Genomic DNA, 51,329 nt, shown 5'->3' with positions numbered 1-51,329 from the left:
GGTCACACAACCTCCACAAGCAACGAACAAGCGGCCGGATCAACTCCACCTGTAGGGCCGCTTTGTGATGGATAGTCCGATTAGGTCAAACCGGCCGAACGGACGTCGTATGTCGGCCGACCAATCTCACCTGGGCATATGTCGGCCGAGATGTCTCACTGTTCAACTTCTTAGCGTGATCAAGTCGTTATCTTCACAACTTCGCCACGCCGACCCGTGAGTCTCGGTAGGTCGCCTTGCGTGACCGCCCGATCGTGGGCCGTCAGGCTCTCACCTGTGCTTTTGTGCCAGCCAAGACATGACATCCGTGTCGCCTTTCGCGCGGTTGCAGGGACCGCACGATGGGGCCAAGTTGAACGGATGGTGAACCCCGCCCTTCGCAAGCGGACGAACATGGTCCACCTCTGCTACAACCATTTGTGTAAATGCGGCGTCACAGTAGGCACAGGACCACTCATCCGACTCCTCCCACCGTCGCAGAGTGTCACGGCGGGAGGGGCCGGACGGAGGCTCAGGCGGCCGAAGAAGGGGCGTGATGCGCATGGGGCGCGGCACGGACCGCACAGCAGAGGGACGAGATCCCGCCACCATGCGGTCAACTGCGGTTACGCGCCCCGTGGTCGGGGGTGCGAGGCGGGCGGGGGTCACGCTGCGAGCCCCATACGCGCGTACCACTCGTCTTCCCGGGCGCGGAGGGCCTCGTCGTACTTGCCGTTCGGCAACTTCATGTAGAGGCTCCCCCAGCTCCGGCCACCGACCTCCGGGTCCGTGTCGAGCGGGACTCCGAAGAAGTCCATCGCCATGGCGTCGCCGATCTCCTTCGCCACGTCCTCCGCGATGTCAGCCGGCGCCGATCCGAGGCACTCGTCATGGATAGGGAGATAGAGGAAGTCCGTCAGCCCCCTGTCATGCATGTTCAGGAGCGCTTGGCACAGGACGTCACGAGCGGTGCTCTGCACGGCGTAGTTCGTCGCGGCGTAAACCCGGTCCCGGTCCAGCGGCACCCGCCGACCCGTGGGCGTGACGACGACGTAGCCGTTGGCGCGTGCCTGACGCTGGACCGTGCGGCTGTACCGCTTGATGCCGGGATAGACCCGGTCATACGCGGCGACGGCCGCCTTCACCTCGTCGAGCGGGGCGCCTGTCTGCCGGGACAGGGTGGTCGCGCCGCCTCCGTAGACCTTGCCGAAGCCGACCCCCTTACCGATCTTTCGGTGCGCCGTCGTGAAGCTGGGGCCCCAGATGAGTTCGGCGGTGAAGTCGTGGAGGTCGCGCCCCTCCGCGATGGCGCTCTTCATCGTCTTCTCGTCCGCCAGGGCCGCCAGGACGCGCATCTCCACGGCGGAGTAGTCCACGCTGATGATGCGGTGCCCCTCGTCGGCCAGGAGCGCGCGACGGATCGTCCAGTCACCCGACGGGAGTTGCTGGAGCGGGGGCGACGAGATCGACATGCGGGCCGTCCGTGCGGCAAGGCTGGAGATCTTCGGATGCAGTCGCCCGGCGCCGTCGAGGCCGTCACGCATGGCGACGCCGTAGCTCTTCGCCCACTTCCCCGCACGCTTGCTGCGGAGAACAGCGTCCGCCAGGGGGTTGGGCGTGCGAGCCCCGATGCGCTCCCAGTTGCGGTCGACGTCGGCAAGCGACTGGAGGATCTCCTTATCCACCTTCAGATTGCCGGAGTCCGTCCGCTCCGTGAGCGTCTCCCCCATGCCGACGAGCGCCGTGGCAACCTGCTTCGGGGCGTTGACCGACGTGACGCCGTACTTCGACGCCTTGCCGGCGTGGAGTGCCGCCTCCTCCTCCAGGCGGTCGACGAGGTTGCGCACGTAGTCCTGGTCGACGAGCATCCCGCGGCGCTCCATCTCCGCGCACACGACCATGACACGGTGCTCGAAGTCCACGAGTGCCTGACGGACTCCGACCTTTCGAAGCCGCTCGACGCCGACAGGGAGCCATCGGGAAACGAGGATGGCGTCCAAACCGGCGTACTGAAGGTAAGTCGGGTGGTTGATGTCGATCTTCCGCCACCCCGTCGCCTTCGTCTCCCCGATGCTGCGGAAGACGGCGGTGAGGTCTTCCTGCGTATCGGGGGCGTTCGGGTCGACGTCCCGCGCGCACAGTTCCTTCAGCTTCAGACCGTATCCGCCCTCGTGCCGGGGCCGCGAGTCGAAGAGGTGGGCGATGATCTTCGAGTCGGTCACCTTCGGTGCCATCGACGCCAGGGGGACGCCCAGGTGCCGGTCAAGGACGAGCATGTCGAAGGTGGCGTTGTGGAAGACGAGGCGGGGCAGGACGTCGAACGCCCAGCGAGCCGCCTCCGCCGTGCGGTCACTGACTTCGGTCTGGAGGACCCATGCGTCTCGGGCGTCTCCGAACTGGGCGGTTCGGAGGCGGTACGTCGGGGAGAACGTGTCGAGCCCCGTCGTCTCCGTGTCCGCCCCGATCATCTCGCCGGCCGACGCCTTGCGCTCCGTCCACCGCCGGAACTCATCGAGGTCCGCGGCCGTCTCCGGGACGCGGGTCGTCGTCTCTTCGCCCGCGATGGTGTAGGGGAAGTACTTCAAAGCCCCATCACCTCCGCGCGCTTCTTCGCGACGTGCTCCGCGTGGGACTTGCGGGCTCGCTCCTCCTGCGTCACGTCGGCGATGGTGCTGACGGTGTACTCCAGTACCTGACCTATGGTCATGCTCGACGAGTAGACGCGTGTCGAGCACTGCCCATCGTGGTCCCCCGCATCGCGGACAGAGACCGACGACCACTCACGCATGACGTCCCCGGTCCTCGCGTCGACCCGTGTCCAGATGAAGATGTCGCGTCCAGCCACAAACTCCGGGCCGCGAGCCGGGTACTCCTCCACCTCCACATCGCTGTCGCTGAGACCGTCGGCGTAGCGACGCGCGGAAGCCTCGTCGAAGAAGACGCCCCTGATCCTGTAGTCGCTGTACTCGCCTGTCGTCACGACGTAGGCGGCTAGTTCCTCGCTCACGCTGCCTCCTTCTGTTGCCCGAAGATGTCCGTGTCAGTGGTCGTGTCGTCGTCCGCCCCCGTGGCGGAATCCATCTGGAGTTCCGTATCCGTCTTCAGCCGCAGCCCTTCGAAGCCCCAGCGCCCGCCCCGCTTGACCTTCGCGAAGTTGCGGGACTCCAGTTCCACGCCCAGCGCCCAGCCGGAGAGCACTTCCTTCCGGCTCAGGCCGGCGTCCTCTGCCCACTCCGCGTAGGCACGGCGGATGGCCATGGGGGCAACACGGGCGTCCGCCTCTTCGACGCACCGGGCCGCGAGGAACTCCGCAAGGCGGTCTTCGCTCTCCCGATAGTCCTGCGTGGCTGTGGCGATGGAGTCGGGCTCCTGGAGGCCGTGGGCGTACCACTCCGCGGCGCCGCCAACGGCCCAGGCGAGGATGCCCTCCGCCTCTCCCCGCAGGGTCGCGGGAAGGGACGTGTCCGCCTTCGAGCCGCGGAACGTGGCTTCGAATGGGACCAACTTGACGCGCCTCCACACACCCAAGTCCTGTGACAGGATGGCCGGCTTGTAGTTGCCAGCGACCATGAGGAGGAAGCTGGGCACGTAGGTGAACGGGTTGCCGTACAGCGCACGGCACGTCACCGGGTCGCCACCCGTCAACTGCTTCACGAGGGCCTCCGCAAGACGGGAGTACTTCTCCGTTTCGCTCGCCGTCACGAGCCGCGCCCCGCGGAGAGCGGCCAATTCTGGCGACGCCTGGCCCACGGCCGTGCGTTGCTCGAAGGTGCTGAACTCCGTCGACTTCACGACACCGCGGAAGACGTAGATCAGGGCGTCAAGGAAGGCTGACTTCCCGTTCGCCCCCTGACCGTGCATGAACACGAAGCACTGCTCTGCGGTGCTGCCTGTGACCCCGTACCCGACGAGCCGTCGCATGAAGGCGGGAAGCTCCGGATGCGCGGGGAAGATCTCCGTCAGGAAGGTCTCCCACCTCTCCGCCTTCGCACCCGGACGGTACGCGACGTCGAGGCGACGGGTGATCATGTCTGAGGGATCGTGCGGGCGCAGCTCCTTCGTACGGAGGTTGACGGTCCCGTTCGCGACGGACAGGAGTTCCGGGTCCGCGTCGAAGTCGCCCGCCGACGCTGGGACGCCGGGCACCGACGGCAGAACCTTGATGATGTCTTCGATGGCCCGGTTGGTCAGCGCCCGCAGCGCAATCTTTCGCGCCCCGTCGTCGCCCGACGCGATCAGCTCCGCACCCATCTGAAGCAGCGCCGTCCTAACCTCGTCGTTCCCCGGCGCCCACACCTTCCCGTCCCAGACGAGGAAGCCGAGTCCAGATGCGTAGCGCACCCCCCCACCGGAGCGAGCCATGTAGTCGCGGAGGCGGACGGCAACGCCAACGTCGGTGAGGTCGAAGGCTTCCCGGGCCGACTGCGACATGGTCTGAAGGGCGGCGTCAGTGGCGTTGACGTCGTCCTCGTCCTTCGCCGTCACCGGCTCCGGTTTCGGTGCCTCCAATTCGACGACCGACGCCGCTCGCACGGCTGCGTGGAGCTGCCCGGGGAAGGCTTCGGTGTCGCGCTCGCGCCAGTCGGTGAGGTCATCGCCGTCGTGCGGGATCTCCAGACGACGCACCATGACGCCCGCGCGGACGAGGGCGACGGCCAGTGAGTCGGTGAACCCCGCTCCTGCCCGGTCCCGGTCGCCGGCAATGACGACGTCCAGGTCCCGCAGGCCGTCGGCCAGTTCGGCGACGAGAGCCGCGTTACGAGCGAGCCCAGCGCCGCGGATGGCTACGGAGTCGTAGCCCGCGCCGACGGCCGTCAGAGCGTCGCCCGGCCCCTCGCAGATGAGGACCGTGTCGTACCCGGCGCCGGAGCGGAACACGCCGTACTTCGCCCACTGCTTGCCGTCGACGTTCGTCAGGGAGACCCAGCGGGCGGGGCACTTCGTCGACAGGTCGCGCCCCTGAAGGCCACGGATCACGCCGTCGAAGCCGGTCAGAGGGACCGTCAGCCGCGGGTACCGCGTGAAGCCACGGGAGAGCCAGGGGAACGGCCGCGAGTACGCAGGGTCGTAGAAGCCGACGTCGAGGTCTGCGCACTGTTCGACGCTCAGACCGAAGCGTCGGGCCGCGTAGCCTCGCGTGTCCTCCGCCCACGGATGCGGAGACGTGTCCTGGAGCGCGTGCGTGCAGTCGTCGACGAGGGTCCGCAGGCCGGCTATCTCCCCGGGGCCGATGCTCTCCGGCGCCCGTGCGGAAATGGTGCTCGCGCCCAGGTCGTTCACGACGTCGTAGAGGTCGGACTCCCGCAGCCGCATCTTCTCCAGGATCTTCGGCTTCGGGCACCCGGTCCGGCAGACCATGAGGAGCATGCCGTCAGTCTTGAGCGTGAGCTTCAGTGACGGATGCGCACGGTCGTTGTGCTGGGGGCACAGCGCAAGGTGGCCGTCGTGATCTTCTTCGACCCCCTCCAGCCGCCCCAGGATGTCGGACAGTCGCAAGGTCTCTCCCCTCTCGTGCATACCAAAGGGGCGCCCCGGAGGGCGCCCCTGTGTCAGTGCTTGGCGGCGCTGCCGCGTGAGTCGTTTTACGCGGCTACTCGCCCGGGTTACTGTTGTGGTCGTCGACGACCCGCACCTCTCCCGTGTGAAAGAGGAAGTAGTCGGCGTGCTTGTCGCCGTGCGTCAGCGCGAAGTCGACACGCTCCTCCGGGTCCGTGCTGTAGTCCGCAGGGTCGTACTCCAGAATTCCCGTGAAGGTGACGGTGCGCTTCACGCTGCCTCCCTTAGCTCCTCGTCTATGTCGCACCAGCGGTCGTAGTCGGCATCCTGGAGCGCCTCCTCCATGATCTTCAGCCGAGTCACGAGCCTGACGTCCGTCCGCACGTCCCTCACGACGTAGCCGTCGGCCGTCCCCTTCATGCGCCGCTTCACCACCGCGCACCCGAAGGGCTGGCCGGCGTGGATGGCTTCGCGGTTGGCCTGCGCGATGTAGTCGGCGAGGGTGATGGACTTCTCTGCCTTCAGCTCTGCCGCGTGGAGGAAGTACCCATCCACGTCACCGATGTCCTTCGCGCCCATCTGCACATTGCGACGTGCGTCGGGGTTGTGGTGCTCGCGAAGGTATGCGACGAACGCCGACTCCCAGGCGGTTCCCTTGGCCTTACTGGGGTTGGTCATTCAGCCTCCAGGGAAGTTCGTCGGCGGGGGTGCCGGACTCGACGCGGAACAGGAGCGACCACCCGTCGGCCGTGCGCTCATAGATCTCCCCGCCTCGAACCGTCCGACCCCAGCCCAGGTAGCCAACCGCGAGCTTCGCCAGTCCTAGACCCGCGTGGTATTTCACCTCCGGACGTCGATCCGGGACGATCGACGCGAACGGCTCAGCCCGCAGCCGACTCCGGTACGGCGCGCACTGCGCCTCCATGGAGTTGTCGGCGTCCATGATCCTCACCCTTCCTCCGTCTCCCTCATCAGTTCCTCCGTGATCCACGAGGCGTACACGCTTCGCGGCTTGTCGAACTCGACGGGCTCCATGTCGGGGAGGGCGTGGACGATGCGCATGTTGGGCTCACGGACGTTCACTCGACTTCCTCCCACACAGCCGGAGCACGGTCGATGGTGAACACCGAACTGTCGGCCATCGGCGACCGTCGTTCACGGCTGCGCGTCCCACGGGCCGCCGAAAGCGCGGTGTACGGGCCGTAGACGATCACGCCCGTTGAACCGTCAGACCGTGTCCAGCGCTCGACGACACGGAACACCTCGTTGTCTTCGATGCCGATAGACCGGCTCACTGGACGTCCTCCCACGTCGTGTGAGCCCGCTGGATACAGCCGCTCACCACGTCCTTCATCGGCTCGCCGTAGGCGTCTACCGTGTGGAACGTGAGCTGCCCGCGGGCGGTGCCTACGGCGTTGTACGGACCGTAGGCCGTGGTGTACTCCGGGCCGTCCCAGAAGAACCGCGGGGAGTCGATGTTGCCCCGCTCCCAGTCGGGGTTGTCCCTGCGCTGCCGTCGGACGACGAGGACGCGGAACACCTGCTGGTCGTCGCTGACGAGGCGGCGTGCCATCAGACCTCCTCCCAACCCATCGGCCGGACCTCCGTAAGCGGGCCGTCCTGACGCTCGACGGTCTCCGCCGGGAGGATGTCGAACGGGATGACGTCCGGACCACGGTCCCTGTTCGCCGCGAACATCAGCGCGTTCGGGGATACGGCCTGCCAGACGTCACCGTCGCGGTCCCTGTAGAAGTGCCCCGGCTTGATGTCCATCAGTTCTCCTCCGTCGTGGTCAGGAAGGTGGTCAGCATGCAGCGGAAGGACAGCATGAAGTCCTCCACGTCCTCCGTCTCCACGCAGGTGATCACCTCTGCCTCGACGTTGGCTTCGAACTTCTCACGCTCGGTCATCCGGTCTCCCCTCGTCGTACAACAACCACTTGCGCACCCCGACTCAACGCAACGCCCGCCGCCTCCCAGTACTTCGGGAAGTCCTTCCTCGTCGTCGCGTCGGGGAGGATGTAGACCAGGTCACCCGGGCCGGCGCTGCGGACGTCGCCGAGTGCGGGGGACATCGCGGCGTCGATGGTGTGGAAGGCGCCGGTCACTTCAGAACCTTCGGGCCGAAGCCGTAGCCCTGGACGCGACCGTCGGCGAAGTGGACGTAAGCCTCCGGTCTGTCCGCGCCCATCCACCGGTACCGGAAGTCGTAGTCCTGAACGGCCTCGCCGTAGATGCTTGGGACCTCGTCGCCCTTGTCGGCGGCCCACTGTTCGGACCACCGGTAGCCGCAGCACGCGCAGTCGCCGTCACCGTCGAAGTAGAGGCCGATCCGCTCCGCGCGGTAGTTCGCGTGCGCGGCGTCGTCGGCCTCCACGATGACGTGGTGCGTGATGCCGCGCTCTGCGTCGAAGTCGAAGCCGCCCCCGCTGTTGTTCTGATTGAACTCGAAGAACATCGCTACCCCCTCCGTCGGATCTTCCTACGCCGAAAGCCCCCGGGACCGAAGTCACCGGGGGCTGAGGGTCAGACGCGGACGAGGGGGCCGTAGGACGCGATGGCGTCCGACAGGGTGTCGCTGTAGGCGCCGATGTACGCAGATGTGTCGCGGTTGCTACCCGCACAGTGCCCGCGGACAATGCCGGCGACGTCCTTGAAGGTCCAGTAGTCGCCGTCCTGGTCGCGGTACCTGGCCGACAGGTCGTACACCTTGCCGTCGACGACGGCGACCTTGTCGGCCGCCACCTTCTCGAAGTCCTGCGGGCGGAAGGCCCACTGAGTCATGCGGGCGCCGGCTTCGGCGTCGACCTTGACACGGATCTCAGTCCCGTAGAAGTCGGTGGTGAGCGCCTTCACGACGAAGAGGTCACCCGCCTTGACGTCGGCGTTGAATGCCTCATCCTCCAGGATGCGGACGACGTCGCCGACCTTGACGTCCTTGTCCTGCGCCGGCTCCGGGTCCACGGCCACAAGCACGCCCGCACCGTTGGAGGTGACGTCCCCACTCGCCGTCCGGGTGGCGTACCACTCATTCCCGCCATTGCGGAAGGGGCCGCCTGCGATGGTGAAGACGGTGCCGGAGAACGCGCCCTTCACCTTGTCACCGACCGTGAACTTCGCGGCCGGCGTCATGGCTTCACCGACGGCCAAGGTGAAGGGCGCGCCGTTGTAGTCCTGCTTCATCAGGTAATGATCCGGACCCGCGCTGTGCTCGAACGGGCCGAAGACGATCTCACCCTTGCCGAAAGTCCGGTGCTCCACCTTGTCGCCAACCTTGAACGCCATGGTCTCTCCTCCGTGAGTGTCTTGCGAAGGCCTCCGGATCGTCGGTGTCCGGGGGCCGTGGGGTGTGGGTTGGTCAGTCCGTGACGCGGGTGAAGGGGCCGTACTGTGCCAGGGCCTTCATCAGGGTGTCGTCGTACTCGCCGGGGGTATTGCCGAACCAGGCCACGCGCGGGACGTCGTTCACGAGCTTGATGCGGAGGGAGTCACCCTCCCGGTCTCGGTACTTCGCCGTCAGGTCGTAGACCACGCCGTCGTGCTCGTAGGTGTCTTCGCCAGTGACGGGCTCGACTTCGGCGCAGAACCAGTAGCCGTTAACCGGGTCGCCGTGGCGACCACCGTCCGCGCCGAAGGACACCTTGTAGGGCGTGGGGCCACCAGCGGTGCCGTACCCGACCAGAGTCCCCACGAGCCCGACGAACTTGCCCGGGTCGAACGATTCATCGTCCTTCACCACCCGCACCCGGTCACCAACCTTGACGGCCGGCGCCTCCACCTTCGTTAGGCTGTTCTGCGTCGGCGTCATGTGCGTGCCGTTCGGCTTCTCCACGACCCAGACGGGGTCATCGTGGTGCTCCGACTTGAACGGGCCGGCGACGAGCTTGCCGCCCTCGCCGTAGTCGTAGGTGACCACGTCGCCCACGGCGAAGGCGGGCGGCGTGGGGATGGCGGAGAGGTCGCGCTCCCTCTGAAGCCGCTCCTTCTCACCGATGCGGACCACGTAGCCGGTGTAGGTGCCGAAGGTACTCGGGAACGGCCCGTACGTGATCTCACCGTCCACCGCGCCGTTGACGCGTACCTTCTGCCCCACCTCGAAGACGTCGCTCACTTGCCCTCCCCCTTCGTGTCACCGATGACGACAACGTGTTCCGCACCGATGGTCTGTGTGGTCAGCGTCTTTCGTGCCGACACCCCCGACTCCCGGCCCGTGGGGGCGACCTTCAGCTTGGGGACGACTCGCCCGGAGGACTTGTCGCTCATCGTCTCGACGACCACGGCCTCCGTGTTGCGGACTCGGTTCCCGCGGCGGGTTGGGTAGGCCACCAGCTTGCCCGGGGCGATGACGGCCCCCGTGAAGTCCGTCAACTCAACCTTGCCCATGCTCTCTCTCCTCAGATGTGTGCCCATGATTTGCGTTGCCGGATGTAGCTGATGGTCGTCGGGGTCACCCCGTACCGCTCAGCTAGCGACTTGCCGGTCTCCCCTGCGCCGAGGGCCGCGCGGATCTCCAGGACTTGCGCGGCGGTGAGCTTGGCTGCCGCGTTGGACTCCCCGGCCCTCGATCGGTTCTCCCTGGCCCCCAGCCATCGGAGGTTGGACACGTCGTTGTTCGTGGCGTCCTCGTCGACGTGATCGCAGTCGTACCCAGGACCGGGAGGCGGGCCTTCGAACGCCCAGAGGACGAGTCGGTGAAGCGATACCTGGCGGCCGGTGCCATGCGCCCGGCTCCCCAGGGACACAGTGGCGTACCCAGAAGACCCAATCTTTGGATTCAACTCACCGCGCGGTCCGTAGACCTTGCCGTTACTGCCTACGATGTAGTTCGGGTACCCAGGTGCCGGCGCAAAGCTGACGCCACCCACTCGCCCTCCTTCTGTGCGTAGAATCGTGAGAGGCGCCGCTCCCAGTGCCGGAATCATTGGGAGCGGCGCCTTGCGTTGTGCGTGCTACATGAGCCGCTTACGCTGCCTTCGCCAGGCCCTCGTCACCCGCCGACTCAGCGGCACCGAAGACCTTGATGACGGGCTTGTTGTACGAGACGGTCTGGCCGGCGCGCGGGCCCTTCTTCGGGACGTAGGACACGTTCTCGATGGTCAGCGACGCCCGCACGGGCACGCCGTCGACGCCGCTCTCCTCGTCGCCCGCGTTGCCGTGCTTGTCGAGGTCGGCGAACAGCGGACCGAGGGCCTCCACGAGCTTCCACGAGCCGGAGTTGAAGCGGAACTTGCCCAGGTCCGGAGCGTCCGCCATGCGGAAGGTGATGTCGACGGACGGCTTCGGGCCGCGCATCTGCTGCGCCTTCAGCTTCCGCTCCGCGATCAGCGACGGGCAGCCGCAGGACTGGCCCTTGTCCTCGTCCGGGGAGAGGTAGTTGAAGCCGTCGCAGTGGTGCGTCATGCCGGCGCCCGGAACGAACTGCTTGAAGGAGGCGTCGACGCCGTCCGGCTCGATGACGATCTGAACCGTCTTGGCGTCGGTGAGGATCTCGATGTTGTCCTCACGGTCGGTCTCCCAGGACTCCGGCTCCCCGCCCAGGATCTCCGCGACCTTCTTCGCGACGGACGGGTCGCCGGTGGTGACCCGCCACTCGTTGAGTGACTCCGGCGTCTCCGTCCGCCCCGTCTTCACGAGGCGACCGGACCGGAAGCGGCCGGCGATGTCGTCGGAGAAGGAAGGCGCCTCCTTCGGAGCGGCGTCGGGGTCGGCGTCCCAGATGTTCGCGAGGTTGTTCGCCATGTGTGAGTGCCTTTCGTCGGTGACGGTGTGCGTGGTGTGTGCGGCCGTTCGGCCTTACACATGGGTTATGGGGCGCTGGCCCCCGGATGTGACACGGGACTTTCGGCGAGCTTGTAGACGGGGCCGTCCTCGTCCTCGCCGGCGTACTCCAGACGAGGCGCGTGAGTCGTTTTACGCGACGCCTCCAGCTCTGCCGCCAGGCGCTCGTACCTCTGCCGCCACCGGTCCCGGTCAGCGGTGAGATGCTCGACGGCCTCCGTCGCCATGACGGACTCGTGGGCGGCACGTCGCCGGGCGGAGAGCCAGGCGAGGCGGTAGCGGTCGCGCCGGTAGTGCGCGACCCTACGAAGGTTCTCCGTGCGAACCAGACGGGTACGCACCCGCTCCACCTCCGCCCGCGCCTCCGCCACGTCCGCGTGCATGCCGGTGCAGATGCCGTCGACGTCCGCGCCTAGCTCGTCCTCCAGCTCGACGATGCGCTCCGCCATCTCACGGGCGCCCCAACCCTGGTAGTACGTCTCGATGCGGTCGTCCCGGCTGTACTCGTCAGAGCTGTCGTAGACCTCCGGTGCTCCGTACTGCTCACCCACGAGCCAGCCTCCTCAGATCGCGATCCGTTGATGCCACGCGCTTCGGACGCAGCGCCTTATACAGGTCCCCCGGCGTGACGTCGCCCGCGAGCCGGCCGTCGTCGAAGAGATGCACGCCCGCACGGAGGTACACCTCGTCGACCAACTGACTGCAAATCATGTGCCCCGTGTCCGCCACAAACTCCCGCACCCACCGGGGTCTGATGCGGTAGTGGGCGAGCGCTATGGACGCGTAGTCGAGGAAGCTGTACGGCGTCCCGACAAGGCTCCGCGCCTCGTAGCAGATCCGCATGCGCTGCGCGGCCGTCAGGTCGAAGGCGCCCGTCGACCAGAGGACCGGCTCCGACGCCTCGTCGAGACGGATCTTCTCCGCCCCGCCCGGCATGGCTTGCACTATGTAGCCGTTGCCGACGTAGACGAAGGCGTGCTGGACGGGTGCCGCGTCGCCCACGAGGGCCTGGCCGGCAGCCACGAAGGCACCAGCCAGGCCCTTGATGCGGGTCAGAGCGAAGTCTCCACACTGCGGCACGCTCATGCTCGCCTCCCCCTTCTCTCACGAAATCGGCGGGTGTACGACGCTTCGCAGCGTCGGCACGCGCGGTAAGTAGTACCGTCGGTTCGCGTTCTGACGGCGTCGTAGGGATGGCCCTCTGGGCACGCCGCCTTCGCCCGGTTGTGCCGACCGACCCGCCCACGCCGAACGTTCTCTGCGTGGGTTACCGGATCCAAGTGCGCAGGGTTGACGCACGCTCTGTTGCCGCACGTATGGTCTAGCTCCAGGCCCGCAGGTATTTCCCCGACTTCGAGCGTGTAGGCCATGCGGTGCGCGCCCACCATGCTTCCGCAGAGGTAGAACGACCCGTATCCGTCACGGCACTTGGTGGCTGTCCACGACCAGCACCGCTCTTCGTCGTGAGCGTCGAAGTCGACCTTCGACCAGAACCGTTCCTCTACCTCCATCGAGTCCCCCACTTCGGGCCGCGGAACGTCTCCGGGACCTGCGGCGGGTAGAGGTGGGGGCGCATGATGCTCAGCACGCCGTGCTGCTGACGGACGAAGTCGGCATCCGCCTCCGGGTCGTACTGCGCAGCCCACGTCTCGAAGAGCATGCGGGCAAGGGTGTCGGTCATCGGTTCTCCTTCGTGAGTCGTGCGCGCTTTCGGTGCCGTGCGGTCCCCGGGATCGGCTCCGTCAGAAGCGGGCGGGCCGACGAGGGCCAGCCCATGACGTAGCGCGGGCGGTAGTGGGCAAACCGGAGCCTCTGAACGTGCCGACGCAGCATGCGCGTCTTCTCCCGCTCCTGCGCCAGGGCCCAACGCTGCTGCTCGTACTGGAGGATGAGCCACGTCACGCCCTCGCAGCGCTTGCACGCTGCCGCACGTCCATGCCATGGCGTCTCGCGGAACTCCTCCCGGTCCTTGCGCCGGTAGCACGACGTGCACTTGAGGACGCCCCGGTTGCCAGGGTGAGTGCGACGGAACTCGTCGCGGATGGCGTCGGCGAGGGTGTACATCATGCACCCGCCTCCCTTCTCCAGAGCCGCGCCTCTCGACGCCGGACGATGCGTCGGAACCACGGACCTTTGTCGCCCTCGTCGCCGTACCGGTGCGGCACGATTCGGCTTGCAGCTAGCAGCCCATTCGGCCGCCCAGCCCGGTCCTTACGGGTGTGCCATCGTCGGCGCCCCGTGCCGGGAACGGGTGCGCTCATTCGTCACCCTCCAGCCACTTCGCGACGCTCAGGACGTCGTACACGGACGGCTTCTCCTCGTCGCCCCACGGGAGGCCCGTGACGAGGGCGTGAGCAGACTGGAAGACGCTTGCGCGGCTCATGACGCCTTCGACCGTCGGAAGGGCGGGAGCAGGGGCGTCCTGCTGCTCTTGAGCACCCTCCGGATTGAGTGGCCCGTAGTGCTCCTCCACGAACTCCCGTGTGAACGACGACCCTTCGAAGCCGCTCACTGACGACGCGACGCACAGAAGGTGCCGCCCCTCATTGACGGCCTCCCATGTGTCGCCGTCGTGGTCGGTGTACTTCACGGCCTCGCCTCCAGTTCCTTGACTCGCGCGTCCAGGCGCGCAACCTCCTCCGTCAGGGCGACGAGGAGCGCCGCCAACTCCCGCGGGATGGGGAGGTGGCCGTTACGGTCGGATGCCATGTGGCACGACGTCTCCTGTACAACCGCCAGGGCTTGAACCGTCTCCACGCTGAGCGCCATCAGCGCACCACCTCCGGGAGGTCGTAGGGGTAGCGGCCAGCGGCACGCTTCTCCTCCGCTCGCTGCGTCGACGTGCGGAAGAGGTCGTCGAACTCCTCGCCGGCACGGCTGGCGTCGGTGCGGGGGTCCTTGGCGTGGCGGCTCATGAGGCTGTCTCCGGGTCGATCTCGTTGACGATGGCGTCGGGAATCGTCGCGGCGTCCCACCAGTCCGCGGCGTGTCCTGCTGGGGTTTCGGGGAACATGCGAATCCGCTCCGCCGCCTCGTGCTCCACGGCCGCGCGGTAGTCGTCGAGCGCGTCGAGGAGGAACAAGTTCACGTATCCCGCCTCCTCCATCGAGGCGGCGTCGATGACGGTCGACCGCGCGGTCTCCGTCCTGCCGATGGCCACCACGACGTCCCGACCAACGCCGGGGCAGTCCTCCGGACGATGCCCCGTGCGCATCGTCTTGCACGCCATGGGCGAGTGCTGGTCGCACTCGTCGACCACCTTGTCTCGGTCGACGAGGCCGCAGGGTTCGAGCGGGCAGGGGCAGGCGGCTTCGAGGTGGCCTCCGCCGCCCCAGGATCGTCCGATGTGCATCAGGGGACCTCCGGGTCGATGCGATTAGCGACGCACGCAATGGCCACACGCTGAGTCGCCTGCGGCCATGAGTCCTTCTCCGCCCGGGTGCACGCCGCCAACTCGTGCGCTACGGCGTCGTACAGCTCCTGCGCCTCCGCTTCGAGCTGCGGACGGATGCGTGCCACGTAGGCGGGGTCATCGTCGGCGTAGTGCGCCAGGATGTACGCCGTGATGGTGTAGAGGGCGCTCATGCCGCCTCGTATCCGTCGCTGTAGCCCTCGATGTAGCGCTCCTCCGCCTCGTCCGGCGTGCACCCTTCGAGCTGTCGGATCAGGTGATTCGCGTCGTCGACGGACATCTCCACCGTGGCGACGGTCCGCCCGTTCGGGGCGCGGAGGTGGATGTCCACCCAGTTGCCGATGTAGTCGACGTCGATGGTTCCGCCGTCGAATGTGGTGAACTGCACGGGCGTCGTCATGCTGCGGTCTCCTCTTCCGTCAGCTCCACGGGGATCAGGTAGCGGTCCGCTCCGCCACCTCCGGGGCGGTACATCTCGCCCAGGTTGAAGCGGGAGAGTGTGGCGTACACGCGCCGTGCGGTGTCGTCGTCGCGACCGCTGGCGAACTTCTGAAGCGTCCGCAGGATGGCTCGGCAGGCGTAGACCTCTCCGCGGTACTCGTCGACGAGGGCCGCGTTCGTCGCCTCCGCACGCTGCTTCAGGTGCTCGACGTCGACGGCTTCGTTGCCGATGCACTCGTAAAGCCTTTCTGCGTAGCCGTCGACCTTGTCGGGGTCTGCGGTCTTCTCCATCCAGTGCCGCAGCTCGCGCATTCCCGGGGTGTCCATGTGTTCTCCTCTCCTACGCACTCAGCCCCCGGCGCCGAAGCAACCGGGGGCGGTGTGGTGCGTGTGTGACTTGCGCTAGATGAGCGGGGACTCCGGGAGGCGTATCTCCTCCCATGACGTGATTCGATCGGCGTCGTCGACGTCGTTCAGCTCAAGGCCCGTCACGGCCAGGCCCTCGCCGTCGTCCAGGTAGTAACCATCCCTCGCAGCCGACTGGATAGCGGCTTCGATGGCTCGTGCGTGCTCTTCGAGGGTCACGCCTCGTCCTCCTTCAGGCGGTTCAGGAACGCAGCCGCCAGGGCGGCCGTCTCGGGGTTGGTGTAGCGAGCCACGCCCCACGCCTGGCCGGAGCCGTTGCGGCGCATCAGGTGGTGCGCGTCGTACTCCTCCCGGACGATGTAGCGTGCTCGCTCGTTGCGTGCGCGGCGCTCGTCCTCCAGCGCTGCGGCGTACTCTTCGGGGGTCACTGCTTGCCTCCCGAATCCTTGCCCGACGCCCCCAGAAGCAAGAAGGCGATGATGATGATCAGGATGATTCCTCCGCCGGCTTCCATGTCATCTCCTCTTCTTCGTCGGGGTTCGCAGTGCCGGCGCCGTCACCTTCGGGCCGGTCGGCTTCTTCACCGTCGGACGCTTCGGGGCGTCGACGTCGATCTCGTAGCACGACGGCTGCGCCGTGGAGTCCTTGAAGTCGCAGGCTGCGAGGAGCATCAGGGCTGCGACAAGGGCCAGGACGACTGCGACGCACCGTCGACAGGAGACCGTGAGTCGTTTCACGCTGCCTCCCACTTGCCGGCGTCGCGGCGGACGTCGTTCAGCGGTCCCGACGCCAGGCGTTGCGGGTTCCCGTCACGGTGGTCACTGGTCACCTTGAACACACGCCCTGACGCCGTGTGAAAGATGCAAACGCCTTCGGCGTTCTCGAAGCCAGGCGCCGCCACGGAACCGTAAGTGCGCAGGTCGTCAACGATCTGCCAGACGACGGACTCACTGAACGGGCCGACGTACAGCGTGGGGACGACGTCGATCTGGTCGATGATGTCCGACTGCTCGGCACGGGACTTCATCGACGTCCCGCTGTCCTCGTCAACGGCGTCCCAACGCGTCGTGTTGAAGAGGCTGAACCGCTTACCCTCCAGGCCGTAGCCCCGCTGGATTCCGCGGCCCCACCACTCGCCGAAGTGCAGGCCCTCCCCCAGGATGCGGACGAGGTCCGCGGCGTTGTCGTGGACCCAGCCGGCGAAGCCGTAGTTGTCGGTTGTCTTGCCCGGGGTGATGATGCGCTTCCGGGACTGGGCGGTGATGAACCAGATGTAGCCGTCGACGAAAACCTCCCCCAGCTTCAGGGGGTACGCCTCGAATACGCTGCTGGGACACAGCACGGCCGCGCCCTTCGTGATGTGGATGGCGCTGTTCGTCCCGTCCAGCTTCTCCGTCACGACGATGTCCCGGAAGAGGCGGGCAGTCTTGGGCCACGGTGTGAACTCGTGCATCTCTCTCCTCCTGTGTGCATGCGAAGCGGGGCGCCCGATGTGGACGCCCCGCGTATGTGACTGGCGCTACTTGCGGCGGAAGAGCCGTCGGGCCATGCCGGCGCCCAGGTTCCACCCGATGACGAACAGGACGGCCGTCCCGTAGCCGATCGCCGGCACGGCCAGGAAGACGCTGTGAACGGCGCCCAGGACGAGCATCAGGAGCCACGCCTCGAAGGGGATGACGGCCAGGATGCCGAGACAGGCGCCGACTACGGCGGCTCCGCTCACTGCGGTTTCCGCCTTGCGACGAGTCGTGTAGTTCACTCACTCTCCCCCTTCAGTCGGGCAATCTCCCGCGCCTGGCTGACGATGACGGCCTTCAGCTCGTCGTCGACGGGCTTCGTGAACAGTTCCGCCGGGACCTCCATGCGGATAGGTCGAAGCCCGTCGACCACCGCCGCCCGCCTGACAGCCTCGTCGCACTGAGCGGTCATGCGGTCGCGCTCTTCGGTGAGCTGCTCGATCCGGCGCAGGGCCTCGTCGAGGTCGCGCCTCAGCTCCGCACGGACGGGGTCGGCTTCTAGTATTTGGTCCCGCAGCTCGTTGAACTCCGCCTCTGAGACGACCACCCGGACAGCCTTCGGAAGCCGTCCCGCCCCAGGGCGCGGGTGGATAACCTCCATCTCGTATCCGTCGGACGGGAGGTCGATCCGCACACGTCCGCTGAGGCGGTGCCAGGCCCTCACGCTGCCCGCCTCTGCGTACCGGTGACCAGCTCTCCCCCGCTCGCGATGGGCTTGCCGATGACCTTCTTCTTCCCAGCCGTCTCCCAGTCGAAGACCTTCCGCAGAGCCAGGAAGGTCTCGAACACCTCCCGGTCGCACTTGACCGGAACGAAGGACCACCCCTCTGGCCTGACGTGGAGCACGGCTCCACCAGCAAGTTCCGGCATCGGAACCGAATCCCCCGTCTCGGCGAGGATGATCCGGTCGGCGTAGCGGTACGCGCTGAGCTGGAGGGCTACGGAGTCGTAGACCGCCTTACTCGTCTTCCAGTCCACTACCACAAGGTCACCGTCCACCTTCGCGATGGCGTCGAACGAACCGGCCACCCGGTGCGTGTCGTGCCAGATGGTTTCCTCCAGGTAGAGGAACTCCGGCTGAACCTCCTGGAGGAACTCGCGGAAGTGCCTCACGTGAGGCTTCACATCGACGTGAACGTGCCTGTCGTTCACGACCTCACCGCGGGCCAGACGCTCGAAGTAGTCGTGGGCAGTGCTGCCCAGGTCGCTCGCTGCCTGCGACTTGCGTCGGTGTGCGTTCTTCAGGTAGTCGACGGCACCCTTCGGGTCGCGCTGCACGAGCTGGGAGACGATGTCCCAGTTCTCAACGGCCGCCTCCGCGGCCTCCTTCGCTGCCCAGAAGGTCAGGAAGTCTTTGGGCAGTTGGCCCACGACGCTCGTCACGCCCGGGACCTTGATGTCCCCGTCGTCGGGGTCGATGTAGAAGCGGTTCCCGCTCCTCTTGATGGTGCTCACTCCGGCCATGTGGCTCCCTGTGTAGCTGTCCGCTGCTTACACATGGGTTATGGGGCGCCAGGCGGCGGATGTGACATGAGCCGTCGAAGATCTTTCGGCCTCCTCCCCCCTGGACAGACCAAAGGCCAAAGTGTCGAACTAACCCCTATTTTCAATTTCTCTCTACACGCGTTAGAGAAAAATGAAAGTAGGGGGTTAGTTCGACACTTTGGCATGGAGTTTGGCGCGCGGAGGAAGAGGCGGCCGTCTGACGGAAGAGGCGATCAGCCCTCCGACCTGCGCTTCTTCAAGTGCCGGCGGAGGCTGCGGACCTTGCGCTCCATCTCCGCCAGCTCCTCGTCGAGCTTGGCACGCTGGCCGTCTGTCATGTGGTCGTCGATGACGTCCGCGTTGAACTGAGCGACCAGAGCCTTCGCCGCCTGCGCTAGACGTAGGTGGTCGGCCGTCGCCTTGACGGCCAGACCCGCCACGCTCCCCTGCCGGGGAACCGCCTCCGGCTGCGCACCCTTCTTCGTCACCTGGGACGTCCGCGGGGTGGAGGACGTGACCTCAGCTGAGACCTTCGTCGCGCGAAGGATCGCGGTGTCAGTGGCGCGTCGGTCCTGCTGACGCTCCAGCGGTGACGCGTCGTGCAGTTCGAGCGCTCTGAGTTCCCGGGGCGTCAGGTGGCGCCTGAGCATGTTGCCGACGTGGTATCGAACGTTGGCCTGGAGCCTCGTCAACTGCTCCTTGTCGTCGATACTTGCTGCGCGGTACACCTCCGCCGCGTCCTGCCGGTAGACGTGGGTCCGCCCCAGCCAATCGTCATGCTGCTTCCGCAGGGCCAAGAGGACGACCGCGATGTTCTGCGCCAGTAGTGCCGGCTTGTGCTCGATAGCGGCGTACTCACGGGCGTAGGCAGCTCCACGAGCGATAAGCGCCGTCGTCGGCTCGTGCTCGATGGCTTCGAGGTCGAGAGCCTGGACGCTCGCAGCGTCGACGTGTGTCACCGTGCGCTGTCCCAGCCGGGCGACATCATCCTTCGGGCTCATTGTGACCTCTCTCAGAGACAGACCTCCGCCGTAGGCAGAGTACCGTGAAGCACTGACTTTTGGCAGACCTTACCCCACGGTAGCTCTAGATGATCACCCCTCTGTGAAATCGTTACCGCACACGCCGCACGTAATGGGGCCCTGAGCTGCGACGGTGCGGGAGACGCGGAGCTTCCGTGGCGGGTCGCACTTGCAGACCAGTGTCAGCCGGTCGACGCGACCCCTATTCGGCGTCTGCGGTAGCTCCAGGTGCGGGAGGACGAGCGGGATTGCCTCCTTCAGCGCCCGCAGGTCCTCGGCGTACCTGGCCCGGGTGTCGGCGGTCAGCACAGGCGCGTGGAACCCCTTACCACGCAGCCGCTTCGCCCCGGCCGGCCACGTCAGGCCCACCTCCTCCGCTGCGGCTAGGAACTGTTGGTTGTGGTACACGCCGTGCATGGTCGTGTCGTCGACCCCACGACACCAGCACAGGAGGTGCGCAGCGTCGTGGAGGACCGTCTCCAGGACGGCATCAGGGCCCGCCTGGAGGACATCGACGGTGATGACGAGACCGGAGACTCTCCCGTCCTTATCCCGCGTCCATCGAGTAGGGCCATGATCAAGTAGCCGGTTGGTCGGTGAGATGACTGGATTGATAGGTGGTAGCTCCTCTATGCGGGTCCTCAGGCGCTCCCATAGAGCGTCGAGGGCGGACAGTAGAGGGCCGGGTGAGGTCGGCATGCCGCGGAGTATAGGAGGTATGTCGGCCACCCCACCTCCCATGAATCGGTCAAAGCGTAAGTCGTTTTACGCGTGCATAGTGCAAGGTTCTGACCTGTTCCGCATGGTGGGCGGGTGGAGAGCAGTGCGCAATTCGAACGCGGGTTCGCTTAGCGTCTTTCGCCACAAACGCATAAAGCCCCCGCCCGTCCCATGACGTGGGACAGACGGGGGCTGAGGTGGTGCAAGTACTACTCGACGGGCGTCACCTTCCGACGCGCGCTCTCGCCGACCAGGATGGGCAGGGCGACGACGCCCACGGCGCCGATCGTCTCCGCCGTGCCGGCGTCGATGGCGGGGAAAACGACGGCCAGGGCCAGGACGAGCGACGTCAGGGCCGCACGGAGACGGACCGGTTCCTGCGCGGCGAAGATCTGGAGGGAGACCAGGGCTCGGAGGTACAGGCGGTTGAGGTGGGACCAGATACGCTTGAGCATGAGTGCCTTTCGTTAGTGGACGTGGACGGAGCGGGCGGACTCGACGGCGTAGACGTGCTCCCACAGGTCGTCAGCGGACCGAAGGAGGTCGCCAAGGTCGCCGTTGTTCCAGATGTGGAAGTCCGCGTCGTCGGCCGTCAGGGAGTTCTCCGACGCGTGGTCCATCTGCGGGACCCCGGGCCGCTCGATGTAGACGAGGTGGAAGCCGGCTCGTCGCAGGGAGGCCGCCTCGTTGGGGTACCTGACGTCGGTGATCACGCACGGGACGCCATCGTCGTTGGCGCCCATGACCTTCTTCATCGCGGCACGGAGCCAGAAGTCCTCGTCGATGTCGCGGACGGCTGCGCCGAGTTCCTGGAGGAAGCAGCGGACGATTCCGAACTCCTTCGCCCCCTCCCATCCGTGGTCGCGAACCACGGTGGACAGGTGCCGCGTTGTCACCTCGTGGTCGTACTCGTCGCAGAACCCCACGTAGGCGTTGACAATCGGGTCCACCTTCAGCGCCGCTTCCTTCAGCGCGTCGGCGAAGGCGACCCGCCGGTACCCACGGTTGTCGACGAGCCACTTGCCGGCTGTGTCTTTGCCAACTCGGGCACGCCCGATGATGCCGATGTTCATGCGTCCCTCTCCCCTCTGCGTCCTGACACGGGGGTAATGGGGCGCAGAGGGGAGGATGTGACGCGGAGGGGCAGACTTTCTTAGGACGTGAGGAGCGGGAGGATGGCGTCCGCCATGAACTGGAAGCCCGCGTCGCTCATGTGGACCGAGTCGGTGCCAGCGGCGCCGGTCCCGGCGTTCGTCCCCCAGTACCCCAGGCCGCTCCAGTACTCCCAGGAGTTCCGGCCGAGTAGCCACCAGTTGACCACCGCGCAGCCGTAGACGTCGGCCAGCGCCCGTGCCCTCAGGGCGTAGTCCTGGTACTTGAAGTTCGTCACGTCGTGCTTGCCCAGGTGCGGGACCGCGATGATGATGTCCGTGTTACCGGTGGCCGTCCCTGTGTCCTTGACGGCCTTCGTCCACTTGGCCACGTTCGCCGCCCAGACGTCCGGGTCGACGTTGGCCGCCGCGTCGTTCGGCCCTGCCGTGTAGATGCACAGGTCTGCGGGGTAGTCGACGCCACCGTTCCACGTCGAGTTGAGAGCCGTCGTGGCGTTGAGAGCGTAGGTCTCGCTCTTGGCGCCGGCTAGGGCCAGGTTGTGCACGACGACACCCGTGGTGTTCTCGCCGCTGACACCGCACACGCTGAGGTACTGTCCGCTGCTTGCGGTGCCGACCTTGATGACGACGGTGTGCGTCGTGTTGGACAGGCCCGTGATCGTGGTCACTTGGATGGCCGCCGCCCCCGACGGCTGCGCCACGGACACGTCCGCCCCGCCGTCGATGCTGTACAGCATGTTCGGGCGGGTGCCGGAGCCGACCACCGTGAAGATCTTTACGACGGTGCCGCGGGCCTTGAAACTCAAGGTGTTGCCCGTAGTGTCCGAATAGATGTAGTTCGCGCCGGGCCCGTACTTCGAGCCGCCCTGCGACCACGTGCCCGTCTGCGTGACCACTGCGCCGGCCGTCGTCCATGCGGCCAGTGCAGCAGCGTCCCCAGACGCGAGGACCGCCGACGACAGCGAGGTTTGCTGGAAGCCTGATCCGCCGTCGCCGTAGGCGCTCTGGAGGCTCGACGCCACGACACCAGGCCAGGACTTGGTGCGGGGGTTCGAGGCGTACATGCCTTGCGATGCGGAGCCACCGACGACGGCTATCGTCGCCTTCCCCGTCCCCGCTGCATCGCGCTTGGCACGCCAGAACTGGCCCCATCCAGGCGGTGCATAAATGCCTGGCGTACCTGCCGCTGGCGAGGAGGACGCGCCGATCGTGACAGTGCTGCCGTTCGCCTGGCGGACTTTCAGCACGTCGCCCTGCGCGAACAAAACGACGCCCTGAGATGGACTGGACGGCGGAGGGGTGCCGACATTCTGAATCGCCATGGCGCCGTCTGCACCACCCCCGAAGTTAGCGCTCGCGCCTAGTCGGATATTGGCGAAGGTGCTAGTTCCGCTTGTGGTCACAGCCGGCGCGTTGAGGTCGCCCGTCATCGTGCCGCCGGACGACGGAACGGCCCCGACGCTGACGGCCGTCAGGTTGACGGCTCCGGTCTGCCCGTTAACGGACGAGACGGCGCCGCTTCCTCCCCCGCCCAGGGCGACACCTGTCGGCCAGGCTCCCGCAGCCTTCGGACCATGGAGCTGCACGGCGCCGGTCGTGGTGTCGATGTAGTAGTCACCGTCGGCGCCAATGGACGCCGGGGGCGCCCCGGTCCCGCTGAGGATCTGTGAGCCGTCCTTGCCCGCAGGGCCAGTGACAATGACGTACTCACCGTCCGCCGGGTTCGCGGGGGCGACGTCGGCCAGGTCGACGGCCGTCGTCGAGGAGGGGAGGGCGATGGCGTAGCTCCGCTCAGGTGCTCGCGCCATCCGCTCCGTTACGGTGTACGTCCACTCTTCCGGCTGCATGCCGGGGACGTCGGTGGCGATCAGCGTCACCACGAAGGCGCCCTCAGCGTCCAGCGCCACCGTCGCAGCGCCCGCGCTGATGGTGTCGGCGTTGGGGAAGGTCAGGCGCGCAGGCGGCTCGAAGACCACCGTCCCCGTCAGCGGGGAGCCGTCGGGGCGGATGTAGCGGCCCGTGACGACTACCGTCGCGATGCCGGCGGGGATTGCCATCTATTCTCCTCCAGGGTTCTGCGGTCGGCCGATGAGTAGGTGCTCTGCGTCGTGGCCGGCCTGCCATTCGCGGATGCGAGAGACGCTCTCGCGGACCTCGTCCATGTCGTCGCGGACGTCGTCGATACGGGTGTTGAGCTGCGCCCCGAGGGCCGTGACGGCTTCCGCCACGGCCTCCCGGGTGACGACCCCCTCCGCCGCCACTGCGCCGCGCGTGCGGCGGGTGATGAGCGGGATGGCGGCCGTCACTGCCGCCGCTCCCATGACGCCAATGGCGCCGATGATGGCGATCAGCACTTCCATGAGGCGCTCACGCCTTGACCTTGAAGCCGCGCTTGGCGCCCAGCTTCTCCAGCGACGCCTTGCCGGGGATGCCGTCAGCCGCGGAGCCGGTGTAGCCGCACTTCTGCTGCCACTTGCGGTAGGCGGCGACAGTCGTCGAGCCGAAGGAGCCGTCGCCCGCGTAGGTCGCGGAGAGGAGACCCTCCGCCTTCAGCGCCGCTTCGACGATGCGGACGTCGGCCGCATGCGTCGTCCCGCCCTGCTTCAGGCCCGGGTCGCGACGAGCCGCAGCGATGAGGTTCGACAGGTCGACGGTCGGCGTGGCTGGCGTCGCAACCGCCTTGCTGGGCACGGTGCCCATGAGCGCCTTCAGGGACGACTCCCCCGGGACGCCGTCGGCGTCGGATCCGGAGTAGCCAAGCTTCTTCTGCCACAGGGCGTAGGACTTCGTGTCGGCGTCGCTCCACGTCGGACCGGGGCCCTCCGCGTAGGCGGAGCAGCCCTTTGCGACGAGCGCCTTGCCGACGGCCGTCACATGAGAGCCGGTGGCTCCGTAGCCGTACTCCAGGCCGTTGATGGTGACCTTGTAGCGGGCGATGGACGAGCCACTTGCGGAGCCCGACGTCCCGCCCTGGGGAGCGGTGCCGCTTCCTCCCGCAGCCTTCAGGATCGCCGCGCGGTCGATGTTGCCCGGGTCCCAGTGGTCGTTACCCGGGATGTGGCAGTGGCCGTAGTGCCCGCCCTTTGTCGCCCAGGTGGTGCGGGGACGAGACGCGCCCGGGGCGCAGGAGCCAGCAGGCCAGGTGTCCGGGACACCCCATGAGCGGATCGCCCGCATGAGTGCCGTGAAGTTCGGCCCCGGCTTCCAGTAGTTGGTGAACGGCTTGTCAGCGCGGGCCAGGACTTCGATCTGAATGCAGACCCGGCCAGTGCGGTTCGTCCTCGTCGACCCGTCGTTCTTCAGGGCGCGCGCCGACTGGTTCAGCGGGCCGTACTGACCAAGGCGGTCAGTCGTCGGGTCGTAGAGGATGTGCGGCTCCGACACGACCTTGGTCAGGTACGAGCCGACGGCGTCGAAGGCGGCGTTGCCCGCGCCGCTCTCCGTGGTGTGCCAGACGACGCGAGGCGGAGCCGACGGGGTGTCCATCGTCCCGCCGATGCTTCCGTCCCCCAGCCGCTCGGCTTCCTTGATCCAGATTTCACCCATGCGTGAACCCCTCCAGGGCATGAAAAAGGCCCCGTCGCTGCGGGGCGTGAGTGCGTGGTGTGCGGGCGTAGTTACTCGATGCTGAACTTGATGCCGTCGAGGCCGATCCAGTCGCTTTGCGAGTTCAGCGGGAGCAGGTAGTTGATCGTCCCGTCAGGGAACACGCCAACGCGAGCGTGGAAGTAGGAGACGCCGTTCTTCGTCGTCCACTGCGTGGGCTGGATGAAGTACCGGTACGCGTTGGGGCGTGCCTCCGTCGGCAGCGTTCCCAGCCGCGTTTCCGCGTTCACCGTCAGGGCGCTTCCGTTGCTCTTGGAGATGGTTCCCCGAAGGTGAACCTCACCATTCACAATTCGGTACGCGGGCCCACCTGAATTGGCGCTGTACCCGGTGGCGAACGTGAACGGCTTCCACGGTCCGGGACTCAACGGACGCCAAATGCCGTCTCCGTCCCGTCGGTCGTAGCGATCCTCAGCGTTGAGGTAGGTCACCATTCCGGGAACGGGGGCCGACTCACCAGACAACGCAGCCGCACGCGCGTTGGCATTGGCGAAACGCATGACCGTCTGCGGGACGATGCCGTTTACGATGGTCTGCGTGGCGACTTCGATGTCAGGGGCATCGCCCAGTACTGGGTACTGAATTCCCTGAGAGAATGCGTCATTTCTGGGCATGCTTGAGGCGCCTCCTCCAGCGCTTTACGAATAGGTCAGGCAAGGGCGCCGTCGACAACCCAGTTACCGTCGGAGTTCCGCGATACCTTGACTACGTCGTTAACCGCTGGAGCGGAATACGACTTCAGCCGGCGGACGCCGGGGACAGGGCCGCGGGCCGTCGAGATGTCGACGGTTCCGTCTTCATTGACGGCCGTTACAGAGGCCAGGAACCAGGAGGCGGCATGCTGCTCGACGGCCTGGAGCGCGATGCGCTGAACTGCGTCTCTGAGCTTCACGCCGCCTCCTCCTTCCCCCCACGAAGGGTGATGGCGAAGTTCGCGTCGGCCGTAAGTGGGATTGTCAGGGACTGCACAAGGAACCTTTCCTTTCGGCCTCCGTCGATGACGCGGACGATGTCGTTGCCTTCCAGCGCAGGGTTCGGCAGCGTGTCTAGGGCCGCCTCCACATTGGGCGCAATGGCGTTGAACAACTCGAAATCCGCTGCCGCTTGACAGTCGCCCGCAGTAATCCATAGGGCGGACGAAATGAATTTCGTGGACTTGCCGAAAGGGCCGCCCCATCTCGTCGGGCTGCTCAGGCTGACGTCTTTCGCCGTCGCGCTTACTGGGATTGCTCCGGAAGCGGAGTTCTCGCCCGATGCCACAACGGCGTTGTAAACGGCCGTTCGTGAGACGGAACGGGAGGAGGCGATGAGGTTGCCGCCCTCTCCGTCGGCGATGTCCCACGCAACGGCGCCGTTTACGACGTCGGGTAGGTCGGTGATTACGAAGCGGTCCTGCGCGTCGACGAATATCTCCGCACTCATCGCGCGGGCGACTTGCGTAACGGCGTCCCAACGGTCGGAGCCGGCGTCCCACGTGGCAACGGCGACGGACGGATTTCGATTGCCTGTCGTCAGGTTCGTTACCACGGCGTCGGGGAGAGTCTGGCGAATGAGTGTCGTCATTGCGTCGACGCAACCACCCATTCCCCTTGTGGTCGTTGGAACCTGGAACTTGTCGTCGATTACCGCAGACTCCATCGACGTCCCAGATACGTTCACCGGACCGAAGTGGGTATCACCAGAGGGGTTGTCGACCCGGAAGGTGCCGAGCGGGACCCACTCCTCCGCGCCGTTTGTGTAGCGGATTCCGCGGGACACGACGAGTTGCTGACCGTAGGGGGCCAGCGGGTCTATCTCGCCCCGTGGCAGAAGGGCGGGGTCCGGGACCGTCAAGGCCAACTTCCGTCGGCTCTTGCTCGCCCGGTCGACCGTGACGGACCCGGAGCTGAAGGGGAGGTCCGCGCGGAGGAGCTGCCCGGCGTAGTACGCGTCGACCTTGGCGACCATCGTGTGGGAGGTCGCCAAGGTCTGAAGGAACTGAGCGCTCACTGGGTACATAAGTGCTTCACGCTCCCGTGTAGACGTCTAGCCACGTCGAGGCGCCGGCCAGGGCCTCCGCCCACGTGGTGCCGTCGTCCTTGACGTCCTGCCATGTGCGGTCAGCGCTGCCGGTGACGCCGCCGATCGGGCGGTCCACCTCCGTCAGCGGGAGCACCCACGTGCGGTCTCGGAATTCGGCGAAGTCGACGATTGGGGCCGCGGACACGTCGCCTACGGATACGTACATGTCGTTCTCGCCCCAGCCTGGAGGCCACTGGAGGAGCAGCACGCTTCCGCTGGAGAGCACCCAGTCGAGTGCCGCCACCTCGTCCACGGTCTCTGTGATGACGGTGAGGTCGCCTGTCCGTCCTCCGCGCGCATCACTGATGACGATGGGGAGTCGTCGGCCGCGGACGGTACTGACACTCTGGCGGGCGTCCTGCTTCCACGTCGGCATGGGGGTTCCGACGGTGACTCTGCATGAGCGCTGCGGGAGGCCCGGGTCCTTCAGCCAGACGGACGTGGGATCGGCGTCCAGGGTGATGGGGTCGGAGGTGTAGGAGTACGAGCCGACCGACCCAGACGGGGCTTCGATCCGTATTCGCCACTGTACGGGCACGCCTAGAGGCGTCTCGTAGTCCGTAATGACGGCGGAGTCGCCCGTGATGGTCTGGGCGGTAAGGTCACCGGCCCATCCGCGAACAGGCTGTGCCGCCTGGCCGCCGACGATCCGTGTCAGAGACCATGTCCACGTCGGCCCGCCCGTTGCCAGCCCGCGGACGGTGACCGCTGCGCCTCCGCCCCCCGCCGCAGCCGCCTTCGCCGTCAAGCCGCCTTCCGAGAAGGCAACGCTGTCCAGGTACCAGACGTCACCTGCGGAGGCGTCAGGGATGATGAACGAGAGCCGTGCGGACACCGCCTCGTCGGGGGCCAGGTCACCCATGGCGCTGACCAGCCAGGCATCAGGACGTCCTCCCCACGCCTGCCACCGTGTGCGGACCGGGTCACCGTTGGAGTTCAGCCACTCGACTTGAGTGCGGTAGACGCGTGTGTCGGCCTGCCGGCTGATCGGTCGAAACTGGTACCCAACGCCAGCCACCACAGGTACGGGGCTCGTCACCGTCGCAGTGATAGCCCCGCCTGTGCCGACAAGTCGAAGGGCGTAGTCGCCGTTTATTGCCTGCGCCGACGACTGGGAAGCAGTGGCCCCCGTCACCGTCCATCCGGAGATGTCCTGTTCCATACTGGCCGTGCTGTACGGCAGGAGGTTTCCGGGCAGTACAAGTGTGCTTGTCGGCGCCAGAACCAGACGGTCACAGACCCAAGACTGTCCAGACGCTGTTGCCGTCGGGCTGATCTGGAGGCGAGCGGAGGCCGCACCGGGCGGGGCAACGGCCACGACGTTGCACCGCGTCCATCCGCCTGTCGCGGGTGTCCAGGGTGCCGTGGAGGTGGATACCGTCGAACCGTCTGCCGCCCTCCACTGGATAGCCACGCGGAAGGTGGTTCCCGCCTGCGCGGGAGTGACGTTGCACGACCCCACGTACTCGGCACCGGGCGTAACAGCCGGCGTCGCCTGACTCTGTACCAGGACGGAGCCGCTGGCGTTGGCAGTGATGCGAAGCGCCTGATACCACGTGTACGAAGACGGTGAGATGGACAGCGCAGCGTTCGTCTGTGCGCCCCACCCGCTCGCATCGATCTCCACCGACTCTGTGTTGTACGGCAGGAGGTTGCCCGTCGACAGGAGTGGGACGCCCAGGTACGCACGGTCAGCGAACCAACTCTGATTGGTGGCCGTCGCTGTCACACGGAGGACGACAAGGGCCGTCGCCGTGCCAGCAGGGGCAACACCGGTAGCCGCTACCTGATGCCAGGTAGCGGACGGAGCGGTAATGAGAGGCCCCTGAGTCGTGCTTATCAGGGTCCCGCCAGAGTTGTACCAGCGGATTTCGAGCCGGGACTGGGCCCCAGCGGCGGGGGGGAAGATGGAGGCGCAGCCCCAGTACTCCGCCCCCGCCGTCACGGCAACCCGCGTTGCCAGTCCGACTTGGCAATCCCCGGTCGATGCGCTCTTGAAGAGCAGACAGAAGGACCCGGCGGTCCCCCCGTTGCCTCGCGCGAGCCCCGTGGCGTTGACCAGGGCCGACCACGCAGAGGCGTCAGTCTCGACGCTTTCCGCGTTCTCCGGCAGTAGGTTGCCGATGATGGCCACTACTCGACAACCTCCCCCGGGACGGGGTACGTCGGACCATCGGTGATCGGGCTGCCGTCCTCCGACGGAGGCATGGTGGGCACGATCGGCGGTTCCGGCTCCACGGGCTCCGGCTCGTACTCCATGATGGGCGGGACCACAACGCCCTCAGTCGGCGTTTCGTCGGGCATGTCAGACCCACCTTCCGTTGTTGAGGTCAGTTGCGGTGGACGCGTCGTAGGTGTCGATCTCCGTGCGGACGATGTCCGTGATTTCCCGGTCACCGACGTAGACCCGCACGTGCGCGTGGACCTCCGCTGACCCGCCGCTCTTCGCGGAGCGGATGTCATCCCACTGGGAACCGGTGAAGACCGGCTCCGGGCGACCGGTCCCGTTGGCGACGAGGGAGAGCCCCGGCGGGAGGTAGCCGCCGTCGTCGTACCAGTGCGGCGAGCGGCTGAGCCACTTGGAGTAGGCAGCCGCGGGAGACCCGTAGTCGGGCCTGCCCTTGATGTAGCTCAGGCCCCACCTGATCTGAGTCTTCGCGTTCGTCCGCCAGTCCGCGCCGGCCGTCCGCATCTTGTCGGGCGGGAGGGCCTGCGGGATACCGTAGGCACCGCTCGACGGGTTTTCGGCGTTCCACCGCCAGTTGGACTCGCCGTCCCACAGCTTCTTCAGCGGGGAGAACTGCGACGGGCCCCATCCGTACTGCGAGAGGATGCCCTTCGCATACTGCTGCGCGGCACCGACGGCCTGAGCGCCTCCACCTCCCCCACTTAGGTACTTCATGGGGTCGACGGCCTTGCCGTTAAGCCTCGCCTCCAAGTGGAGGTGCGGGCCCGTGGTGTTGCCGGTGGCGCCGACGTCGCCGATGCGACTGCCGCCGTTGACCGACTTCGGAACCGTGGTGCGGATGCGGGACATGTGCGCGTAGAGCGACTGAAGGCCGCCTCCGTGATCGATGATCACGTGCTTGCCGTAGGGGCCTCCCGACGTCGCAAGGGACACGCGTCCGTTGGCTACAGCCTTGATCGGCGTTCCCGTTGCCGCCGGGAAGTCCAGGCCCGTGTGATGCCCGGAAGCCCACATGGAGCCCGGGACGCCGAACTTCGTACCGAAGTTGGCGTTCACTGGCTTCTGCCACTCGCCTCCCCATCCCCCGTTCTCGGAGGTCAGGGACGAGACGGCGTCAACAATCTTGTCCTTCAGGCCCGTGACGATCTTCGTCGGGATCTTCGTCAGCACCTTGCCCATGGGCGAGTCACCGACGCCGTCCTTCACCTTCGAGAGGACAGGCGCGACGAGCTTGTCCCAGATCTTCGACGGATTTGTCATCAGATCCGCGGCAGCCTTCGCCCAGTCGACACCCGTACCGACGACGTCAGAGACGGTGTCCTTCGTCCAGTCCCACGCACCGCCGATAACGCCGCCGGATTCGAGGAGCTGAGTTCCCGCTTGCTGATGCAGAGCGACGGCGCGGGATCGATATTTGGGATCGGTGGGAATGACATACTCGGGGTATCGAGGGTCACCCTCGCCGACAATTGCCGTCGGCTTGTTGACCTTCATCGGGGCCGCCACGCCCCAGCCGTTGCCGACGGTTCCACCGGCTTCCAGGAGTTTAGGTGCGGTAGGGAGCTTGTCGAGTCCGACGAATCCTGCTACCTTATCCCAAACGGCCTTGATGCCTTTCGTGTAAACCCATTCAATTATGAAGTTTACGGGGCCCTTGGCAATGTCCTTTACTTTATCCCAGGCAATTCCGATTGCCTTCTTCGCATCCTCGAACGCGTCGGCGACAAGGCCGACTCCGTCCTTGATCAGATCGAAGGCAGGCTTCAGCCCCTTTTCCCAGAGCCAATCGGACTTGTCGGCGATCCACCCGGCGACGGGGCCTATCGAGTGGTCGTAGAGCCAGACGAATTTATCGCCGACCCACTTCAGCCCATCCCAAACCCACTTGAAAAAAGGCTGGAGGGCGTGCGTCCAGAGCCACGATGCCTTAGCGGAGATCCAGTCGAAGGTGGGACGAATTCCGTACTCGTAGAGCCAGACGAATTTATCGCCGACCCACTTCAGCCCATCCCAAACCCATTGGAAGAAAGGCTTGAGCGCGTTCTCCCAGACCCATACCGCAAGGCCGGCGATGAGGTCCCAGGTCGGTTTGAAACAGTCCGTCCAGAGCCACCACGCCAGGAGACCGATGCCTTGAATCCCCAGCCAGAGAGGGGTGATAGCTGCCGTCAGGATGATCGCCACGGCCACGCGGACTGCATAGGAAATGATATCCCACGCCGGAACGAATATTTCCTTCCAGAGCCATACGAGTTTATCGCCGACCCACTTCGCCCCGTCGCGAATTCCTTCGAACGCGGGTTTCAGGAAGTCATTCCAAGCTACGTCGGCGGCGGACTGAATTCCCTCCCAAGCGCCTGTGACAATGTCGCGGAACCACTCGAAGTGATCCCACGCATACTTTATGCCCAGGGCCAGGAGGAATAGCCCCGTGATAACCCGCCCAATGGGGCTCATGGACATCGCGAGCGTCCATAGCTTCGTCGCCACCCACAGGCCATAGAGGAGCTGAATAGCCCACGGCGCGTGTTCCGCTACGTAGCTGATTCCGTCGGAGGCAAACTGGAGCGCTTCCATGACGACCTCAGAGAAAGGCTGGAGCGCCTTTGCCAAATCGAGGAATGCCTCCGCCAGGTCGCCGAGTGTCTCGGCCACCATTGGCCCGTGCTCCGACGAATAGTCGAGGAATTTTTCGAACTCCGGGGAGCCGCGCAGGCCGGTGCCCCAGTCAGCGAACCGCTTCGTGATCCGCTGCATGCGCTCCGATATGGAGTCCATGTGGGGGAAGAAAGCGTCGAGAACGCCCGCCATTCCCTTGAAGACGTTACCGAAAGAAATACCCAATCCGACAATTGCCGGCTTGGCATTCTCCGCGACGCCCTTTTTGAAGCGATCCCAGAAGGGGTCGCCCTTCATGTCCGCACTCGCGCGGTCCATCAGCTCGCCGACGGCGTCTGCGGAGTTCTTTACCAGAGGCGTCAGGCCAGGGAGGCTCCTCTTCGCCCCGTCAACCATTCGCGTGAAGAGCGGGACGACGTCAGGGGAAAGGCTCTTCGCCCATTCCTTGTACGCCTCCGTCAGCCCGCCGGGGCCGGCGATGGAGTCGTAGAGGTCACGCTGCTCCGGCGTGAGCTTCGCAAGTGCTTCACGGTACTCGTCCGCCTTTGAGGTGGCTTTCGCCGTGGTGTCGATGGCGGAGAGGCGAGCCGACTCGACGCCTCGCTCCGCAGACTCGATGGACTCCGCAGCCTGGACCTGAGTGTCGGCCGCGTTCTGCACGGCGTCGGACATCGCCCGCTGAGCGTCGGCCACGGTCTGTGCGGCGTCGACCTGCGCCTTGGCGGCGTCCTTCTGGGCGTCGGCTACGGCTTCGACCTGGTCCGCGACATTGCGGTGAGCGTCGGCTACCGCTTGCGTCTCGTCCTGGACGTTGCGCTGCGCATTGGCGAGTCGCTCAGCCGCAGATTTGACTTCCTCGCTCCCGCTGACGCCGGCCTTCTTAGCGGCCTCCGCGTCTTTCTGGAGTTGGGCGTAGTCCTTCTTCTGCTGCGCCGCAGCCTGGACCGACTGGTCGTAGGCGAGCTGCGCACGCTGGAGCTGGAGTTCCGTCGCCTTGCCGGCGTCGAACTCGCGCTGGGTCTTGTTGAGTTCCTCCTGCGCCTCACGGACGCGGAGTGTGGCCTCGCGCTCGTCGAGCTTGCCCCGCTCTAGCTGGTCCTGGAGGTCAGAGAGCCGCTGGGCGGCGTCCTCCCGGGCCCTGTTGAGATCTTGCTGCGCCTTCGTGGCGTCGAGCTGAGCGTCAATGAGCGACCGCTCTGCGCGCTCCGCACTGCGCTGGGCGTCGACGAGGGATCGCTCAGCGCGTGAAACGTTTTTCGCAGCTTGTTCCCGCTGCTCCATGGCGCGGGCTGCGGCCTGACCAAGGGCCCGCTCAGCGTCCTCTACTTGGCGGTTGGCCTGCGCAATGGACTTCGCAGCGTTACGGTGAGCGGACGTGAGAGCCTGTTGCGCGCTCGCCATCTGAAGAGCCTGTTGTGCAGCCTTAACGGATGCGGCAGCGGACTTGTCCGTCGCGGATGCGGCTTCCTTCTCCGCGGCCGTCTTCGCCTGAATGACGCTCGTGACGCCCTTGATGGCGGGAACAGCGACGAGCGCGAGGGAGCCGACGCCAGCGGCAGCTACGAGGGCCGCCGACGCAATGGCGCCCAGACCTGCGGCAGCCACAGGGACGATGGGCATGAAGGCCACGACACCCAGCGCGACGGAGAGCTGAAGCAGCGCCGCGTGTGCCTGCGCCGTGTTGGCCCGCACGAAGATGTGGACGTCGTCGCGGTCGAGGTCGTTGACCTGGTGCTGAACGGCGGCGAGGCGAGCCTCTGCGGCCGCTGCATCGACGCGGACGTCGACCGTCGGGGTGCGTCCCCGGAGGCGGTCGATCATCAGGTTCAGGTTCGTTATTGCCGCGCGGGCTCGACCCGTGTCGACGTCGACCTGTGTCGCACGCTGCGCCGACAGCGCCCGGAGCCGGGCCTGAATCTCGTTGATCTGCGCCAGGGCCGTTGGTGCGTCGATGTCGACGCCGATCTTCAGGTCCCTCATCGACGTCAGGCGTGCGCGCAGGGCCGCTATTTCACGCTGAGCGGGCGACGTGTCCGCATCGATGTTGATGTTGGGGAGGCTCGCTTCCGCCTCCCGCACGGCCGCTCGAATGCGAGCGCCCAGGGCGCCGTCAGTCTCGATGCGGATCGTGGCGGGGTCGGCAGTGGCGGCGTCAATCTCCTCGCGGAAGGCCGCGAGAGCCGCACGGGCGGCGGCAGTGTCGACACGCACAGCCACGTTGGGGTGCGCTGCCCCCAGTCGGCGGAGTTCCGCCTCCAGCTCCGCCACGTGGGCGCGGGCCGTCTCCGCATCGACGTCGATGCCGATGCGCTTGTTGGAGAGGGCCTCCAGCTTCGCCCTGACACGAGCAAGCTCCGCGTCCACGCCCGTGTCGCTCAGCTTGACGTCGAGCTTGGGCATGGAGCGGAACGCTTGCTCCAGCTTGGCACGGAGGGAGCGCGCGAAGGCGCCACCCGTGTTGTTGCCCTGACGGGTGGCCGCCACGGTTGCAGCCTTGCCACCCGTCGTGATGGCGTCGGGGATGGAGATGGTGATCTTGCGAGAGATGGCGTCGCCCATCCTCTCGCCGGCCTCCTCGCCCACTCGCGTCGCGATGGGGAGGACCATGGCCTTCAGTCGGGTGTGGAGCATCGGTGCGACGGGGACCACGTCGACACCGACGACTCCGACAATGTCCAGGTCGCCGGCCATACCTACTCCTTCGGCTGGGATCTCAGCCGCGGATCAAGGGCGGCTCGCTGGTCGCCGCTCAGGCGGCGGTACTTCTGCTTGCGCTTCGGCGGGACGCCGGGGCGCGGGGTAGGCACGAACTCGCCGGGCTTGCCGCCGTTGACGGCGATCAGTGTGTGCCGCACGCGGACGAGTTCATCCTTCACCTGGGCGAGCAACGTCTCCGCGCTGCTCCACGGTGCCAGGTCGGGGCGTGCCTCGTCGGCCGCCTTGTCCATGACGTCAGCCGGCACAGAGTTCCGCAGGGCGGTTTTCGTCGCGCTCTCGGGCGGAAGGTGCTCTATCCACGTCCGCAGGGTGCGCAGGGACAGCGTCCCGCGGTACACATCGAGCACTCGCGCGCCCGGGTAGTACCGCGGGATGTCGGCCTCTAGCGCCTCCGCGTGGTCCGCGAGGACTTGGCACGTCCAGTGGACTTTCCCACCGGCTCGCCGACGGCCTCGCCGGCACGGCCGACGAAGTCGAAGATCTCCTCAAAGGTCGCGTCGAGTTCGATGAAGGTCTGGACGTCGTCCTCGTGCAGGACGCCGGCCGCCCAGGTGTCGAAGTCGCTCTGCCGCAGGGCTCGCATGTGCGAGGGGCGCCAGTGCATCGCGTTCTTCACGCGGAGGTCGACGCCGCACAGATCGGCAGTGGCGTAATCCTCCGACGCCTCCAGCTCCTGTGCCTCAGCGGGGGTGGTGGTTTCAGACATGCGCGGGTCTCCTTGCTCGTTGCGTAAAACGTTGTGCGCGGGTCTGGAATGAAGCGGGGCCCGGACCCGCGCAGATACGGGCCCCGCTGGTCACTTACGGAGTGGTCGGGAAGAAGTCGGTGACATCGACGCTTCCGTAGTCGATGAAGCGCTTCACGGCCGCTGTGTTCGACGCGCCCTTGTAGAAGCGGAACGTCATCTGCACCGACATGACGTCCTCGGTCTGCGGCTGCTCGTCGCCACGTTCGACCACCTTGCCGTTCGGCATGAAGTAGCGCATCCGCTTGTCGCCGTCGAGGGTGTCGAAGACGAAGGCGTATCGGAGGTCGTTGGGCTTGTCGGGGAAGTCGTAGGAGGCGACACCAGTCGTCTCGTTGGGCTTCAGGCTGGCCACCGGGACGTTGTCGTACAGAGACCGGACGAGGGGGTTCAGACCTTCCAGGAAGGTGACCTGAAGTGACTTCGTCGACCGGGTCATCAGGGTCCGGATCGGCTCCAGGGAGCCAGCGGCGTTGACGTCCTGGCTCTCCTCCTCGATGGTGAAGGTACCGCCGTCGGTGGTGACCCATCCAAGGCACTGCCACGGGGTGGCCAGGTCAGCGAAGTCCGTGGGCGACGTCGCGTTGATGGGCGCCAGGTGGACAAGGTAGTCAGTGGCGCCGAACGTCAGATCGGCATTGCGGGTATCCGCCATGAGCCCTCCAGGGCATGCGAGAGACCCGCACGCCGGGTACGACGTCGGGTCGGAGTGTCAGTGGTTTATGCGCCCCGGAAGGACACGGTGAAGGTGGCGCCCCGTCGGTGGATTGCCTCGTTTGCCCACGGCTGCCGGGACGGGCCGGAGTCGCAGCGCACGGAGCGGATCACGGAGCCGCTCACGGGGCCGCGCAGGAAGAGCAGCGCGTCGCAGAGGTCGTTGGCCAGGGTGCGCGCCTCGTCCGCCGTGGCGGCGAAGACGTCGACGAACACGCGGGGGTGGTCCGCAAACCGTTGTGCGTAACCTCCCTCGCGCTGAATGCGGATGCGCGGGAGCTTCTTCTCCAGGTCTGCGGGCGTCTCTGCGCCGGCCATGACGCCAGTCAGTTCCTCTGCCCATGGGTTCAGGACGGCCTCGATGTCAGGCGCCACGATGTGCCGCCTTGAAGTCGTCCATCGTCTTGTGTAGGACGGCATACCGGGGCGTCTTGCCGTTGCCGTACTCGACGTGGGCAGCGTGGTCGGAGGTGTTCACGAGGCGGGCTCCCGCGCGCATACGTGCCTTGCCCCGGAAGGGGATGTTCAGGAAGACCGGCACTACGTCGAAGGAGCGGGAATACTCGCCCGTCTCGCGAGGAGAGCGGCCCTCCGCCGCCCCCTTCATCTGGACGGCCGTCTTGCGCGCTGCGCGCTGCATCCATGGGCGCTGGAACATGGCGCCGATACCGGAGTACCGGCCCCGGTAGGTCGGGCGAGCGTCTGAAGCCATCAGCCGGTCACCCGCCGTACGAAGATCTCGACGCGGGCAAGCGACGTCAGGGGGAAGACGAGCGGCTCCCCCTCTGTCTGCCAGACCTCGTCGCCACGGAGAATGCGGTCCGCGGGCCGGACGTCCGTACCACGAGGTGCGGCGAAGACTCGTCGGCTTTCGACGACCGTTGACGCGTCGTGTGTCTCCGTCGACGAGCCGACCGTCACGCCGTAAGGGCTCATGATCGCGCAGTTCTTGACGGTGATCCGCACGGGCGGACCGGGGATCTCTGACCCCGTGGAGTCACGGACCGGAGGACCGGGGCGTTCGACGACGAGGGTCTCAGACATGAGCTGAGCTATCAGGCTCACAGCGCCCTCCAGACCCTCACAGGCGGGCAGTAGTCCTCTGGAGCAATGTCCAGGGAGGACGCGCCAGCCGCCATGCCGACGGCCCGTCGCAGCCGCTTCCGCTCGTCGTCAGAGAGCATCACGCCCGTTTCGGAGTCGGCGTAGCTGACGAGCATACCGCCCGCTTGCTCCGACCGGACCCCCGCGGGGTTCGTCAGGATGCGGGCAGCGACGGCCAGGGCGACCGACTTCACTCCGCGCTGAGGCGGGTCCGTCAGCCGCTCCCCTACCTCACCGTAGAACGCATCCGCGGTGAGGTCATGGGCAAGCGTGCACTCGTCGGCCGCCAGCGGGCGCTTCAGGAGCGTGCGGAGTTCGGCCTCACTGAACAGAGTCACGTGGAGCCGCCTTCCGCCGTGACGCAGCACGCTTCGCAGCGGGCTTCGTCGCAGGCTGGGCGATGTCGCGTGAGTCGTTTGACGCGACCGGCGGCACTGCCCACGCCTTCGGGTTCGTGATGAGGGCCTGAGCCCACGTCGGGACCTCGTCCGCGGGGCCGAAGACGTGGGTCACGCCCTTGTCGTCCGTCACGTGGACGTTCGTTGCCAGGGTGGCCATGTGTCAGTGCCTCGCGTTTCTGGTCAGAGGACGTCAGCGACGAAGGTCAGGTCGGGGGCCGCCACGACGGGGAGCGCGATGGCAGTCGCGCGGGTCCACACGGTCTGGGGGTCCTCGCTCTTGTAGCCGCCGACAGCGATGCCCGCAGCGTCACCGGCCAGGCCGTAACGCGGGTCGTTCGCCTCCACCGGCACGCCCCACAGGGTCTTGCCAGCCGCGTCGCCCTGCTCGGGCAGGAAGAGCAACTTGTCCTCCGGAGTCACGCGAGTGGCCACCCCGCCGACGGACACCTTGGCGTCGTAGATCTCGATGGGCGGGATGTCGTACTGGCCGAGGACGGCGTTCAGACCCTCGCGAGTGAGGACGCCCGGGGCAGACGCGGAGCCGGCGAAAGCCAGTTCCCGGATCTGCTTGTTCTTCCGGAGCTGGTTGTAGATCTTCCGCGACATGAGGGTGTAGGCGGGGAGGCCGCCGTTCGTGTCGTTGTAGACCTCAAGCCACGCCTGGAGGTCATCGTACGCAGTCGCGGTCTCCGTGCTCGTCCACGCCGTCGTGGGAGCGACAGAGTGCGCGGCCGACCGGCCGAAGTCCACGGACGCCTGGACGCCGTTCTCGTTCAGGGTGACGGAGCCGTTGAACAGCGCCTGCCCGCGGGCAAGCTCCAGCCGCGCGGCGATCTGCGCGACGAGCTTCACGGAGTCGGACTCCATGGCGTCACGGATCTCCGCGTTCTGCGTGTCCACGTTCCGCATGCGGATCTGCTCGTACTCGCCGACCGGCATCTTCCGCGAGATGGGCGGCAGTTCACCGCTCACCCGGGCCCCGCCGGAGCGGGTCGCGATGTCCGACTCAGCGTCGAAGGCACGGAAGTTCGCCGCCTCCGTCAGGCCGCCTCCGCCCCGGTTGAACCGGAACGTCAGGTCGTTGATGGTCTCGTTGGGGAGCCACCGGTTCAGATTGAGCGCGTTCTCCTCGCGGAACCGGAGCGCCTCACGGGCGTAACCGGTGAGTTCCGCGGGAGTCGCGTACTCAGTGATGAGCTGCATGTATCAGGGCCTCTCAGACGAAGATGACGCGGCCGGCGACGTCCGCCTTGCCGTTGGCGTCGACGGAGACGGGAAGCTTCGCCTCACGGATGAAGCAGTGGATGAGCATCGAGCCGACGACGGAAGTGGACGCGACCTTGCGAGCGTCGACGTCCTGGGCGGTGAAGAGGAAGCCCACGAGGGTCTGCCGGCCATCGGTGGCCGTGTCGTCGTACGGGCCGTACTTGCCGCCGGTCGTGATCTTGCCGAGCGGGATACCGCTCTTCAGGTAGCCGTCCGGGTAATGGGTCGCCTTCGTGAACTTCGAGACATCGAGGGTCACGGAGACGGGAGCGTCGGTGCCGTGGGCGGACCCCAGCCAATCCCGGCGGTCCTGAGTGAAAGACTCAACCTTCAGGTTGAGGTCCATGTGTCCTCCAGTGGACTAGTGGTTACTTGCCGTGCTGCTGGCGGAAGCGCTCAGCGCCCGTCGACACGCCGTTGGAGCCGCCGACATCGGAGCCGCGAGCGCCACCCGAGCGGGCAGAGCCGCCGGTGCTACCGCCCTGGCCAGTTGCGCCGAACTCCGCCTTCAGGGCGTCGGCATCGGCCTCCAGTTCCTCCTTCGTGGAGCCCTGGAGGCGGGTCGCCTGCGCGGGGGTCAGGCCCTTGTTCGCGGCGACTTCGAGGAGGAGTGCCTTACGGGTAGCCGTGGCTGCCTCCGCCTTCGCGGTAGCAGCCTCTGCGGCAGCGTCGTCACGCTCCTTCTGGAGTCGCTCCGTCTCGCTCAGGTCGGCCGCCTTGCGGGTCTTCAGTTCCTCGTCGGCGGTCCGGAGACGCTCCAGCTCCGCAGCGTCGGGGGCGGAAGTCGCCCGCTGCTCCCACTTCTTCGAGTGGTGCTGCCAGTACGCCGCCTGATGCTCCGCGGACATGTCCCGCCACGGGGTGTTGTCGGGGAACCCGTGCTCGTTGACGGACGCCGTGCTGCCACCTCCCCCACCGCCCGGGTTGGCCGGGTCGTCCTCGTAGAGGGTCCACGGCTCGTGGGCCAGGGTCAGGAGGTTGGTACGACGTGCGAGAGTGCGTCGAGGCATGCGGTGTCCCCTGTCGGGAGTCATCGGCCCATGGCGGGCGTCAGGTCGGAAGTTTGATGTCGTCGGGTCCGGTGAACCGTTGGCCCTTGAAACCAAGGACAGGGCCCATTTCGCCGTGATCGTTGGCGACGAGAATCTTGCGGTAGTCGACCGCGCGTCCTCCGCGGTCCGCCTTGCCGACGGCCTCTTCAACGAGGTCGTGGAGGCGTTCTAGCGTGTCCTCGTCGATGACCTGGCCCGGGTCGTAGTCGGCGGTGACCGTTTTGACGAGGCAGTCACAGCCGGGATGGATCGGGGCAAGGTTGCGCTTGTGGTAGCGCTGCGTGGACGCGATGATGCAGAGGGCACAGTCGTACTCGCCTTGCAGCTCACGGACGGTGTACGTGAAGCGCGGCATGTCGGCCGACACCTCCCGCACGGTGTGCGTCCGGGCTAGCTGTAGGTCCGTCTTCACGAGGGTTTCGAGACGGTGAGCGCCCCGGTTGACGGCCTCGTCGAGGGCGACGTCATCGCCCAGTGCCGCGCGCAACTCTTTGAAGGGTCGGTCGTAGACGGTGCCGGGATCGACGCCGCGGAGCGCCGTTCCCGTGACCTCGTCGAGGTCCAGGGAGACGCGGGGGCCGCGGGCGTCAACGTCCTTGTAGAGCTGTTCGAGGTAGGACGCCGTCAGACTCGCTACCTGACGCTCGCCGGCCAGGATGACCGGGAGCGTCTGGCGTCGGAAACGGTCGGCGTCCTCGTCACGCCAGGAGCCCAGCCCCAGGAACGACCGTGTGGTCCGCCCCAGGACGCTCGTCCAGACGCCGCGGACAGCGGAGCCGTAGCGACGGTCAAGCCGCGTTAGCGCCATCGTCGTCCTCTCGGCTGATCACCGTGCGCTGGTCACGACGGGCGCGGGCGTCGTCGAGAGAGGCTGGAGGCGGGGCCGTTGGGTCGGTTGCTGTCTGCGCGGTCAAGGCGTCGGCCGCCCGGTCGATCTCCATGCGGGAAATCTGCGTCGGGGTGTAGCCCATGTCCTCCATGCGCTGACGCCACGGGACGCCGGCAGCCTGCTTCTTCACGGCAGCGTCGGCAAGTTCGGAGACCGTACGGGACTCGGGGTCACGCCACACGGTCTCCAGGTCAAAGGCTTCGGCCTTCTCCGTCTCGCCCAGCACTCGGAAGGCCAGGCGCATGACGTTCTGCCAGGACTCTCCGAAGGCGGTCTGTCGGTCCTCCACCTTTGCCACGAGGCCCGTCTCAGCGGCCTTCAGGGCGTCGCCGGAGACGTTGACAATGGCTCCGATCAAATAATGCGGTGGGGTCCTACTGATCGCGGCCAGGTCCTGCACGGCCGCAGTCACGGCCCGCACATACGGCATGAGGTCAGTGGCGGCGAACTCCCCAAAGCGGACTTCGGGGTCCTCCGTCGTCCAGAGACGCTTGATGTCCAGCGTGAACGGCTGGATCTTCTGGCCTGTGACGGGGTCCTCGTCGACCTCCAGGCCGGCGGCCCAACGCTGTCTGAACGCGCCGTACTTCATGGCGGCGATGAGCATGATGAGCGACAGGTTGATACGGTTCTGGACGCTGATCACGTCTTCGTGCTCCGCGAAGCCGCTGAGTCGGCGGTTGCGTCGGTTGATGAAGGGGACGAGCGGCACCATCTTGAGGAGGTTCTCGACGTCCGTCTCCCGGATACCTGGGAGGGCTGCGGCCTCCCACTCCCGAAGTGCCGCGGAGTGCAAGGAGAAGCCGGGACGCTCCCGCTTCGTGGTGAAGCCGTAGACCCGATCCGGGGTCCACAAGGTGGCCCGGGTAGTGCCAGTCCAGTCGTCGCGCCACATCTTGAGGCCCGCGGCCAGGCGCCGGTGGTTGCCTGGCTCGTGCTCCACAGCCACCTGGAGGGGCGTCTCGTGCGTCAGGACGGGGCGGCCGTCGTCTCCCTTCTCCACGAGGACGTACGCCCGTCGCTGCGAGAGCGCTCCGTAGTGGACGAGGCCGGAGTCAGCACGCATGCCGTTCTCACGCCAGATGCGGTTGGTGTCGTCGTCCGCCTTGCCGGAGTCGCCGTCCCCGTCGGTGCCGCCGAAGCGGAAGCCGTCGACGCCCAGGCGCTCAACGGTGGAGTCGAGGACAAGGGAGGTCCAGTTGGTTCGGGCGTCCTTCATCCACGAGGCCACTTCCCGCGGGTCAACCCCGGGGAGGGTCGGGAGCGGGGCGCGGCCTTCGGCGAACTTGGCGAGCGTTTCCAGTCCCGGCGTGACTTCGCCCTCGTTGTCGTGGGTGTCGTCGCGCTCGTCGAGGAGCTTCTTCCCCAGTCTCTTGAGCCACCAGCCCGGGGACTCCGGCACGTCGGCTTCGACAGGCATTCACGCACCCCCTCAGAAGGCATGTAGTTTGGACGAGCGCTTTTTGCGCTTCGTGATACCGGCTGCGACGGCGTCGGCTCGGCACTCGTACGCCAGGACAGCCGCCATTGCGGCGTCGATCTTCTTCGGGCTTTTCGGGTGTTCCTTCCCGATGCCCATGTGGTTGCGGCCCATCGGCCGGCGCTTGGCGTTGAGAACGTGACGAGTAAGCGTGGCGCCCAGCCGGGAGAACTCCTCTTCGTCGTCGGCCTTCGCAGTGCCGGCGAAGCTGAGTGCCTTGTCGTCGACAGCCTCTACGAAGCGGTCTAGGGCGTGCTCCATGGCCGTAGGGCGGTTAGTCCACCACTCCAGCGGACGCGCCTGCGTGGCGCTTATCTGGAGCCCGTCGGCGTATTCCGACGTCCACTTGTCTACGTAGTCCTGCCAGTGTGGCGGGTCGCAGTAGAAGCCGCAGACCTCGTAGCGGTCAAAGGCACGGGCGACGCAGTTGTCTACCGCCTCGCGGTCGACTTGCCAACCTTCGCCCGCTACGCCTTCTGGCTTCTCCCAGACTCCGAGGAGCTGTAGGTGGCCATCAGAGACGCGGCAGGCAACGAGTGCCGTGGCGTCGTCGCGAATGGACCCGTCGAAGCCGAGAGTTACGAGGTCACCGGGCTGGAGTGGCTCCGGCCGACGGCAAACCTCCCACGCGTCGGGCTCCATCCACGAGTCACTGGAGGAGGTCCGGGAGTTGAGGAAGTACCGCTTGCCGTCTGCGCTGTCGTTACGCAGGTCGTAGAAGTCGTCGACCAGCGTCTCCAGGTCCATCCACTCCATAGCGTCGCCGTAGGAGTCGATGAGGGCCGCTCGTAGCTCGTCCTCGTCCTTCAGGTTCTTGCAGACGCCGTATCGGTGGTCGTAGAGGAGACGCGCGCGCCCGCGCTTCTTCTTCCCCTCACGAATCGCTTCGGCTTCCTCGTAGGTGCGCTCAGCGACGGAGTCTTGCCCCGGGGCGAACATGGTCGTGGTTTCGAGATACCACGTACCGGCGCCCTTCTTCCGCTTGCGGAGGTTACGAGTAACCGTCGCGTACATCCTGCGGAGTTCTGGGGTGTTGTAAAGGTGCGTCTCGTCGAAACAGACCCACGTTTCCTTGCCGCCGTCCTTCGAGGAGCTGGAGGCGGTCGACGGGGTGATTTCCCCGCCGTCAGGTAGGTTGATTTTCGTAAGGCCCGGGTCGACGCCCGGGATTTGACTCAGCGGCGACGCCTCGTCGGTCAGGTTGAAGTAGATGGTGTCGTAGACGTTGCCGGTCTGGCCCTCCTCCGTCGCCATGATGCGGAGGTAGGGGACCTTGACCGGACGGCCCATAGGGTCGCCAGGCTGGTACTCGTGATAGAAGCCCAAGCCCCACGGGTCTTCGTACGTCTCCCCGCCTTCGGCCCAGCCGACGAACCGAGCGGGGCCGAGTGCTTCGAAGAGGCCGATACGGGCGCCCAGGCCAGACTTGTCACAGCCCTTCGGGCGGCTGAAGAACGCGGAGTCGTAGAGGAGCTTCCCCTCATCGTCGACCGCATAGCAGTCGGCTACGAACTGCGAGTACTCGTCGCCGTGATGCACCTTCTCTCCCTGAACGTCGCCAGGGCCGTGCACCACGAACCATTCCATCCACGCCAGGGCAAGCCATCCCAAAGAACGGTTGCTGTCATGACCGGGGGCGCGCACGGTGACGTGCGGCACGCGGTCTCCTAACCGGTCAGGCGGGCGCGACGGGAGTTGATGTCCGTCACCCCGTCGGGGCGCTGTACGGGCTTCTGAGGGCCTGCGGAAGGCTGGTCGACCTTCAGCTTCAGTCGGGCCCTGTCCTCCGGCGTAGCGCCGAACTTGGCGGCCCTGAGGCGCACTTCGGAGGCGAACTCCCACCGGCCCTTTGCCCACATCGTGTGGTGCATGAGGGCGGTGTCGATGAGGAAGAGCCAGTCCGTGTCAGTGAAGGTCTGCGCCTGCGCTGACGTCCGCCAGGAGTTCCACCAGAGCTGAGTCATGGCGTGCCACTCGACAGGGACGCCGTCCTCGTCACCGAGCACGCCCGCGGGCAGTTCGGGGCCGCGGAGTTCGTCGTCGGCGGTGACGATGGTCTCCGGCTCCGTGGCGTTGCGTCTGCGGCGCTTGGACGGGTCCTTGGGGGCGGGTCCGCGGCCGGCCACTAGTCGGCCTCCGCATCGTCGGCGCGGAGGTCCGCAAGCTTCTTCGTCAGGGCCCCCCACTGCTCAGCGGTGAACACATGCTCCTCGTCGGGGAGCCGTATCCAGCGCGGGGAGGCAGGCAACATGCCGCCGTTGTCGTACCAGTGACGATCGGGCTCGTCAGCCATGAGGGACACCTCCCGGGTAAGGAACGGCTGTCCGTCCCCTGTCGGGAGCTAGCGAGCCGTCAGCTTGGAAACCACCGCGGAGAGGTCCGCGAGGATCGACGGGGAGGAGCCATGCCGGCGCCCCGTCATTGCGATGTAGCGGCCGGTCCCGTAGATCTCCACGGCCGTACCGTCGGGGCGTCGGATGCGGCGTCCCTGTCGGACGTCCGCGCGGCCCCAGATGTGCAAGCCATCGCCGGACGGGGACACCTCTACGTAGGTGGCGCCCGCGTCGCGGAGAATGGCTGCGGCCCACGGAGCCACACGGCCCGTGAGCGGGTTGACGCAATGGTCAAGGTCCAGGCACACGATGTCGTCTTCGTCGGAGAGGACGAAGCCCAGACCGACGCCGGCCGTCGAGGCAGCAGCGTCCTTGTACGTGCTCCACGTCCGCGGGTCCGTCGAGGACGCGGCCATGCCGGCCGACGTCAACGGGACCTTCTTCGCGTCGCGCCGGACCCACCTGTCGCGGGTCTTCAGCTCGACGGGGAGCGGGTTGCGCACTTTCGCACGCGAAAGTGCCTTGCGGCACCGGGGCGAGCACGTCTTGGCGTGGGAGCGAGCCATGATCGGCATGTCCCCGCGGCAGTGCTCGCACGTCCTAGTCATGGGTCCATCCTAAGGGCGGCCGGTCACACTTTCAACCCCCCTGACCTGCGGTGATTGCATAACAGGTGAGACCGGATCGCTGTGCGCCCGCCTGCCGTTCCGGGGGTCAGATCAGCCCGAGAGGCCGGCGTTCGGCCCTCCAGGAGGCGCCTGTGGACGCCTCGCCCACATCCCCCAGACCCGTACAGACCGCGAGACCCAGCACCTCTTCGGGCTTCTGATCTTGCCGGAGGGGATCACCCCCCTGGCCCCCGGGGCTAATCGATCTTCGAACCGAAGCCGGCACGGGGCTCGCGACGATCACCGTCGGCGTGCTCGCCTCTGATCTCCAGCCGGCTGGGCACGAGCGTGAGCGTCACCGTCGTGCACGTGCGATCGACTCCGACGTTGATCTTCGGAGCCTTCGCGAGTCGACCAACATCAACGCCGTTGACGAGCACTCGCGTCACGCTGACGCCTTGCTCGCCCGTGTCGTCTGCCTCCTCCAGCACCACGTGAGCGCCTGCCATCAGTCCTCCAGGGCCGGGTGTGTGGGCTTGGGTCGGTCGATACGCACGCGCGTGAGTGCCGCTGCTGCACCACCCTCACTGCTGCTCTTACGTGCGTGGCACCACGAGCACAAGGCCCGCAGGTTGGCCATGCTGTGGTCACCACCGGGGACGATGTGGTCCACGTCAGTGGCCTCAGCGCCACAGATGCGGCCGTCTGAGAAGGGCATCTGACAGACACCCTTGTCCCTGCGCAGGACACGGCGCCGCAGTGACGCCCAGTTCGTCGGGAGCCGGCTCTTGCGTGTGCTGCCTTGCCACGCCATAGCGCCTCCTCGTCCTGCGCCCGTGCCTTACGCTGTGGGCTCCACGTGGCCAGGGAGGGCCACTGATTCATGGGGGGATGCGCTATGCGCGCTCACATTCGCCGTGCCGCTGTGCCGGCCGTCGTCCTGTCGCTCGCTCTGCTCTCGGGGTGTTCCTCCGGAGACGACTCCGCGGGCGCTGCTCCGAAGCAGGAGCCGGCTGCGGAAGCCACCATCGACCCCGCCGACTTGCCGTCGGAGGAGCCGTCCTCGTCGGCATCCGCCACCCCGGCTCCGGTTCTGAAGGTCGGGGAAACGACGGAGTGGGCCTACGGCGAGACGGACGACACGGGGCAGAACTACGCGGTGAAGACGAAGATGTCCGTCAGCGTCGACAGCGTGCGCTACGTGACGCCGGCTGAGATCGATGCCGCCGAACCGGAACAAGGTCAGCTCGTCGAGCTGACGCTCACGCTGAAGAACGTCGGCCAGGCTCCGGCGGACGTGATGCTCTACGGGATGACGAAGTGGGAGGACGCGACCCACGCCGCCCAGGACGCGACAACGCTGGAGGGCGTCGGGGACGGTCCGTCGCTCGACACAACGTACAAGCCGGGCCAGGCCGTCACAGGGAAGATCGTGCTCGACGTCGCCGCCAAGGGCGGAAAGGTGAGCTACGTCGGGACGGAAGACCCGAACGCAGAGGCGGCCTTCGTCATCGAGATGCCTGCCTCCTGAACGAACTCAGCCCCGCTCCCGGGAACTCTCCACCGGGGCGGGGCGTGTCTGCTAGCGTGGAACGCATGCTCCCCGCGTCAGCGGGGTGTGACCTCGAAGTAGGGGTCTGAGAAGTACCTGTTCCCCGCACCCGCGGGGATGGCCCCAGCCTTAGGGGCGCGTAGTACTGCTCCCCGCGTCAGCGGGGATGGCCCGCGTTATGGGCACAGCTTGATCCTGCTCCCCGCATTGGCGGGGATGAAGGCGGCTCCAGCAACATTGGGGCCGCCTTCCTGCTGTGTCGGTGCTGCCCGGGTCCCGCCGTCGGACAGCGTGCGGTGTCTCCGTCGGGTCCTAGCCCTGCACGGAGTGTCCGCTACATCGGGCGCGCGCTGATCAGTCACGCACGGGACGCCCCTCGCACGGACGGGAGGGATCGAACCTCCGTAGGCGGCTTTGGAGACCGCTGCTCTACCACTGAGCTACGCCCGCTCGTCCGGACCGTGGGGTCCGAGTGCCGGCCGTCGCACACCGGCGAGTCATAAAATCCCCTCGTGGAAGACTTACTGAGGGAGTTCGCCGAAGTACACCGACTAGCGATCATCACCGATGAGGTAGAAGGCTTCCCGCGACGTCGGGAGTACCTCCTCCGACGCGCGGCCGTGGCCGACCGCTTCGAGATCGCCTGCCCTCACGAGCCGACAGCAAAACCGGCGGCCAACACCTACGCTCTCCGGCTGCTGGAGTACGACGCCAAGCTCAAGACGTCCCGGGGGCCGCTGGAGCCTGAAGACCCTCAGTGGGTGGGTCGGCCACGAGACTACGTCCGTCAGGAGTACGACGCGTGGGTGCTAGGGGGTTCCGCGGAGCAGCCGCAGGATAGATGACGGAAGCCGTCGTGGTCCCGCCCGGAGTCGAACCGGGGTTACCCCTCAGCGCTTACGCGCCTACACGGGCGGCTTACCGTTAGCCGAAGAGACCGTCGGGCCGCCTCCGTCTCCGTCTCCGTGCGCATGGGCATCTCCCACCGCCTACCGTCTCCGTGCGCACCCTCCCCGTCCGCGTCTGCCTGCCGACCCTCGCAAGATCCGGCGCACGCTGCCTGACGAACGGAAGTCTGAGACGGCCGGACCGCTGCAACCGCGCTTCAACCCGGAGGAGAGTGCGGGGAGCACGGGAGCGGTGCCGGCCGTCGGGGAGGGAAGCGGGCCGCACGCTACTCGTCGCGGTCGCCTCGTCCTTCCCTCCTACTACTGTTATGGGGCGCATGTGACGCGTTAACGATCTTGGAAACGGCCCTGGACAGACCGGGTGTCAAAGTGTCGAACTAACCCCCTTTTTCATTTTCTCTCTACACGCGTTAGAAGAAATTGAAAGTAGGGGGTTAGTTCGACACTTTGGCACCCGGATTGGCCAATCACGTTACACAGAGCGACACATGACACCTCACCCCTTACCCTCCGCAGTTATCCACAGGCGCCTGTGGAGGACGAGGCGCCGGTGCGACGTCGGCGAGGCGGGCGACGAGGGGCTTGGGTGCGTTGAGAGCCCTGGAAGAGTGACTCTCAACGCACCCAAGCCCGCCTCAAGCCGTTACCGAGTTGTTATCAGATTCCCCCTCGTCCGGCGTCGCCCACACCACTTCGACCCGCTCCCTGATCCTCTCAAACGCCGTTCCGCGCTTTGTTGTCGCAGGACCAACGATGACGTGGTCGGCAAACAGCGACAAGAACGCCCGTTGCTCCGGTACATCCCACCGGGACCAGAGACCACCCTTCGCCAACGGGTCGTCGTCACCATTTCCTGTCCACGCCTCCAGCGGGAGCCGCGTAGCCGTCGACGCTGCGGCCCTCAGCTCATCGACACGCGCCGCGCATCGGGTCTCGTGAGCCCGGTACTTTTGGATGGTGTCCTTGAACGCTGCACGTCCCGTGGGACCCTCGTACAGGCCGTCGTCCCGATCGGCGTACAACTCCTTCATGCTTTTCTGAACATGAGCAAGCTGCGCCTCTTGCTCCGCCAGTTCCGCAGCCGCCTCCGGATCGGCACCCTGAACGGCGAACCGTTCTGCGGCTGCTGCGAGGAGGGCGACATCGTCATCGTCGCCGGGGTCCAGTGCCGCCACCTTGGCCCACAGGAGAGCCGCAACAACATTGTTGGTGTCCTTCATCTTGATGCGTAGGACGTGCTTCGGAACGTCCCCCACGCTTCGACGGAGGTTGCACACGTACGTCTCATCGGCGTTGGACACCGTCATGCCGGCGTCGCATAGTCCACACCGAAGAGCGCCCCACGACCCCAGGAACGTTAGTGTGCCAGCCCTGTCTACCCTGCGTGTTCTCTTGCGACCGTCTAGGACGGCCTGGAGGTCGTACCACCGTTTGGGCCCGATGAATCCCTCATGCGGCCGCACGGGTTGCCCCTCCTCATCGCGGAGGATCTCCCGGTGCTTCGTCTTGGGATCCACGGGGCCGATAGCGAACCCGGCCAGTCGGGGATCGCGGAGGATCCGGCGCACCACAGTCGACGACCATTCGTTGTCGGCCTCGTCACTGCTGCCGCCCTTCCGACGAGCGCGTGACGCCTTTCGGCGAGCCTCCGCGGCCTTCTCGTCGAGACTGCCCAGCGGCGTCCTTGCCCCGCGCTCCGTCAGGTCCGTTGCGATGGCGTTTTCCTTCGCGCCCTCCTCAGCCTGCGCGATGATGTACCGGACGTTGTCGGCCGGCGTCGACTCGGGTCCGATATCCGCGTCGCTCACCGTTCCCGGTTTCAGTTTCCGGACGGTGATCTTGTCGACCTGGACCGGTTCTGCGTCGAATCCGTAGGGCACCGGTCCCGACGAATGGGACCCGCGGGCCTTCAGCTCCTTGAAAGCGTCGCGAATGAACTTGCTCTTGTTCTTCGACTCCTGGTGCGCCAGGCCGGCGATAAGCGCGAAGAACGCCACACCGAAGGGGTTGTCATCCGACGTGTTGATGAACGGTTCTTGCGTGGAGACAATTGCGACCCCGCACTTTGCTAGCTCCTGCTGGATCTGCATAGCCTCCGCTGCGCCCTGTCGGGTCAGCCGGGAAAGCATGTAGATCACCACCACGTCGAACTTGCGCGCCCTGGCATCCTCCATGAGCCGCTCGAACCCAGGTCGGTAGACGTTGGGGTCGTAGCCGGAGAGGCCGATGTCCGAGTAATCGGTGTCGATGTGCGTCCAGTTGTCCTGGCTGTTGATGTACGCGACACTCTTGTTGCGCTGCATCTTGGGTGACGCCTGGCTGTCAGTCTCGCTCTTGTGGCTCTGACGCTCGTAAGTCACGGCCCTGATCATGTCCTGATCCCTGTCCCCCAGGGCTACAAGCTCCATGGGTAGATACGGTACCGGATCTGAAGAAGGCGTCGAAGCCGAGGTCCTCGGTGGCCTTCGCGACGGTGAGCAAGGTGTCGTAGGTGGCCCCCTGCTGGGGCTCGGTGAAGATACGGAGTTCCATGCCGTCCATCCTGCCTGGTCGGGCGGCTCCGGCCCGACAGGCTCCCGCGTGCCACGGCGCGTACGCGCCCCTTGCCCGAGGGGAGGGGTCATCCCGCCTCCCGTTCCGGTAACGCCGCGTCCCGGTCCGCCAGTCTGCGCAGCATCTCCAGGACTCGGTCCCGCGACTCGTCGGCCGCGTCGATGGCCTCCATGCACTGCCAGTACGTGCCCTCGTCGTCCACCGTGCAGGCGATGCCGACGAGGGCGATGCCGATCTCGGCGAGGAGCGTGCCGAGGCACATCAGGGCCTGGCGGGCGTCGCCCAGCTCGGTGAGCTGGGCGGCGCGCAGCTCACCGGGGGCCAGGTCCGGGGTGCGCAGCACTCCGCAGCCGCGGCCCGCCAGTTCGGTCAGTCCCAGGGCCTCGCCGCGCAGCTCGGGTGGTCCGTGGACCGCCAGCCGGCTGCCGATCGCCTGCGCGAGCGCCTGCGCCTGCCACACCTCCGTCAGCATCTCCGGCACCTCGCCGCCGGCTGCCAGGGCACGCCCGCTCGTCACGATGAGCCGCACCGCGTCCATGCGCTGCCCCCGTCTGTCCCGACGCGCCGCCCGCGGCGCGTCCGCCCGAACTCCGTTGCTCACTACCCAGAGTGAAGGTGTGTGGGACGAAAAGCCATAGCTGGGCAGAAATATTCGGACAACAAAGGGGATACGACACCGGAAGTGGATGCGGAGAGTGATAGCGGAGCGCCCGGCTCCCCTATTCTCTGTTCCCGTCCGGCGCGGGGAAGCGGGACTCGTTGCGGTCGATCTTCGCGTCCAGGGCGGCGAGCGGGTCGATGCCGAGCACCTCGCAGAATTGGAGCAGATACGCGAGCACGTCGGCGACCTCGTCCCGGACGCGGTGCGCGGAGCCGGGGTCGTCCATGACGCGGGCGGACTGCTCGGGCGTCAGCCACTGGAAGATCTCGACGAGTTCGGACGCCTCCACGCTGAGGGCGGCGGCCAGATTCTTCGGGGTGTGGTACGGCTGCCAGTTCCGCGCGGCGGCGAACTCGGCCAGTCTGCGCCGGAGCGCCGCCAGGTCCGGGGTGGGGCGGGGATGATCGGTCACGGCGTCAGGTGTACCACCGTGACGCCCGGCGCCGCCGCCCAGGAGGCGTCCGCGACGGCGCCGACGAGACCGATGTGCCCGCGGTCGCACATCCGGGCCGCCAGCCGCAGCAGTTCGGCGCGCTGGTGCACG

At 66.6% G+C, this 51,329-nt stretch carries 74 protein-coding genes, 2 tRNA genes and 2 pseudogenes; 2 read left to right on the top strand and 76 right to left on the bottom strand.

What is annotated here, in order from left to right; translation table 11 throughout:
* Nucleotides 1-270: 270 nt before the first annotated feature.
* The 69 genes from GTW67_RS38515 to GTW67_RS13665 form a co-directional block, all read right to left on the bottom strand.
* Nucleotides 271-543 carry an HNH endonuclease signature motif containing protein gene (locus GTW67_RS38515; protein ID WP_524539778.1) on the bottom strand — a complete coding sequence of 91 codons (273 nt, stop codon included), beginning with the start codon at nt 541-543 and terminating at the stop codon, nt 271-273.
* Between the two features lie 101 nt (nt 544-644).
* A complete protein-coding gene (locus tag GTW67_RS13970; protein ID WP_161165130.1) occupies nt 645-2,564 on the bottom strand; it encodes a DNA polymerase in 1,920 nt (639 codons plus the stop codon).
* Nucleotides 2,561-2,986: a hypothetical protein gene (locus GTW67_RS13965; protein ID WP_161165129.1), complete on the bottom strand. Its 426-nt coding sequence runs from the start codon at nt 2,984-2,986 to the stop codon at nt 2,561-2,563. Before GTW67_RS13965 ends, GTW67_RS13970 begins: the two co-directional genes overlap by 4 nt.
* Nucleotides 2,983-5,475 carry a phage/plasmid primase, P4 family gene (locus tag GTW67_RS13960; protein WP_161165128.1) on the bottom strand — a complete coding sequence of 831 codons (2,493 nt, stop codon included), beginning with the start codon at nt 5,473-5,475 and terminating at the stop codon, nt 2,983-2,985. Before GTW67_RS13960 ends, GTW67_RS13965 begins: the two co-directional genes overlap by 4 nt.
* A 94-nt stretch (nt 5,476-5,569) precedes the next feature.
* Nucleotides 5,570-5,749, bottom strand: coding sequence for a hypothetical protein (locus tag GTW67_RS13955; protein WP_161165127.1), 180 nt, complete (start codon nt 5,747-5,749; stop codon nt 5,570-5,572).
* Entirely contained in the window at nt 5,746-6,153 is a 408-nt protein-coding gene (locus GTW67_RS13950) for a hypothetical protein (protein WP_161165126.1), read from the bottom strand. Before GTW67_RS13950 ends, GTW67_RS13955 begins: the two co-directional genes overlap by 4 nt.
* Nucleotides 6,137-6,418 carry a hypothetical protein gene (locus GTW67_RS13945; protein WP_161165125.1) on the bottom strand — a complete coding sequence of 94 codons (282 nt, stop codon included), beginning with the start codon at nt 6,416-6,418 and terminating at the stop codon, nt 6,137-6,139. Before GTW67_RS13945 ends, GTW67_RS13950 begins: the two co-directional genes overlap by 17 nt.
* 5 nt (nt 6,419-6,423) lie before the next feature.
* Nucleotides 6,424-6,558: a hypothetical protein gene (locus GTW67_RS38170; protein WP_272920495.1), complete on the bottom strand. Its 135-nt coding sequence runs from the start codon at nt 6,556-6,558 to the stop codon at nt 6,424-6,426.
* Entirely contained in the window at nt 6,555-6,770 is a 216-nt protein-coding gene (locus GTW67_RS13940) for a hypothetical protein (RefSeq protein WP_161165124.1), read from the bottom strand. Before GTW67_RS13940 ends, GTW67_RS38170 begins: the two co-directional genes overlap by 4 nt.
* Nucleotides 6,767-7,048 carry a hypothetical protein gene (locus tag GTW67_RS13935; protein ID WP_161165123.1) on the bottom strand — a complete coding sequence of 94 codons (282 nt, stop codon included), beginning with the start codon at nt 7,046-7,048 and terminating at the stop codon, nt 6,767-6,769. Before GTW67_RS13935 ends, GTW67_RS13940 begins: the two co-directional genes overlap by 4 nt.
* Complete coding sequence (locus GTW67_RS13930) at nt 7,048-7,248, bottom strand: hypothetical protein (protein ID WP_161165122.1); 201 nt, start codon at nt 7,246-7,248, stop codon at nt 7,048-7,050. The genes GTW67_RS13935 and GTW67_RS13930 overlap by 1 nt, the downstream gene beginning before the upstream one ends.
* The gene (locus tag GTW67_RS13925; protein WP_161165121.1) at nt 7,248-7,385 is read right to left on the bottom strand and encodes a hypothetical protein; all 138 of its coding nucleotides are present in this window, start codon (nt 7,383-7,385) and stop codon (nt 7,248-7,250) included. Before GTW67_RS13925 ends, GTW67_RS13930 begins: the two co-directional genes overlap by 1 nt.
* Complete coding sequence (locus GTW67_RS36985) at nt 7,382-7,582, bottom strand: hypothetical protein (RefSeq protein WP_202437209.1); 201 nt, start codon at nt 7,580-7,582, stop codon at nt 7,382-7,384. Before GTW67_RS36985 ends, GTW67_RS13925 begins: the two co-directional genes overlap by 4 nt.
* Nucleotides 7,579-7,932, bottom strand: coding sequence for a DUF7296 family protein (locus tag GTW67_RS13920; RefSeq protein WP_161165120.1), 354 nt, complete (start codon nt 7,930-7,932; stop codon nt 7,579-7,581). The genes GTW67_RS36985 and GTW67_RS13920 overlap by 4 nt, the downstream gene beginning before the upstream one ends.
* Nucleotides 7,933-8,000: 68 nt before the next feature.
* Nucleotides 8,001-8,759 carry a phiSA1p31-related protein gene (locus tag GTW67_RS13915; protein ID WP_161165119.1) on the bottom strand — a complete coding sequence of 253 codons (759 nt, stop codon included), beginning with the start codon at nt 8,757-8,759 and terminating at the stop codon, nt 8,001-8,003.
* A gap of 73 nt (nt 8,760-8,832) precedes the next feature.
* Nucleotides 8,833-9,585 (bottom strand): phiSA1p31-related protein, encoded by a 753-nt coding sequence (locus GTW67_RS38345; protein ID WP_161165118.1) that lies wholly within the window; start codon nt 9,583-9,585, stop codon nt 8,833-8,835.
* Nucleotides 9,582-9,857, bottom strand: a complete 276-nt coding sequence (locus tag GTW67_RS13905; RefSeq protein ID WP_161165117.1) for a hypothetical protein — start codon at nt 9,855-9,857, stop codon at nt 9,582-9,584. The genes GTW67_RS38345 and GTW67_RS13905 overlap by 4 nt, the downstream gene beginning before the upstream one ends.
* A gap of 11 nt (nt 9,858-9,868) precedes the next feature.
* Nucleotides 9,869-10,396, bottom strand: a complete 528-nt coding sequence (locus tag GTW67_RS38165) for an HNH endonuclease (protein ID WP_272920494.1) — start codon at nt 10,394-10,396, stop codon at nt 9,869-9,871.
* A gap of 40 nt (nt 10,397-10,436) precedes the next feature.
* A complete protein-coding gene (locus GTW67_RS13895) occupies nt 10,437-11,213 on the bottom strand; it encodes a recombination directionality factor (RefSeq protein WP_161165115.1) in 777 nt (258 codons plus the stop codon).
* A 65-nt stretch (nt 11,214-11,278) separates the two neighbouring features.
* On the bottom strand, nt 11,279-11,803 hold the full coding sequence (locus tag GTW67_RS13890; RefSeq protein ID WP_161165114.1) for a hypothetical protein: 525 nt from the start codon (nt 11,801-11,803) through the stop codon (nt 11,279-11,281).
* The gene (locus GTW67_RS13885; RefSeq protein ID WP_161165113.1) at nt 11,796-12,338 is read right to left on the bottom strand and encodes a hypothetical protein; all 543 of its coding nucleotides are present in this window, start codon (nt 12,336-12,338) and stop codon (nt 11,796-11,798) included. Before GTW67_RS13885 ends, GTW67_RS13890 begins: the two co-directional genes overlap by 8 nt.
* On the bottom strand, nt 12,335-12,622 hold the full coding sequence (locus tag GTW67_RS38510; RefSeq protein ID WP_524539780.1) for an HNH endonuclease: 288 nt from the start codon (nt 12,620-12,622) through the stop codon (nt 12,335-12,337). The genes GTW67_RS13885 and GTW67_RS38510 overlap by 4 nt, the downstream gene beginning before the upstream one ends.
* Before the next feature lie 131 nt (nt 12,623-12,753).
* The gene (locus GTW67_RS13875) at nt 12,754-12,933 is read right to left on the bottom strand and encodes a hypothetical protein (protein WP_161165111.1); all 180 of its coding nucleotides are present in this window, start codon (nt 12,931-12,933) and stop codon (nt 12,754-12,756) included.
* Nucleotides 12,930-13,319 carry a hypothetical protein gene (locus GTW67_RS13870; RefSeq protein ID WP_161165110.1) on the bottom strand — a complete coding sequence of 130 codons (390 nt, stop codon included), beginning with the start codon at nt 13,317-13,319 and terminating at the stop codon, nt 12,930-12,932. Before GTW67_RS13870 ends, GTW67_RS13875 begins: the two co-directional genes overlap by 4 nt.
* A gap of 190 nt (nt 13,320-13,509) precedes the next feature.
* Nucleotides 13,510-13,842, bottom strand: coding sequence for a hypothetical protein (locus GTW67_RS36980; RefSeq protein WP_202437208.1), 333 nt, complete (start codon nt 13,840-13,842; stop codon nt 13,510-13,512).
* Complete coding sequence (locus tag GTW67_RS38160) at nt 13,839-13,961, bottom strand: hypothetical protein (protein ID WP_272920493.1); 123 nt, start codon at nt 13,959-13,961, stop codon at nt 13,839-13,841. The genes GTW67_RS36980 and GTW67_RS38160 overlap by 4 nt, the downstream gene beginning before the upstream one ends.
* Before the next feature lie 59 nt (nt 13,962-14,020).
* Entirely contained in the window at nt 14,021-14,167 is a 147-nt protein-coding gene (locus GTW67_RS13865) for a hypothetical protein (protein WP_161165109.1), read from the bottom strand.
* The gene (locus GTW67_RS36975) at nt 14,164-14,604 is read right to left on the bottom strand and encodes a hypothetical protein (RefSeq protein WP_202437199.1); all 441 of its coding nucleotides are present in this window, start codon (nt 14,602-14,604) and stop codon (nt 14,164-14,166) included. Before GTW67_RS36975 ends, GTW67_RS13865 begins: the two co-directional genes overlap by 4 nt.
* Nucleotides 14,604-14,837, bottom strand: a complete 234-nt coding sequence (locus tag GTW67_RS13860) for a hypothetical protein (protein ID WP_161165108.1) — start codon at nt 14,835-14,837, stop codon at nt 14,604-14,606. Before GTW67_RS13860 ends, GTW67_RS36975 begins: the two co-directional genes overlap by 1 nt.
* Entirely contained in the window at nt 14,834-15,064 is a 231-nt protein-coding gene (locus GTW67_RS13855; protein ID WP_161165107.1) for a hypothetical protein, read from the bottom strand. Before GTW67_RS13855 ends, GTW67_RS13860 begins: the two co-directional genes overlap by 4 nt.
* A complete protein-coding gene (locus GTW67_RS13850; RefSeq protein WP_161165106.1) occupies nt 15,061-15,432 on the bottom strand; it encodes a hypothetical protein in 372 nt (123 codons plus the stop codon). Before GTW67_RS13850 ends, GTW67_RS13855 begins: the two co-directional genes overlap by 4 nt.
* A 75-nt stretch (nt 15,433-15,507) precedes the next feature.
* A complete protein-coding gene (locus GTW67_RS13845) occupies nt 15,508-15,690 on the bottom strand; it encodes a hypothetical protein (protein WP_161165105.1) in 183 nt (60 codons plus the stop codon).
* On the bottom strand, nt 15,687-15,899 hold the full coding sequence (locus tag GTW67_RS13840; RefSeq protein ID WP_161165104.1) for a hypothetical protein: 213 nt from the start codon (nt 15,897-15,899) through the stop codon (nt 15,687-15,689). Before GTW67_RS13840 ends, GTW67_RS13845 begins: the two co-directional genes overlap by 4 nt.
* An 87-nt stretch (nt 15,900-15,986) precedes the next feature.
* Nucleotides 15,987-16,142 carry a hypothetical protein gene (locus GTW67_RS13835; RefSeq protein ID WP_161165103.1) on the bottom strand — a complete coding sequence of 52 codons (156 nt, stop codon included), beginning with the start codon at nt 16,140-16,142 and terminating at the stop codon, nt 15,987-15,989.
* Nucleotides 16,143-16,204: 62 nt separating this feature from the next.
* Entirely contained in the window at nt 16,205-16,924 is a 720-nt protein-coding gene (locus tag GTW67_RS13830) for an RNA ligase family protein (RefSeq protein WP_161165102.1), read from the bottom strand.
* A gap of 66 nt (nt 16,925-16,990) precedes the next feature.
* Nucleotides 16,991-17,230 carry a hypothetical protein gene (locus GTW67_RS13825; RefSeq protein WP_161165101.1) on the bottom strand — a complete coding sequence of 80 codons (240 nt, stop codon included), beginning with the start codon at nt 17,228-17,230 and terminating at the stop codon, nt 16,991-16,993.
* The gene (locus GTW67_RS13820) at nt 17,227-17,622 is read right to left on the bottom strand and encodes a hypothetical protein (protein ID WP_161165100.1); all 396 of its coding nucleotides are present in this window, start codon (nt 17,620-17,622) and stop codon (nt 17,227-17,229) included. Before GTW67_RS13820 ends, GTW67_RS13825 begins: the two co-directional genes overlap by 4 nt.
* A gap of 26 nt (nt 17,623-17,648) precedes the next feature.
* Nucleotides 17,649-18,452 (bottom strand): PD-(D/E)XK nuclease family protein, encoded by an 804-nt coding sequence (locus GTW67_RS13815; RefSeq protein ID WP_161165099.1) that lies wholly within the window; start codon nt 18,450-18,452, stop codon nt 17,649-17,651.
* 254 nt (nt 18,453-18,706) lie between these two features.
* Entirely contained in the window at nt 18,707-19,474 is a 768-nt protein-coding gene (locus GTW67_RS13810) for a hypothetical protein (RefSeq protein ID WP_161165098.1), read from the bottom strand.
* A gap of 93 nt (nt 19,475-19,567) precedes the next feature.
* The gene (locus tag GTW67_RS13805; protein WP_161165097.1) at nt 19,568-20,194 is read right to left on the bottom strand and encodes a hypothetical protein; all 627 of its coding nucleotides are present in this window, start codon (nt 20,192-20,194) and stop codon (nt 19,568-19,570) included.
* A 230-nt stretch (nt 20,195-20,424) separates the two neighbouring features.
* A complete protein-coding gene (locus GTW67_RS13800) occupies nt 20,425-20,670 on the bottom strand; it encodes a hypothetical protein (protein WP_161165096.1) in 246 nt (81 codons plus the stop codon).
* Nucleotides 20,671-20,682: 12 nt separating this feature from the next.
* Nucleotides 20,683-21,288: a deoxynucleotide monophosphate kinase family protein gene (locus GTW67_RS13795; protein ID WP_202437198.1), complete on the bottom strand. Its 606-nt coding sequence runs from the start codon at nt 21,286-21,288 to the stop codon at nt 20,683-20,685.
* A gap of 80 nt (nt 21,289-21,368) precedes the next feature.
* A complete protein-coding gene (locus tag GTW67_RS13790; RefSeq protein ID WP_161165095.1) occupies nt 21,369-23,384 on the bottom strand; it encodes an SGNH/GDSL hydrolase family protein in 2,016 nt (671 codons plus the stop codon).
* Nucleotides 23,385-23,687 carry a hypothetical protein gene (locus GTW67_RS13785; RefSeq protein ID WP_161165094.1) on the bottom strand — a complete coding sequence of 101 codons (303 nt, stop codon included), beginning with the start codon at nt 23,685-23,687 and terminating at the stop codon, nt 23,385-23,387.
* Between the two features lie 7 nt (nt 23,688-23,694).
* The gene (locus GTW67_RS13780; RefSeq protein WP_161165093.1) at nt 23,695-24,873 is read right to left on the bottom strand and encodes a peptidoglycan-binding protein; all 1,179 of its coding nucleotides are present in this window, start codon (nt 24,871-24,873) and stop codon (nt 23,695-23,697) included.
* Nucleotides 24,874-24,944: 71 nt separating this feature from the next.
* On the bottom strand, nt 24,945-25,547 hold the full coding sequence (locus GTW67_RS13775) for a hypothetical protein (RefSeq protein WP_161165092.1): 603 nt from the start codon (nt 25,545-25,547) through the stop codon (nt 24,945-24,947).
* Between the two features lie 35 nt (nt 25,548-25,582).
* The gene (locus GTW67_RS36970) at nt 25,583-25,825 is read right to left on the bottom strand and encodes a hypothetical protein (RefSeq protein WP_202437207.1); all 243 of its coding nucleotides are present in this window, start codon (nt 25,823-25,825) and stop codon (nt 25,583-25,585) included.
* Entirely contained in the window at nt 25,822-26,898 is a 1,077-nt protein-coding gene (locus GTW67_RS13770; protein WP_237518841.1) for a DUF5047 domain-containing protein, read from the bottom strand. Before GTW67_RS13770 ends, GTW67_RS36970 begins: the two co-directional genes overlap by 4 nt.
* A 40-nt stretch (nt 26,899-26,938) precedes the next feature.
* Nucleotides 26,939-29,128 carry a hypothetical protein gene (locus GTW67_RS13765; RefSeq protein ID WP_161165090.1) on the bottom strand — a complete coding sequence of 730 codons (2,190 nt, stop codon included), beginning with the start codon at nt 29,126-29,128 and terminating at the stop codon, nt 26,939-26,941.
* A complete protein-coding gene (locus GTW67_RS13760; RefSeq protein ID WP_161165089.1) occupies nt 29,128-29,298 on the bottom strand; it encodes a hypothetical protein in 171 nt (56 codons plus the stop codon). The genes GTW67_RS13765 and GTW67_RS13760 overlap by 1 nt, the downstream gene beginning before the upstream one ends.
* A 1-nt stretch (nt 29,299) precedes the next feature.
* Entirely contained in the window at nt 29,300-34,492 is a 5,193-nt protein-coding gene (locus tag GTW67_RS13755; protein WP_161165088.1) for an aggregation-promoting factor C-terminal-like domain-containing protein, read from the bottom strand.
* A 2-nt stretch (nt 34,493-34,494) separates the two neighbouring features.
* Nucleotides 34,495-34,749 carry a hypothetical protein gene (locus tag GTW67_RS13750; protein ID WP_237518840.1) on the bottom strand — a complete coding sequence of 85 codons (255 nt, stop codon included), beginning with the start codon at nt 34,747-34,749 and terminating at the stop codon, nt 34,495-34,497.
* 152 nt (nt 34,750-34,901) lie between these two features.
* Nucleotides 34,902-35,225, bottom strand: coding sequence for a hypothetical protein (locus tag GTW67_RS13745; RefSeq protein WP_161165087.1), 324 nt, complete (start codon nt 35,223-35,225; stop codon nt 34,902-34,904).
* A gap of 94 nt (nt 35,226-35,319) precedes the next feature.
* Nucleotides 35,320-35,919: a phage tail tube protein gene (locus GTW67_RS13740; RefSeq protein WP_161165086.1), complete on the bottom strand. Its 600-nt coding sequence runs from the start codon at nt 35,917-35,919 to the stop codon at nt 35,320-35,322.
* 65 nt (nt 35,920-35,984) lie between these two features.
* Nucleotides 35,985-36,296, bottom strand: coding sequence for a hypothetical protein (locus GTW67_RS13735; RefSeq protein ID WP_237518839.1), 312 nt, complete (start codon nt 36,294-36,296; stop codon nt 35,985-35,987).
* A 46-nt stretch (nt 36,297-36,342) separates the two neighbouring features.
* On the bottom strand, nt 36,343-36,690 hold the full coding sequence (locus GTW67_RS13730; RefSeq protein ID WP_237518838.1) for a hypothetical protein: 348 nt from the start codon (nt 36,688-36,690) through the stop codon (nt 36,343-36,345).
* Nucleotides 36,690-37,022, bottom strand: coding sequence for a hypothetical protein (locus tag GTW67_RS13725; RefSeq protein ID WP_202437197.1), 333 nt, complete (start codon nt 37,020-37,022; stop codon nt 36,690-36,692). The genes GTW67_RS13730 and GTW67_RS13725 overlap by 1 nt, the downstream gene beginning before the upstream one ends.
* 17 nt (nt 37,023-37,039) lie before the next feature.
* A complete protein-coding gene (locus GTW67_RS13720) occupies nt 37,040-37,420 on the bottom strand; it encodes a hypothetical protein (RefSeq protein ID WP_161165083.1) in 381 nt (126 codons plus the stop codon).
* Nucleotides 37,421-37,663: 243 nt separating this feature from the next.
* Nucleotides 37,664-38,686, bottom strand: coding sequence for a major capsid protein (locus GTW67_RS13715; RefSeq protein WP_161165082.1), 1,023 nt, complete (start codon nt 38,684-38,686; stop codon nt 37,664-37,666).
* Between the two features lie 13 nt (nt 38,687-38,699).
* Complete coding sequence (locus GTW67_RS13710; RefSeq protein WP_524539777.1) at nt 38,700-39,008, bottom strand: head decoration protein; 309 nt, start codon at nt 39,006-39,008, stop codon at nt 38,700-38,702.
* 109 nt (nt 39,009-39,117) lie between these two features.
* Nucleotides 39,118-39,759, bottom strand: a complete 642-nt coding sequence (locus GTW67_RS13705) for a capsid assembly scaffolding protein Gp46 family protein (protein WP_237518837.1) — start codon at nt 39,757-39,759, stop codon at nt 39,118-39,120.
* Between the two features lie 40 nt (nt 39,760-39,799).
* Nucleotides 39,800-40,609, bottom strand: coding sequence for a hypothetical protein (locus tag GTW67_RS13700; protein ID WP_161165080.1), 810 nt, complete (start codon nt 40,607-40,609; stop codon nt 39,800-39,802).
* On the bottom strand, nt 40,590-42,110 hold the full coding sequence (locus tag GTW67_RS13695) for a phage portal protein (RefSeq protein WP_161165079.1): 1,521 nt from the start codon (nt 42,108-42,110) through the stop codon (nt 40,590-40,592). The genes GTW67_RS13700 and GTW67_RS13695 overlap by 20 nt, the downstream gene beginning before the upstream one ends.
* A 12-nt stretch (nt 42,111-42,122) precedes the next feature.
* Entirely contained in the window at nt 42,123-43,757 is a 1,635-nt protein-coding gene (locus GTW67_RS13690) for a terminase large subunit domain-containing protein (protein ID WP_237518836.1), read from the bottom strand.
* A gap of 80 nt (nt 43,758-43,837) precedes the next feature.
* A complete protein-coding gene (locus GTW67_RS13685; RefSeq protein ID WP_346010651.1) occupies nt 43,838-44,296 on the bottom strand; it encodes a phage terminase small subunit in 459 nt (152 codons plus the stop codon).
* A complete protein-coding gene (locus GTW67_RS13680) occupies nt 44,296-44,463 on the bottom strand; it encodes a hypothetical protein (RefSeq protein ID WP_161165077.1) in 168 nt (55 codons plus the stop codon). Before GTW67_RS13680 ends, GTW67_RS13685 begins: the two co-directional genes overlap by 1 nt.
* Before the next feature lie 48 nt (nt 44,464-44,511).
* On the bottom strand, nt 44,512-45,111 hold the full coding sequence (locus tag GTW67_RS13675; protein ID WP_161165076.1) for a bifunctional DNA primase/polymerase: 600 nt from the start codon (nt 45,109-45,111) through the stop codon (nt 44,512-44,514).
* A gap of 257 nt (nt 45,112-45,368) precedes the next feature.
* Nucleotides 45,369-45,605, bottom strand: coding sequence for a hypothetical protein (locus GTW67_RS13670; RefSeq protein ID WP_346010650.1), 237 nt, complete (start codon nt 45,603-45,605; stop codon nt 45,369-45,371).
* Nucleotides 45,606-45,619: 14 nt separating this feature from the next.
* The gene (locus GTW67_RS13665; RefSeq protein WP_237518835.1) at nt 45,620-45,829 is read right to left on the bottom strand and encodes an HNH endonuclease; all 210 of its coding nucleotides are present in this window, start codon (nt 45,827-45,829) and stop codon (nt 45,620-45,622) included.
* Nucleotides 45,830-46,036: 207 nt separating this feature from the next.
* Here GTW67_RS13665 and GTW67_RS13660 point away from each other — a divergent pair, with 207 nt between their 5' ends.
* On the top strand, nt 46,037-46,642 hold the full coding sequence (locus GTW67_RS13660; protein ID WP_161165073.1) for a DUF4352 domain-containing protein: 606 nt from the start codon (nt 46,037-46,039) through the stop codon (nt 46,640-46,642).
* A gap of 400 nt (nt 46,643-47,042) precedes the next feature.
* Here GTW67_RS13660 and GTW67_RS13655 read toward each other — a convergent pair.
* Nucleotides 47,043-47,113: transfer RNA gene (locus GTW67_RS13655), tRNA-Trp, on the bottom strand.
* A 62-nt stretch (nt 47,114-47,175) separates the two neighbouring features.
* On the opposite strand from GTW67_RS13655, the gene GTW67_RS13650 reads away from it, so the two are divergent.
* Nucleotides 47,176-47,508: a hypothetical protein gene (locus tag GTW67_RS13650; RefSeq protein ID WP_161165072.1), complete on the top strand. Its 333-nt coding sequence runs from the start codon at nt 47,176-47,178 to the stop codon at nt 47,506-47,508.
* A gap of 12 nt (nt 47,509-47,520) precedes the next feature.
* Here GTW67_RS13650 and GTW67_RS13645 read toward each other — a convergent pair.
* The 6 genes and pseudogenes from GTW67_RS13645 to GTW67_RS13620 all read right to left on the bottom strand — a co-directional run.
* Nucleotides 47,521-47,602, bottom strand: a tRNA-OTHER gene (locus GTW67_RS13645).
* A 604-nt stretch (nt 47,603-48,206) separates the two neighbouring features.
* Nucleotides 48,207-49,979, bottom strand: a complete 1,773-nt coding sequence (locus tag GTW67_RS13640; protein ID WP_237518834.1) for a recombinase family protein — start codon at nt 49,977-49,979, stop codon at nt 48,207-48,209.
* Nucleotides 49,980-49,995: 16 nt separating this feature from the next.
* A pseudogene (locus GTW67_RS13635) lies at nt 49,996-50,103 on the bottom strand (LLM class F420-dependent oxidoreductase); the annotation flags it as partial.
* A gap of 88 nt (nt 50,104-50,191) precedes the next feature.
* On the bottom strand, nt 50,192-50,662 hold the full coding sequence (locus GTW67_RS13630) for a DUF6099 family protein (protein ID WP_161165164.1): 471 nt from the start codon (nt 50,660-50,662) through the stop codon (nt 50,192-50,194).
* A 181-nt stretch (nt 50,663-50,843) separates the two neighbouring features.
* The gene (locus tag GTW67_RS13625; RefSeq protein ID WP_161165070.1) at nt 50,844-51,197 is read right to left on the bottom strand and encodes a MazG-like family protein; all 354 of its coding nucleotides are present in this window, start codon (nt 51,195-51,197) and stop codon (nt 50,844-50,846) included.
* Nucleotides 51,194-51,329, bottom strand: a pseudogene (locus GTW67_RS13620) (ATP-binding protein); the annotation flags it as partial. The pseudogene GTW67_RS13620 and the gene GTW67_RS13625, both read right to left, overlap by 4 nt.

This window comes from Streptomyces sp. SID5910, from assembly GCF_009862125.1.
Classification (GTDB): Bacteria; Actinomycetota; Actinomycetes; order Streptomycetales; family Streptomycetaceae; genus Streptomyces.
This window is presented reverse-complemented; position numbering and strand designations above follow the sequence as displayed.

Excerpts from the sequence above, each read along its gene's own strand:
- GTW67_RS38515 (WP_524539778.1), bottom strand. The coding sequence starts at position 543 with ATGCGCATCACGCCCCTTCTTCGGCCGCCTGAGCCTCCGTCCGGCCCC.
- GTW67_RS13950 (WP_161165126.1), bottom strand. The coding sequence starts at position 6,153 with ATGACCAACCCCAGTAAGGCCAAGGGAACCGCCTGGGAGTCGGCGTTC.
- GTW67_RS13945 (WP_161165125.1), bottom strand. The coding sequence starts at position 6,418 with ATGGACGCCGACAACTCCATGGAGGCGCAGTGCGCGCCGTACCGGAGT.
- GTW67_RS13935 (WP_161165123.1), bottom strand. The coding sequence starts at position 7,048 with ATGGCACGCCGCCTCGTCAGCGACGACCAGCAGGTGTTCCGCGTCCTC.
- GTW67_RS13930 (WP_161165122.1), bottom strand. The coding sequence starts at position 7,248 with ATGGACATCAAGCCGGGGCACTTCTACAGGGACCGCGACGGTGACGTC.
- GTW67_RS13925 (WP_161165121.1), bottom strand. The coding sequence starts at position 7,385 with ATGACCGAGCGTGAGAAGTTCGAAGCCAACGTCGAGGCAGAGGTGATC.
- GTW67_RS13920 (WP_161165120.1), bottom strand. The coding sequence starts at position 7,932 with ATGTTCTTCGAGTTCAATCAGAACAACAGCGGGGGCGGCTTCGACTTC.
- GTW67_RS13915 (WP_161165119.1), bottom strand. The coding sequence starts at position 8,759 with ATGGCGTTCAAGGTTGGCGACAAGGTGGAGCACCGGACTTTCGGCAAG.
- GTW67_RS13905 (WP_161165117.1), bottom strand. The coding sequence starts at position 9,857 with ATGGGCAAGGTTGAGTTGACGGACTTCACGGGGGCCGTCATCGCCCCG.
- GTW67_RS38165 (WP_272920494.1), bottom strand. The coding sequence starts at position 10,396 with ATGATTCCGGCACTGGGAGCGGCGCCTCTCACGATTCTACGCACAGAA.
- GTW67_RS13895 (WP_161165115.1), bottom strand. The coding sequence starts at position 11,213 with ATGGCGAACAACCTCGCGAACATCTGGGACGCCGACCCCGACGCCGCT.
- GTW67_RS13885 (WP_161165113.1), bottom strand. The coding sequence starts at position 12,338 with ATGAGCGTGCCGCAGTGTGGAGACTTCGCTCTGACCCGCATCAAGGGC.
- GTW67_RS38510 (WP_524539780.1), bottom strand. The coding sequence starts at position 12,622 with ATGGCCTACACGCTCGAAGTCGGGGAAATACCTGCGGGCCTGGAGCTA.
- GTW67_RS13875 (WP_161165111.1), bottom strand. The coding sequence starts at position 12,933 with ATGACCGACACCCTTGCCCGCATGCTCTTCGAGACGTGGGCTGCGCAG.
- GTW67_RS13870 (WP_161165110.1), bottom strand. The coding sequence starts at position 13,319 with ATGATGTACACCCTCGCCGACGCCATCCGCGACGAGTTCCGTCGCACT.
- GTW67_RS38160 (WP_272920493.1), bottom strand. The coding sequence starts at position 13,961 with ATGGCATCCGACCGTAACGGCCACCTCCCCATCCCGCGGGAGTTGGCG.
- GTW67_RS13865 (WP_161165109.1), bottom strand. The coding sequence starts at position 14,167 with ATGAGCCGCCACGCCAAGGACCCCCGCACCGACGCCAGCCGTGCCGGC.
- GTW67_RS36975 (WP_202437199.1), bottom strand. The coding sequence starts at position 14,604 with ATGCACATCGGACGATCCTGGGGCGGCGGAGGCCACCTCGAAGCCGCC.
- GTW67_RS13860 (WP_161165108.1), bottom strand. The coding sequence starts at position 14,837 with ATGAGCGCCCTCTACACCATCACGGCGTACATCCTGGCGCACTACGCC.
- GTW67_RS13855 (WP_161165107.1), bottom strand. The coding sequence starts at position 15,064 with ATGACGACGCCCGTGCAGTTCACCACATTCGACGGCGGAACCATCGAC.
- GTW67_RS13850 (WP_161165106.1), bottom strand. The coding sequence starts at position 15,432 with ATGGACACCCCGGGAATGCGCGAGCTGCGGCACTGGATGGAGAAGACC.
- GTW67_RS13835 (WP_161165103.1), bottom strand. The coding sequence starts at position 16,142 with ATGCTCCTCGCAGCCTGCGACTTCAAGGACTCCACGGCGCAGCCGTCG.
- GTW67_RS13830 (WP_161165102.1), bottom strand. The coding sequence starts at position 16,924 with ATGCACGAGTTCACACCGTGGCCCAAGACTGCCCGCCTCTTCCGGGAC.
- GTW67_RS13815 (WP_161165099.1), bottom strand. The coding sequence starts at position 18,452 with ATGGCCGGAGTGAGCACCATCAAGAGGAGCGGGAACCGCTTCTACATC.
- GTW67_RS13810 (WP_161165098.1), bottom strand. The coding sequence starts at position 19,474 with ATGAGCCCGAAGGATGATGTCGCCCGGCTGGGACAGCGCACGGTGACA.
- GTW67_RS13805 (WP_161165097.1), bottom strand. The coding sequence starts at position 20,194 with ATGCCGACCTCACCCGGCCCTCTACTGTCCGCCCTCGACGCTCTATGG.
- GTW67_RS13800 (WP_161165096.1), bottom strand. The coding sequence starts at position 20,670 with ATGCTCAAGCGTATCTGGTCCCACCTCAACCGCCTGTACCTCCGAGCC.
- GTW67_RS13795 (WP_202437198.1), bottom strand. The coding sequence starts at position 21,288 with ATGAACATCGGCATCATCGGGCGTGCCCGAGTTGGCAAAGACACAGCC.
- GTW67_RS13790 (WP_161165095.1), bottom strand. The coding sequence starts at position 23,384 with ATGGCAATCCCCGCCGGCATCGCGACGGTAGTCGTCACGGGCCGCTAC.
- GTW67_RS13785 (WP_161165094.1), bottom strand. The coding sequence starts at position 23,687 with ATGGAAGTGCTGATCGCCATCATCGGCGCCATTGGCGTCATGGGAGCG.
- GTW67_RS13780 (WP_161165093.1), bottom strand. The coding sequence starts at position 24,873 with ATGGGTGAAATCTGGATCAAGGAAGCCGAGCGGCTGGGGGACGGAAGC.
- GTW67_RS13775 (WP_161165092.1), bottom strand. The coding sequence starts at position 25,547 with ATGCCCAGAAATGACGCATTCTCTCAGGGAATTCAGTACCCAGTACTG.
- GTW67_RS13760 (WP_161165089.1), bottom strand. The coding sequence starts at position 29,298 with ATGCCCGACGAAACGCCGACTGAGGGCGTTGTGGTCCCGCCCATCATG.
- GTW67_RS13755 (WP_161165088.1), bottom strand. The coding sequence starts at position 34,492 with ATGGCCGGCGACCTGGACATTGTCGGAGTCGTCGGTGTCGACGTGGTC.
- GTW67_RS13750 (WP_237518840.1), bottom strand. The coding sequence starts at position 34,749 with ATGGACAAGGCGGCCGACGAGGCACGCCCCGACCTGGCACCGTGGAGC.
- GTW67_RS13745 (WP_161165087.1), bottom strand. The coding sequence starts at position 35,225 with ATGTCTGAAACCACCACCCCCGCTGAGGCACAGGAGCTGGAGGCGTCG.
- GTW67_RS13740 (WP_161165086.1), bottom strand. The coding sequence starts at position 35,919 with ATGGCGGATACCCGCAATGCCGATCTGACGTTCGGCGCCACTGACTAC.
- GTW67_RS13735 (WP_237518839.1), bottom strand. The coding sequence starts at position 36,296 with ATGGCCGGCGCAGAGACGCCCGCAGACCTGGAGAAGAAGCTCCCGCGC.
- GTW67_RS13730 (WP_237518838.1), bottom strand. The coding sequence starts at position 36,690 with ATGGCTTCAGACGCTCGCCCGACCTACCGGGGCCGGTACTCCGGTATC.
- GTW67_RS13725 (WP_202437197.1), bottom strand. The coding sequence starts at position 37,022 with ATGTCTGAGACCCTCGTCGTCGAACGCCCCGGTCCTCCGGTCCGTGAC.
- GTW67_RS13715 (WP_161165082.1), bottom strand. The coding sequence starts at position 38,686 with ATGCAGCTCATCACTGAGTACGCGACTCCCGCGGAACTCACCGGTTAC.
- GTW67_RS13705 (WP_237518837.1), bottom strand. The coding sequence starts at position 39,759 with ATGCCTCGACGCACTCTCGCACGTCGTACCAACCTCCTGACCCTGGCC.
- GTW67_RS13700 (WP_161165080.1), bottom strand. The coding sequence starts at position 40,609 with ATGGCGCTAACGCGGCTTGACCGTCGCTACGGCTCCGCTGTCCGCGGC.
- GTW67_RS13695 (WP_161165079.1), bottom strand. The coding sequence starts at position 42,110 with ATGCCTGTCGAAGCCGACGTGCCGGAGTCCCCGGGCTGGTGGCTCAAG.
- GTW67_RS13690 (WP_237518836.1), bottom strand. The coding sequence starts at position 43,757 with ATGGAATGGTTCGTGGTGCACGGCCCTGGCGACGTTCAGGGAGAGAAG.
- GTW67_RS13680 (WP_161165077.1), bottom strand. The coding sequence starts at position 44,463 with ATGGCTGACGAGCCCGATCGTCACTGGTACGACAACGGCGGCATGTTG.
- GTW67_RS13675 (WP_161165076.1), bottom strand. The coding sequence starts at position 45,111 with ATGACTAGGACGTGCGAGCACTGCCGCGGGGACATGCCGATCATGGCT.
- GTW67_RS13665 (WP_237518835.1), bottom strand. The coding sequence starts at position 45,829 with ATGCCCTTCTCAGACGGCCGCATCTGTGGCGCTGAGGCCACTGACGTG.
- GTW67_RS13640 (WP_237518834.1), bottom strand. The coding sequence starts at position 49,979 with ATGGAGCTTGTAGCCCTGGGGGACAGGGATCAGGACATGATCAGGGCC.
- GTW67_RS13630 (WP_161165164.1), bottom strand. The coding sequence starts at position 50,662 with ATGGACGCGGTGCGGCTCATCGTGACGAGCGGGCGTGCCCTGGCAGCC.